This is a genomic window from Mycobacteroides sp. CBMA 271 (genome assembly GCF_009729205.1).
Classification (GTDB): domain Bacteria; phylum Actinomycetota; class Actinomycetes; order Mycobacteriales; family Mycobacteriaceae; genus Mycobacterium.
The window spans coordinates 1-57,119 of record NZ_VTHB01000009.1 but is presented as its reverse complement, the minus strand read 5'-3'; the positions used below and the strand labels follow the sequence as shown (position 1 = coordinate 57,119).

Below are 57,119 nucleotides of genomic sequence, written 5' to 3'. Positions count from 1 at the left end.
GCGATGGCCGCGACAAGTATGAATCCGATGACGAGGACAAGACCGCCTACCAGGGTGACCCGCTGCAGTCCGTGCGTGGAACGCAACAAACTCACACCGGGGAGCCGGCGCAGTCGCTCGGCGAGCGGCGCTCGTTTCGTCATGCCCGTCATCAGAACCTCACCCTCGGATCGATGAATGCGACTACCACGTCGATGACGAAGCTCATCACCGCTACGATGATCGCGATCACGGTGACGATGCCCTGTACGGCCACGAAGTCACGTGCCGAAAGATAGTGCGCTAGTTGAGAACCCAGACCGTTCCATTCGAACGCGGTTTCCGTTAGCACGGCGCCGGCGAGCAGCATGGCGATCTGCATGCCCATCACCGTGACCACCGGCACCAGCGAGTTCCGGAAGGCATGACGTCCCACCACCACTCGCTCGGAAAGCCCGCGGGCCCGAGCGGCATCCACATATCCCGCCCGCAGTGTCTGCAACAGGTTGACCCGCACCAACCGCAGAAACACCCCGGCGGTCAGCAGGCCGAGCGCCAAGACTGGCAGCACCAGATGTTTGAGGGCATCCACGAAATATCCACTGTTGCCGTACAACACGGTGTCCACCAACAACAGGTGGGTGCGGTGCGGCATGGCGTCCAGTGCGATCTCGGTGCCGACGGTGCTGCGCCCTGACGCCGGCAGCCAGCCGAGCTTCACCGAGAAGAACAACTTAAGCAGGATCGCCACGAAGAACACCGGAGCGGCGTAAAACAGCACCGCCGCCAGCCGCAAGGACACATCGGTAATCTTGTCTCGATGGGTTGCGGCCAGACGCCCCAACGGAATTCCCACGAGCAGCGCCACGATGATTGCGCCAGCCGCGAGCTCCAGGGTGGCGGCGCCGTTGACCACGATGATGTCGGTGATCGACCGCTTGTCGGTCAAGGTGCGCCCAAAGTCACCACGCAGGACCCCCGTGAGGTACTCCCAATACTGGGTCCAAATCGGGCGGTCGAATCCCGCCTCGGCCTTGCGTTTGGCGATCTCGGCCGGAGTGAGCCGGCCGCCGGCCTGCGCGGTAATGGGATCGCCGATACCCCGCATGAGCACGAACACCACGGTCATCAGGATCCACGCCGTCGGAATGATCAACGCCAGGCGCACCCCGAGGTAGCGCAGGAGTGTGCTGCTCACGCGACACCCCCCGTCTTCTTCAGCGGAGTGAACTGGAACTTGAACGACGGGCCCAGCATGATCCCTTCGACGTTCTTGACCGATATCGCGATCTGCTTGCCGGTGAGCAGTGGGAGCGTCGAAATGTAGTCGCGCGCCATCAGATCCTGGATTTGCCCGATGATGCTCAGGCGTTTGGCGCGATCCGGTTCGGTGGCCTCGGCCGTGATGAGCCGGGTGATGGTGTCACTCTGGAAGTGGTTCACCACCATGTTGTCCGGCATGAAGAACGGCGTCAGATAATTGTCCGGGTCGGGGAAATCCGGAAACCAGCCGAATTGGTACACCGGGTACGAGTCCGATGATCGCCGCTCCTGGTAGGCCACCCACTCGGTGGACTGCAGGTCCACCCGGAACAGGCCGGAGGCTTCGAGCTGTCCCTTGACCGCCGCATATTCCTCCGAAGAGTTTCCCCCGTAATGGTCCGGGTTGTATTGCAGATTTATCAGCACGGGGACCGGTATGTCGGCCTCTGACAGAAACTTTCGGGCCAGGTCGACGTTCGGCCTGGCACCGTAGATTGTTTTGAAGGATTCACGGGTACCCGCCATCGAGTCGGGCACTACCGAGTAGGCCGGGGTGTAGATGCCCTTGTATACGTTGCGGGACAATGCCTCACGGTCGATCAGCGACGAGACGGCCTTGCGGATCGCGAGCTTCTGGGCATCTGTACCACCCGGCATGGTCTTGAGGTTGAAGACGATGTACCTGAGTTCTCCGCCGGGACCCTCATGCACGGCGAGGCGCGGATTGACCCGGAGTGTCTCGATATCGTTGGGCGACAGGCTTCGATAGGCCACGTCGATTGCCCGGTTCTCGATATCGATCTTGAGGTTCTCGCCACCGCTGTAGTACTTGATACCTACCAGCTCTGACTGCGGTGCACCCAGCCCGCCGACGTAATGGGGGTTGGCGCGCAGCCCGATCAGCTGGTTCTTGCTGTGTGAGGTGATGGTGTACGGGCCCGCGAAGGGCTCGGCCTTCGCGATGGCATCGTCATCGAGCAACCGATCGGGCGGGAAGACCTCCTCGTCGATGATCGGTCCGGCATTGGTGGCCAGCACCTGGGGGAAGGTCTGATCGTTGGCGAGCTTGAGCCGGAAGTCGATCGTCAGGTCGTCGGGCGCCTCCACGCGATCGAGGTTGGCCAGCAGTGACTGCGGTCCGTTGGGGTCGTTGATCACGCGCTCGCGGTCATAGGAGAACTTCACATCCGACGAGGTGAGTTTGTGGCCGTTGGCGAAGACGGAACCGGGTTTCAGCGCACAGCTGTAGAGCGTCGGGTTCTTGAATCCGCACGAGGAGGCCAAGTCGGGTTTGAGGTCGCCGGTCCCCGGCGTGAAGTTCATCAGGAAGGGATAGACCTGGTTCTCTACCTGGAAGGACCCGTTGTCGTACGCCCCGGCGGGATCGAGGGTGGACACCCGATCCGTGGTGCCGACTGTGAGGTACTGCCCGTCGACGGCTCCGGGTGGCCGTCCGATCCCACATCCCGCGGCGAGCAGCACAGATACGGCCACTGCCAGTTTGCGCATCCGCCGTATCTGGTCTTCACGCAAGCGGGTCATCCGATCAGACGGTCTTCGCGCAAGCGGCTCATCCGGCGAGTATCGCAACTATTGCCCCAACCTGCCTGGGTGCGATCCAATAGATGTCACAAGGGCACCCAAGCGAGCGTTAGGTAGGTTGGGTGCCAACGGTCGAGCGCGCGAGCGCCTGACCGAAAAAACACCCACGTCACTTGAGGACAACGATGAAGACTGCCGTCACCGGTGCCGCCGGATTCATTGGCACCAACCTGGTCAATCTCCTAGTGGAGAACGGACATGAGGTGGTCGCCATCGACCGCGCAGTGCCCAGCTCACCGGAGACTCGCGAGGCCGTCACCTGGGTATCGGGTGATGTCCTAGATCTTGGCTCCATGACGAAGGCTCTCGAAGGTGTCGAGGTGGTCTACCACCTGGTCGCCGTCATCACCCTCAAGCACGAGGACGAGCTGTGCTGGCGCATCAACACCGAAGGCGCCCGTACCGTCGCGCAGGCGGCCCTCTCCGTCGGCGCGCGCCGCATGGTGCATTGCAGCTCGATTGACTCCTACTCCAACAGTGTGTCGACCGTCGACGAGAACACTCCACGCTCGACCGGTGCCGACCTACCCGTCTACCAGCGCTCCAAGTGGGGTGGCGAAGTGGCCGTGCGCGAGGTCATCGAATCCGGATTGGACGCCGTCATCTGCAATCCGACGGGGGTGTATGGCCCGGTGGATCTGCCCGCGCCTGCGCCGCTCTCGCGCATCAACAAGCTGCTGTTCGATAGCGCCCGCGGGCGGCTGCCCGCAATGGTCGCCAGCACCTATGACTTGGTGGACGCCCGCGATGTCGCGGCAGGGCTGTACCTGGCCGGCGAGAAGGGCCGCACCGGAGAGAACTATCTACTGGGCGGACACACCGGCGGCCTGCTCCAGATATGTCGTCTGGCCGCACAACACATCGGCAAGCGCGGTCCGTTGTTCGCGCTGCCGATGGGTCTGCTCAACGCCGCGATCCCGGTCATCGAACCCATCGGCAAGCTCCTGAAGAGCGACGCACTGAGCCGCGCCGCGTTCAACAAGCTGACGGTGTCGCCTGCCGTGGACATCACCAAGGCGCGCACCGAATTGGGCTATGACCCGCGCTCGCTCGAGACGACGGTCAACGAGCTCGTCGACTTCTTCGTCAGCTCAGGACGGCTCTAACCCAACCATTGCGGCGCTGTCGCGCCATAGTTCGTCGGCCTTCCGGTCATCCTGTGCCAGCGGCGCGGGATCCGGGAAGGTCAACGTCCCCTTGACAAGTGACGCGTAGAGACGGCCAGGCGGCGGTTTCACCGTACCCAGCGCCAGCTCGGCCAGCGCTTCACCCGACCGATACACCGATCCGGGATGGAACTGGGGTCGGATCAACGCGACGAGGCGCAGCAGCGGACGCAGCACGCGAACCCCTGGCGAGTCCAGCCCGCCCAGCCCCGTCCCCAAGGTGAGCCCGGGGTTGTAGGAGACAACTTCAATTCCGCGCCGCGTCACCTCGCCTAGCCCTGCGAACGATCGGGCCGTCAGCAGATTGCACAGCTTTGAGGCGGCGTATGCGCGGAAGCCGGCAGCCATGCCTCCTGGGTCCGGATGTGCGAGCCGCAGTGGATCCAGTGATCGCGGCGCGAAGGGAATAATCGACGGGTCATGTGTGTCGCTCGATGTGATCACCAACCGCCCACCGTCGGTGAGGGCGGGCAGTAGCAGCCGCGCCAACAGGTAGTGGGCCAAGTGATTCACCGCGAACGTGGTCTCGAATCCATCGACCGTCCGGTGGTCCGTGTCTCGAAACTGCAGCCCCGCATTGAGCACCAGGACATCGATCGAGGCATCACCGAGCTCGCGTCGCACGTCTTCGGAGAAGCGCCTGACACTGTCCAGCGACGCCAAGTCAAGTGGCAGCACGCACCCTCCCGGCACCGCTCTGCCCGTTCCGCGCGCGCCCACGATGAGGCGCGTGTTGGGTTGTTCGGCAAGGATTTTGGCGGTACCCGCGCCGAGACCCGCAGTGGCACCAGTCATCACAATGATCTGCTCGTGTGTGGATTCGGTCATCTGTGGCCCTCCCCAGATCGTCGATCGGTCCATCCGAACAGGTATCAGCATTGCTGCTCGACGGTCTCACCGCCAGGGCGGCGAACGCCCTGCGCGCGGGGAAAACGGCATACCGCAGTACCGCGGTAGTTGAAACTGGCAACAATCTATACCAATATCACCTCTTGAATCTTGACAGGGGAGGCGACGTGGAGCAGATATCGATCCCGCCGCGTTGGGGCACCCTGGTGGCGGAATTGGCGCAGAAGCAGGGCTGGGACGCGGCCGAGATGCTGATGGGAGTGCAGGTTTCACCGCGCTTCCTCGCCGGCGAGCCGACGACGGCCACCCCAGCGCAGCTGCGAACGGTCATCCGCGAGGTCCTTGCCCGCACGGATGATCTGTCATTCGGTATTAGCTCCGCGCCGATCCCGCCGGTGACGCTCCAGATCCTGATGTTCAGCCTCGCGACATCGGAGACTCCCGGCGCGGCCTTCGCGCGCTGGGACGCGTTCAGGGACGCCGTTCCCCTGGTACCGAACACGACGATGGTCAGGTCGGGCGAGCTCGCCACCGTCGCCCTGGACGTTTCGGCCCTCAACTTGCCCGATGCCACGGTCACCGAATGGATTATGGCCATCGTGGTCCAGATGTGGACCTGGTTGACCATGCGTTCCATCCAGGTCGAACGCGTTCTCCTGCCTCACGCACATCCGGCCGGGCGGTCCCAGCAGAGCAAGATCCTCGGGGCGCCAGTTGAGTTCGACAGCGGTTCGGCCGCACTGATTCTCGACGCCAAACTCCTCGACATGCCGATACTGCGCACCGAGGAGGAAATCATTTCCCTCCTCGACCATCCGGAACAGCTCTGGTTCAACGTCAGCAGTTATCGCCAACAGCTACCCGATCGAGTCGAGCGCATCGTCAAAACAGGTATCGGACGGGGAATCCCGACCGTTGGCGATATCGCGGCGGCACTGAACATGACGCAGTCAGCGCTCCAGCGTTCTCTGCGAGGCGAGTTCGGAACATCGGTCCGCGAGATCCGAGACGAGGTACTTCGTGATGAGGCGTTCAAAAGCCTTGAGAGCGACACGGAATCGCTGACCGATCTGTCCGGCCGCCTGGGCTTCTCCGAACTCAGCGCCTTTACTCGCGCCTTTAGACGGTGGACCGATGCATCGCCGGCCCAGTACCGAAACCGGGCGCGTTCGGTCAAGTAATTCGCCCAATTCGGTCATCGCACACGCCCCTTCTGTCACATAACCTCGGGCTCACTAAGACCTTGAGGGGGAAGTTTGCTTTCGGCGGAACGGCGTTTCGAGATCGTCCGCAGCCTCAACGACGTTTCGGCCCTCGCCCATATCCGCCTCCCAGGAGCCGGCGACATCGAGCCGGGCAGAGGCACACCACAAGTGTTTGGCGCACGTGATCAAAGTGTCCACGACCTCGTGCCGGGAGACACCTTCACCACGTCGACCGGAATCGTTGGGGTGGTGACTCCCATCGAGTGGACGATCGTCGAGAAGACAACTCGGAGCGACCTTATCGCGACCCGCCGAGGCCGATATCACGTCGTCTCAAGGGGGCTGTTGGGCGCGACCGCGACCGTCGTCCTGAACATCTATGAACGCGAATCCTCGGTCATCGCCGAGCTATTCGTTCTCGTCGACGAACTCATCCTTGCTGGGGACCTTCAGCATTCCTTTGAGACGGCAATCGATCACCAGATCGACTCCCTCATCGCATCCGCCAGAAAGCGATTCAGGGTTCTCCGGGATATGACGGAGCTTCCGACCACCTAGCGCGTCTGGACGGAATCAGCGCTGTCGCTTGTTTTCTCGCGCGCAGTCACCTTGAGCATGTTTTCGACCACGTTCTTGCCCAACGCGGTTTCCTTCGGCAGCTCGATCGGGTAATTGCCGTCGAAGCAGGCACAGCACAGCCGTGAGCGAGGCTCTTGGGTGGCCGCGACCATCCCCTCGGCCGAGATGTAACCCAGGGTGTCGGCACCAATCGCCGTCCGGACACCATCGAGCATCTCATCGTCCGATTCCACCGCATTGGCGATAAGTTCTGCGGGAGAAGCGAAGTCGATGCCGTAAAAGCATGGCCAGCGCACCGGCGGCGAGGCGATGCGCACATGCACCTCGGCTGCGCCCGCCTCGCGCAGCATCCTGATCAGCGCCCGCTGGGTGTTACCGCGGACGATCGAATCGTCCACCACCACGAGCCGCTTGCCGCGGATGACCTCACGGAGGGGGTTGAGCTTCAAACGAATACCGAGCTGACGAATGGTCTGCGAAGGCTGGATGAAGGTGCGGCCCACGTAGGCGTTCTTCATTAGGCCCTGTCCGTACGGAATACCCGACCCCTGCGCGTAGCCGACGGCCGCAGGAATGCCGGATTCCGGAACGCCGATCACCAAGTCGGCATCGACGGTGTGTTCGGCCGCCAGCCGGCGCCCGATCTCGACGCGGGTGGAGTGCACCGATCTTCCGTCGAGCATGCTGTCGGGCCGGGCCAGATACACGTATTCAAAGACGCAGGTTTTGGGTGTCGCATTGGCGAAACGGCTGGAACGCACGCCGTCGGCGTCGATGGCGAGCAGCTCGCCGGGCTCGATATCCCGAACGAACGAGGCACCCACGATGTCCAGGGCAGCGGTCTCCGAGGCGACGACCCAACCCGTGTCGAGACGGCCCAGGCACAACGGGCGCACCCCGTGCGGATCGCGCGCGGCATAGAGGGTGTTCTCGTCCATGAAGACCAGACAGAACGCGCCACGCACGGTGGGCAGCAGCGACATGGCTGCTTGTTCGATGGTGGTATCGGCGGCATCGTGGGCCAGCAACGCGCCCATGATGTCCGAATCAGTGGTGGCCATGCCGGGGGTCTTCGAGTTGATCAGGCCGGCATCACGCGCCCGCTTCGTGAGCTCCGCCGTGTTGACCAGGTTCCCATTGTGTCCGAGCGCGACTCCGGTACCGGCAGCCGTGGTCCGGAACACCGGCTGGGCGTTCTCCCAGGTGACCGAACCTGTGGTCGAGTAGCGGCAGTGCCCGATCGCCACATGCCCCTGCATGGCGGCGAGGGTCTGCTCGTCGAATACCTGGCTGACCAGGCCGAGATCCTTGAACACCACTACCTGTGAGCCATCGGCCACAGCGATACCGGCGGCCTCCTGGCCACGGTGCTGTAGCGCGTACAGGCCGTAGTAGGTAAGTTTTGATACCTCTTCGCCGGGTGCCCAGACCCCGAATACGCCGCATTCTTCGCGAGGGTCATTTTCCAGCTCGATCGGCTGTGCGGTCACGATGCGGCTCCCTGGCTGCGTCCTGCGTGGGCGTGGGTGACCACCACAGTTTACGGGGCAAATTGCTGAATGCGGAATCGGCTGGCCAGGCCGCCACTCTCGAGCGTGAAGTTAGTGCGGATTTCTCGACGTTTCCCCGCAACAGCTTCACTCTCGGCGTTAGATCGGCACCAACGGCAGCCAGTCGGCAACTTCACCGGCCCGGGATCCGGACACGGTGACCGCCCGGTCGACGATTGCCTGCTCCAGGGTCAGCAGTCCGGTGGCCAGTAGTAACCAGGCCCTAGGGGCGGTCTCGACCACGTTGGGCGGGGTGCCGCGGGTGTGCCGCGGACCCGAGATGCATTGCACGGCAACGAATGGCGGCACCCGCACCTCCACGGATGCACCGGGTGCGTCGGCGGCGAGGGTCCGGGCGGTGCACCGTACGGCGTCGGCAAGCAGCGCGCGCGACGGCTCGGGCGCCTGCGGATCGTGCAACCATTCCGCGACCGCGAGCACCGCAGCCCGAGTGGAGGCGGCATCCGGTGCGCGAGCTGGCATGTGGGCCAGCCTATCTGGGCACTGACAGGCCGCTACGCTCCGTCACAAATTCCCGAATTGCGGATGGTGCTCCCGTAGACGTTGCCGGCGGCGATATTGGCATTGATCACTCCGGACGGCAGCTGTTGTTTCATCTTGTCGCTGATCTGGGTGAACTGGAACCACAGGTGATAGAAGGAGTCACCGTTGTACAGCGGCGAGTACTGGCTCTGGTCCGGATAGTTGGTGATGTAGAGCGTGTGCACGCGGGGGTCGAGGAAGCCCGCCGACTGATCCAGATTGGCGGTGACCACATTGCCGACGGTGTCCGAACCCGAGGCCGCCCAGACGTCGTGGTGGTCACGCAGGTAATTCTGGAATCCGAACACCGAACCCATCAGGGTGTCGTACTGCGCGTTGAACCACTGGCAGGAATCACGCAGCGCCGTGAACTGCTCATCGGACGCCCGGCTCTGCCACATGTTGTACGGGAACACCGAGGTGTCCGGCGACCACTCCGAGGGGTACGGGACGAACACCGGCAGCGATGCGGGATCGGCGCTGGCGGGTGCGGCCAAGGCCACTCCGGCAGCGACCGTTACTCCTGCCAGCGTGGCACCGGCACGCCGAATCCTGGTTCTCCATTGCGAGGCCATCCGCCGATTATCTACAGCGAATACCCAGCCAGTCCGGGATTCGGGGAAATACCGCACTACATCTGCGGTCGGAGCGGTCGATGCCCTGACCGCTGCACCGCCAGGGCCGCCACCGCTCCGGTCTCGTTGAGTGCCAAATGCGCCAGCATGGGCGCGACCACACTGCCCGACCGTTCCCGCAGCAGACCCAACAGCCAGCCAGACAGCCCGGTGACCAGCACTGTCGCCGGGACGGAATCTCCCGCCACCCGGGCAGACCGGATATGGGCCAGCCCGAACACCACTGCCTGCAGGACACCACCCGGGAGTTTCCCGAATGCCTGCGTCGCCAGCGGCTGCAGCACTCCACGGAAGGCGAGCTCCTCCGACCAGACCGTGCCCACCGGAATATGCAACCCCAGCCAGGCCGCGGGATGAAGGTGGACGTCCCGCTCACGCATGGAGGTGCGCACCGGTTTGAGCGCCGGTGAGGCGCCAACCACGACGGCAACTGCCGAGGCGACGATCCCGCCAAGCCGCAGACCTGCCCCGAGATGGGGTGAGCGCAGCCCCAGCGGGATGCCGACGGCGACCGCGAGCGAGGTACTAACACCGGCTCCGATCAAGGGCCGCCAGCGCTGCGAGAACCTATCCAGCACCGGGGGCCAGGCCGCGAGGGCGGCGGCCAACACAAGCACTCTGATGCGGGAGGTCACGTATCGGGGCCGTCGAGCGACGCGGTGTCGTCAAGTGCCTTCCGGATCCGCTCGGTGTCCTGCGGGGTCCAGCCGGCCGGCGGGGCGACCGCCGCCCAGCCGTTGACCGAGGAAATGCCGTAGTTGTGGCCGTGCCCGTCGGGCACTCCGACGGCGTTGGCCAGGTCGGCCGCCACCTGCCAGAAGGTGACGATGGGGTACCAGCGCATGGCGCTGGACCGGTCGCCAACCGGCGCCTCCTTGAGCCAATCCGGCTCACTGAACAACAGATCGGTCGACCACCACGTCACCGGATCGGACGGATGTTGCACGAACAGCACCCGCGGGGTCTGCCACGGTGCCCTGGCGAGGGCATCGATATCGGGTCCTATCGCGAAACGCGCCGTGAATCCACTGTCGTACACCGGAAGTGCTTCCAAGGTGCCCCGGTCGCGCTTCGACACCAGTTCATTCCAAATCTGGCTGAAATTCGGCGGACCGGTCCATAACACCCCGTCGACGCCGGCGGCCCGAATATCGCCGAGTCCATCGAATGCGCCTTGTCCCGCAAACGATCCCAGGCTTTCGCCATAGATGACCAGTTTGGGACGATGGCCTTCGGGTTGCTGTGCCCAGCGCTTCTGAACGGTGTCGATCAACAGCTGACCCGAGGCCAGCGCCTTCTTCTTATCGGCAAGGAAGGAGATCCAGCTGGGCAGGAACGAGTACTGGGTAGCGACGATCGCGGAATCGCCGTTGTACATGAGTTCGATGCCCCGCGCGGCGCTCGGAGTCACCCAACCGGTGCCCGTGGTCGGGACGATGATCAAGACCTTGCGCTCGAATGCCTTGGTGCGCTCCAGTTCCCGCACCAGCAGGTCGACGCGCTCCTCCGCGGTGTCGGCGGTCTCCAATCCCGCGTACACCCGGATGGGCTCCTTGGCCTGGCGGCCGTTCACCTTGGCAAGCTCGTCGGCATGCAATCCGCCGGAGACGAAGTTGCGTCCCTCGTAGCCCAGGCTCTCCCAGGAAGCCAGCGACGCGGCGCTGCCGGAACGCTCCGGCTGGGCGGGCTGCTGCACCCCGGCCCGCGTGGTGTCGTTGTGCGGACCGAACGAGGCATTGGCGGCGGCAAAGAAACCGCGCACCAGCACACCGTTGAACAGCATGATGGCCAGCACCACCACAATGGCGGTGCCGATGAGCAAGGACACTTCACGGCTCAGGTGCATACGGCGAATGAGAAACCGGGCCAGCAGTCTGACCAGGTCACGCAACACCCGAGACACCGAAATAAACAGGGCGGCAACGGCAATCGCGACCAGAAAGGACTTCGAGTACTCGATGGTCCTTGGCCCCTCTGTGTTCATGAGGGCGGCGAGCTCGCGCTGCCAGCGCGCGGAGGGCACGATCATCGCAAGCGAGCAGACGGCCGAGAGCACCACCACCCCGAGCTTGGCAGTCACCATCACCCGGTCACGCAGCGGCCACCACTTCTGGTTGTCCAGCCAGAAACGCCGTACCACCATCGACAGCAACACACCGATGCCGTACCCGATGGCCGCAGTGGCGCCGCCGATCAACCCCTGAAACAGCCAGGTGCGCGGTATCAGCGACGGAGTGAGCGAGAGGCAGAAAAACAAGGCACCGAACGCGATTCCGCAGAAATCCAGTCGCAGCAGGTTCCATGCCCAGGCCATCAACGGGTGCCGGTTCTCGACGTGCTCTTCAAGCTCCTGGAACGCCAGCCAGCTGCGACCAATCCAATCGTCGGGATCGACGGTGCTGGTCGTGACGGGGACTCCAGGAGCCTCGCTCATCCGAACAGCCCGGGCAGCACGCCTTCGTGAGTCTCGCGCAGCTCGGTCAGCGTGACCGAGAATTGACCTTGTACCTCAACGGAATCCGAACCCTGATCGACGACACCGATCCGCGCGGCGGGAAGCTGACGCGCCGCACACATCGACATGAATCGACTCTCTTCGGTGCGCGGAACGGCGACCAACACACGACCTGCGGATTCGGCGAACAGCACCACAAACGGGTCGGCTCCCTCGGGAAGTAAAATGCGGCAACCGGTTTCGCCGGCCAGCGACGACTCGATGACGGCCTGAATGAGCCCACCCTCGGAGAGGTCGTGTGCCGCCGACAGCAGCCCATCCCGCGAGGCGGCGGTGAGAACCTGCGCGATCAGCTGCTCGCGCGCCAGATCGACCTTGGGCGGGGTGCCGCCCAGATGATCGTGGGCCACCTGCGCCCAGATGGAGCCGTCGAACTCGTCGGCGGTATCACCCAACAGGATCAGCGTCTCACCGGGTTCGGTGCCGAAAGCTGTAGGAAGACGGCGCTTCACATCGTCTAACACACCGAGGACCCCGACGACGGGCGTGGGCAGGATGGGAGTGGTACCGGTCTGGTTGTAGAAGCTGACATTGCCTCCCGTGACGGGGATACCCAGCGTCACGCAGCCGTCGGCGAGGCCGCGAACCGCTTCGGAGAACTGCCACATGACACCCGGATCCTCGGGGGAGCCGAAGTTCAGGCAGTTGGTCACCGCGACCGGGGTGGCCCCCGACGCGGCCACGTTGCGGTAGGCCTCGGCGAGCGCCAGCTGGGCGCCGGTGTACGGGTCGAGCACGGTGTAACGCCCGGATGCATCGGTGGCCAAGGCAATTCCGCGCCCGGTCACCTCGTCGATCCGGATCACACCGGAGTCGGCGTGTTCGGCGAGCACGGTGTTACCGCGGACATACCTGTCGTACTGCTCAGTGATGAAGGCCCGGCTGCACAGATGCGGGCTGCCGATCATGTTCAGCAGGGTCTGCCGCAGCTCGTCGCCGGTGGATGGCCGCGCCAAACCTGCTGTGCTGTCAGCGATCAACGCATCCTGGGTGGCGGGGCGAGCCACCGGCCGCTGGTACACGGGACCCTCGTGTGCGACGGTCCGCGGCGGCACGTCGACAACGGTCTCGCCGTGCCAGGTAATCCGCAGCCGGTCGCCGTCCGTGACCTCGCCGATGACGGTCGCCAGCACATCCCATTTGCGGCACACCGCCATGAATGCGTCGACGTTCTCGGGCGTCACCACGGCACACATGCGCTCCTGCGACTCGCTGGAAAGCACCTCGGCGGGGGTCATCCCGGTGGCGCGCAACGGCACCTGATCCAGATCGATATGCATGCCGCCGTCGCCGGCCGAGGCCAGTTCGGATGTTGCGCAGGACAATCCAGCACCACCGAGGTCCTGGATGCCGACCACCAGATGCGCCGCGTACAGCTCCAGACAGCACTCGATGAGCACCTTCTCGGTGAAGGGGTCACCGACCTGCACGCTGGGGAGCTTCTTTCGCGAGGCGCCATCTGCTTCGTCGCCGCCGAAGGTCTCCGAGGCCAGCACCGACACGCCGCCGATGCCGTCGAGCCCGGTGCGCGCGCCGAACAGAATGATCTTGTTGCCGGTACCGGAGGCGAAGGCCAGGTGCAGGTCTTCCTTGCGCAGCACCCCGGCGCAGAGCGCATTGACCAACGGGTTACCGGCATACGAGGCGTCGAACACCGTCTCGCCGCCAATGTTCGGCAGTCCCAGTGAGTTTCCGTAGCCGCCGACACCGCGGACCACACCGTCGAAGACGCGGCGAGTGTCGGGGGCATCTGCCGCACCGAAACGCAGCTGATCCATGACGGCGATCGGCCGGGCACCCATGGCCATGATGTCGCGAACGATGCCGCCCACGCCGGTGGCCGCGCCCTGGTACGGCTCCACATACGACGGGTGGTTATGCGACTCAACCTTGAAGGTGACCGCCCAGCCGTCGCCGATATCCACCACCCCGGCGTTCTCGCCGATACCGGCGAGCATGCCCGAACGCATCTCCTCGGTGGTGGTCTCCCCGAAGTAGCGCAGGTGCACCTTGGAGGATTTGTACGAGCAGTGCTCGCTCCACATCACCGAGTACATGGCGAGCTCGGCGTCGGTGGGGCGGCGGCCGAGGATCTCGCGGATCCGCGCGTACTCGTCATCCTTGAGCCCTAGCTCAGCGAATGGCTGCGGGTGATCGGGGGTGGCTGCTGCGTTATCGACCGTATCGACCCGTGAAGTCACGACCAGATTCTAACGTTGAGCCCAGCTTGCCCGCGCCTCGCGCCATACTGGCGTCATGGGGCGGTCAGGTCGAGCGGTGGGGATCCTGCTGGTCGTGTTCGCGATGATGCTCGGCGCCGTGGGCTGCGTCCCACCCGAACGTGCCGTCGACACCAAGAAATTGGAGGACGGACTGAAGGCCCTCCCCGGTACGGACGCGGCGCTGGTGACCAACCACGCCCGGTTCTCCACCACACGGAGGCTGGAGGCAAAGGTCACCGTCCGCAAGGACGTCACGGCCGATCAACTCGCCGCCATGCAGAACCTTTACACCAAAAATGTCACCGAGGGTCGCTACCAACAGGACATCGCCCCGCTGGCCCTTGCCTGGTGCGATTCATCGGATCGCCCCGACAGCCGGTTCGTGTGCACCTTGTGCCCGTCAGATTCCGAATCGCAGCCATCCCCCACCAACTGCAGTTGGGTGAAATCGAGAGCCGGGGACACGCCACCCAACGCCGACTGGCTGCGGTTGTGGAGAGCCGACTACGCCCAGAACGCGCGCCTGTCGACGTCGGGTGAGAAGCGCGCAGTCGAGCTCACGGTGACGGGCTACAGCGAACTCGTTGTTCCCACGTTCCGTCGGCTGATGGCCGACTTTGCGTCATTGTCCGGCGCGGGCTGGAAGGTCAACAGCGGAGGCCAATCACTGAGCAGTCCCGACGGATTTCCCGATGACGCGGTCCTGCTTCTATGGGGACAGTTCCAGAAGCAGGACCGCGTCATCATCGAGTCGACGTTTCGCCGGAATCCCACCGCCGCCGAGCCCAACTCGATGACAGTGGGTACGCGCGGGTACGACGACAAGCTGATCCGCAGTAGTGCCGTCGAAAACCTGACGCTGCTCAGAGAGTTCGGCCAGCCCGTCGTCTACACCGCCTCCGGTGAAAAGGGTCCGGTTCTGGTGGTGCGGGTGGGCGGATGCTCCCTGAACGACCGATCGCTGCCGCGGCCCCCAGATTCACCACTTCAGACCGAGCTGCGGCAGGAGTTCGAACAGTGCTGAACCGGTTGGCTCGTGTTGGATTCGCCGGATCGGCTGCGCTGGCGCTCCTACTCAGCGGATGCTCGCCCAACCGCGCCGAGGAATCACAACAGATCGCCGAGCAGATCAAGGGCATGCCCGGCGTCGAGGGCACCTCGTACAACCAGCACAGCAATCCGATTGTGGCGTTCAAGGAGCCGTCGTTCTATCTGAAGGTCCGCCCACGCCCCGACGTCACCGGCGCGCAGCTGACAGAGGTGTGGAAAACCTTCACCCGCAAGGTGTTCGACACCGGGTATCGGCACTATCACGTGGTGCTGGATGTGGGCGCCTGCCCCGAAATGCCGTTTGTGCACGGGCCTTACGCGCAGCCCTGCAACGGGTTTTCCGCGGAGGTGGATCCCGGAAACCCGACGCCGCCGACCCCGTCATATCAGGACTGGCTGGCCATGATCACGGGCAAATACGCGACGGCGGTGAACGGCACATCCACCAGTGCGGGAAGTGACCTGCGGCAGCGTTTCCTGCTGTCGGTGCGGAAGCGCACCGACACCGACAGCGCCGACGGGCTGCCCAAAGACTTTCGTCCACAGGACATCACCGCCGTCTACCGGCGTGTGCTGAAGGACTTCCCAAACCAGCAGGATTCAAGCTGGACCGTCACTGCCACCGACTCGTACGAATCCCCGGGATTGAGCACCTCCAACGGGCCACCCGACGACGAGGTCCTCGTGTTGTGGGAACGGCTGGCCACGATCACCGTCCCGACCAAGGCCGAGTTCGTGATGAAGCCCAAGTCCTCCGACTTCAGCGCGGTGCGTGTCACGTTTTCGGCGACCCCCGACCCGCGTGCGAGGGCCGTCGCGCAGCTCGCCCTCCTCAGGGAGTACGGACAACCGGTGCAATTCGACGGCACCGTCCCGGGTGAGGGAACGGTGCACATCCGCATCAACGGATGTTCGGATGGCAGCGCATCCGGCTGGGAAGGCGAGCTGCGCCAGCAATTCGAGAACTGCTCGCGCTAGCCGATCAGCACCTTCAACAGTTCTTGCCGACGCAGGATCATCGCCGCCCAGATCAGCAGCCCGAACCCGACGGCGAAGACAACGGGAGCCCACAGCTCCGCGTGCATGTCGATGCAGACCGCGCCGCCCAGGTAGGCGGTCAGGCCCACGGCGCCGAGCACCGAGGTGCGCGGGATCGCCCACACGATGGTGCACGCCAGCAGCACCCAGCCGATGAGGGCCGTCTGATAGGGCGGGAAACCCAATCCCTCGACGGCGCTCGTCGAGAACTCCGCGCCGAAGATCTTGGGTAACGCATCCCCCAACAGGAACAGCAGGATGATGCCGCTCAGCGCGATACCGATCTTCTCCGGCGTGCTCTTCTCGCTGAATCTGGTGATGAGTGTGGATACGACGGACATGAGATTCCTTTCTCGAAATCCCCGATGGATCAACTGTAGAGAGACAGACCGACACAATCAGCGAAATTCATCGCTCGGGCCTTCCGGGCCTCTCGTAGGCTCGGGGCATGACCGTCACGATTGTCACCAAGGAGCCCGTCGTCGCCGCGCTAGCCGCGCAGTGGTCCGCGCTGGACGAGTTGGGCGCCAGCCTGACCGACGACCAGTGGGCAGCACCGTCCGTGCTGCCGGGGTGGAGCGTCAAGGATGTCATCGCGCATGTGGTGAGCACCGAACGCCTGCTCTCGGGTGACCCGATCCCCAGCACCGACGAGGCGGTCGCCGATCTGCCGCATGTGCACAATCCCGTCGGCGTCCTGAACGAACGGTGGCTCACCTACTATCGCAAGCTGCCGCCAGCCATGGTCCTCAGCGACCTGCGCACGGTGACCAGCGCGCGCCTGGCCGTGCTCGAGGGCCTGTCTCAGGAGCAGTTCAATGCCGAGACCGCCACGCCGGTGGGGCCGGAGAGCTACGGCCGGTTTATGCAGATCCGCGACTTCGACTGCTGGATGCACGAATTGGATGTCCGCGACAGTCTCGGGTTTCCCGCTCCGGCGGACCCGGTTTCGGCCGCCCCCGCACTCACCGAGCTGATCAATGCGCTGCCGTTCCTCATCGGAAAGCGCGCCGGCGCACCCCAAGGCAGCCGGATCCGATTCGTGCTCACCGGAATTGGCGCACAGAATGTCAACATCGAGATTCCCGACCGTGCGCGCATCGTGGCTCAGTTCTCGGAGCCCTTGGCCTCCCCGCAGGTGACGCTCACCGCGGATACCTGTGAATTCGCCCGGCACCTCGGGGGACGAGCCAGCGCAAACCGCGCCGGGTTCACTCTCGACGGCGATCCCGACCTCGGTTGGAAGATCGTCGCCAATCTGCGCTTCACGATGTAGTTCATGACGTAGCTGAAAGCTCCAGAAACGCTTGCAGCGCATCGGCGTACATCGGCACGTCGTGCGCGCCCATGAGCTCACGTACGGAGTGCATGGCCAGTGTCGCGGCACCCACGTCGACGGTCATCATGCCCGTATGTGACGCCGCGAACGGCCCGATGGTGGAACCGCACTGCATGTCGGCGCGATGTTCGTACCGCTGCAACGGTACGTCCGCCCGTTCGCATGCCATGGCGAAGGCAGCGGCGCCGCGCCCGTCGGTGGCGTACCGCACATTCGGGTGACTCTTGATCACCGGGCCGGCGTTGACGGCGATGTGGTGGCCCGGCTCGTGACGATCCGGATAGTTGGGGTGGGTCGCGTGCGCCATATCCGCGGAGACCATCACGGAGGTGGCCGCGCGCCGCAAGAAGTCCTCGCGGGTACCATTGCTGGACAACACGATCCGCTCCAGCACCGTCGACAAGAGGTCCGAGTGCGCGCCGTGATCGGATACCGAGCCGATCTCCTCATGGTCGAAGAGCGCCAGCACCGTCGTCGAGGTTGACTCGGCCGCCAGGAAGGCCTCCAACCCGGCGTAGCAGCTGGCCTGGTTGTCCAACCGCGGTGCGCTGATCAGACTCTGGTCCGGCCCGATCAACGCGGCGGGGGTCAGGTCATGGGCCATCAGGTCTCGCCCCAGCACATCGGCTGGTTCGACGCCCAACTGCTCGGCGATGTACTCCTCGAAGCTACGACTGCCGCTCCACACCGAGTTCAGATGCCATTGCGGGTCGATCACCCACTTCTTGCGTTCCTCGGCGCTGACCATGTGGATCGCCAGGTTCGGCACCCGCAGGATCGGCTGTTGGATGCGAATCAGCGTGGATCGCACCGCATCTCCGTCACGGAGCAGCACCCGCCCGGACAGACCCAGATCGCGGTCCAGCCAGGTCTGCACCCAGGCACCACCGTAGGGCGCCAACGCGACCATGGGCCAACCTGCTTGCACGCGGCCGGCGTTGGCCTTAACCCGCAGATTCGGGCTGTCGGTGTGGGCGCCGATCACCCGGAACGCGGCGTTCTCGTTCCCCATGTCCACGCCACGCCAGGCGACGATCGAGCCCGACCGCACCGTGAAGTAGTCGCCCGAATGCCCGGGCCAGCGCTGCGCCTCGAACAACTCGGTGAAGCCTTCTTGGCGAAGCCGCTGCGCGACCGTGTCCACGGCATGAAAGGGAGACGGCGAGGCGTCGATGAATTGGCACAGTCCTGCTGCGGTCGCGGTCACCCTTCCCATGATGGCTGACCGGAATCAGTCTAGGGTCGAAGCGTGCCCGATCACGTGTCGCAGCCTGTTCTGGATCCGCTGTCCTCTTCGGCGATTTTCCTTGCCGCAACCATCAATGCGGGTGCCGAACAGGCAGTTCATGACGCCCTACCCGAGCTGTCCGGACTGGCGCACGCCATCGGGTTCCGCGACCCGTCTCGTCGATTGTCACTGGTCACCGGCATCGCATCCGAGGCCTGGGACCGACTCTTTTCCGGCCCGCGGCCGGCGAGCCTGCGGCCGTTTCCGGAGGTGCGGGGTGAGCGGCATGTCGCTCCGTCAACTCCCGGCGACCTGCTGTTCCACATCCGCGCCGCCACCATGGACCGCTGCTTCGAATTGGCCGGGCGCATCACCACCGCACTGGCGGGTGCGATCAGCGTGGTGGACGAGACACACGGCTTTCAGTACTTCGACAATCGCGATCTGCTCGGATTCGTGGACGGTACCGAAAATCCCGACGGCGATGAGGCCGCCTCGACCGCCCTCGTGGGTGCCGAGGACCAAGATTTCGCCGCCGGCAGTTACGTCCACGTGCAGAAGTACCTGCACGATATGGCCGCGTGGAGCGCCCTGACCGTGGACGAGCAGGAGAAGGTGATCGGGCGCACAAAACTCGACGACATCGAACTCGACGACGCCGCAAAACCGCCGAATTCGCATGTGGCACTGAATGTCATCGAGGACGAAGACGGCAACGAGCTGCAGATCCTGCGACGCAACATGCCCTTCGGGGAGCTCGGCAAGGCCGAGTTCGGTACCTACTACATTGCCTACTCGCGTACGCCGGATGTCACTGAACGCATGCTGCACAACATGTTTGTCGGGGATCCGCCCGGGAACACCGATCGCATCCTGGATTTCTCGACGGCGGTCACCGGTGGGCTGTTCTTCGCGCCGTCGGCCGATTTCCTGGATAGTCTCCCCGCCCTTCCCGAGCAGGAAACTGCGAAATCTCCTGAAGACCAAGGGACCCTCTCGATCGGCAGCCTGAAGGGAACGTCGTCATGAACAACCTGTACCGCGAGCTCGCACCCATCACGGACGAGGCATGGGTGGAGATCGGGACCGAAGCGTCCCGCACCTTCAAGCGCCATATCGCGGGACGCCGTGTGGTCGACGTCAGCGAGCCGGGCGGGTCCGCCTGCGCGGCCGTCAGTACGGGCCACGTGCTGAGTATTTCAGCACCCGCTGAAGGTGTGCAGGCCCACCTGCGGGAGAGTAAACCGCTTGTGCGGCTGCGGGTCCCGTTCACCATCAGCCGGTCGGCGATCGACGACGTGGAACGCGGCGCCCAGGATTCAGATTGGGATCCGGTCAAGGATGCGGCCAAGAAGCTGGCGTTCGCCGAGGATCGCGCGATCTTCGAGGGTTACCCCGCGGCGTCGATCGTCGGGATTCGCGAGTCCAGCTCCAACCCCGGACTGGCGCTGCCCGAAGATGTTCGGCACATTCCCGACGTCATCTCCCAGGCGCTGTCCGAGCTGCGGCTGGCAGGCGTGGACGGGCCGTATTCGGTGCTGCTATCGGCCGACGTGTACACGAAGGTCAGCGAGACCTCCGACCACGGCTACCCGATCCGCGAGCATCTGAACCGGCTCGTGGACACTGAGATCATTTGGGCGCCCGCGATCGACGGCGCGTTCGTGCTCAGCACCCGTGGCGGAGACTTCGACCTGCAGCTGGGCACCGATGTCACCATCGGCTACCTGGCACACGACGCCGACAGTGTGCAGCTGTACCTGCAGGAGACGCTGACATTCCTGAGCTACACCGCCGAGGCGTCGGTCGCGCTGCTGCCTTAAACGGCCAGCACGGCGTCGAGCGCCGAGTAGAAAATGCCGAGACCGTCATCGCTGGGGCCGGTGAGCGCCTCGGTGGCGTGCTCCGGGTGCGGCATCAGCCCAACGACGCGGCCGTTGGCCGACGAGATTCCGGCGATATCGCGCATCGAGCCGTTGGGGTTCTCGCGGTAGCGGAAGACCACCCGGCCCTCGCCCTCCAGCTCGTCGAGGACATTGTCGGAGGCGACGTAACGACCCTCGCCGGACTTCAGTGGCACCAGGATGTCGGCACCCTTCTCGTACCGGGACGACCAAGCGGAGTGGTTGGCGTCAACACCCAGCCACACATCGCGGCACACGAAATGCAGGCCGGCATTGCGGGTCAGCGCGCCCGGCAGTAGCCCGGCCTCGCACAGCACCTGAAAACCGTTGCAGATGCCCAGGATTGGCAGGCCGTTTGCGGCGGCCTCAACCACCGACCCCATGACCGGGGCGAAGCGTGCGATGGCGCCGGCGCGCAGGTAGTCGCCATAGGAGAAGCCGCCGGGCACGATCACCGCGTCGACGGACTTCAGGTCGGCGTCGCCATGCCACAACGCGACGGCCTCGGCGCCGGAAAGCCGCACCGCCCGAGCGGCGTCGACATCATCGAGCGTGCCCGGGAAGGTGATAACCCCGATCTTGACGGATGCGCCGCTCATTCCGCCCGGACCACTTCCCAGTCCTCGATGACGGTGTTGGCGAGCAGCGCCTCGGCAATCGACTCCAAATCGGAATCCCCGATCTCACCATCGAACTCGAGCTCAAAGCGCTTACCCTGCCGGACGTCTGAGACGCCGGCATAGCCAAGGCGAGAGAGCGCTCCGACAATCGCCTGTCCCTGCGGGTCCAGGATCTCGGGTTTCGGCATGACGTTTACGACGACTCGGGCCACGGGCTGACTTTACCGTGCGGGAGGGATGCTCCGCGTCGCAGCGCTCCCTGTCAGGTCACCTGGACCTCGCGGTGCTCATCCCGGTGGTGCGCTGCGGGCCTCCTCGCTGTGGCTCGGAGACATGGGTGCACCTGGCATAGCTGGCGAAGTAGGCCAAACTACGGGCGTGACCAGGGGGTTTCAAGGGTGTGTCCGGCGACCGGATGGCAATGGCGTCAACCTCCTGCCAGTGCCCATACCCGTTCGGTAGACCGATCGTCCTACCGAAGGCGTTTCGCTCTCGCTCTGCATTCATTCCCGGGCGGCGCGCCTAGACTCGTGCCATGCGGCTGACCCACTTCGGGCATTCCTGCCTGCTGGCTGATTTTGGCGATACGACCCTGCTGTTCGATCCGGGCAACTTCTCGCACGGATTCGAGGGGATCACTGGCCTGTCCGCCATCCTGATCACCCATCAGCATCCCGACCATGTGGACCTGGCGCGGCTACCCGCGCTGATCGACGCCAACCCGGGCGCAGCTCTCTACGCCGATCCGATGACGGCGACACAGCTGGGCGAGCCGTGGCAAGCGGTGCACGCCGGTGACAGCTTCGGTGTCGATGGGCTCACAGTGCGCGGGGTCGGCGGGCAGCACGCCGTGATCCATCCGGAGATCCCGCTCATCGACAACACCTCCTATCTGATCGGCGACGGGGATCACCCGGCACGGCTCATGCATCCCGGCGATGCACTCTTCGCCCCCGGCGAGGACGTCGACGTGCTGGCGCTGCCGGCCGCGGCACCATGGATGAAAGTGTCCGAGGCGATCGAGTACCTGCGCGCGGTGAACCCCGCCCGGGCGGTCCCGATTCACCAGGGCATCCTGCAGGAGGCCGCATACCCGTTCTTCTACACGCGATTTCGCGAGATGTCCGACGCCGATTTCCAGGTGCTGCCGCACGAGGATGCCGTCACCTTCTAGATTCCATTCTGTGCAGCGGGTCGGGACGGGTTAGCCGATGTCCTCGGCGGCTCCACGGCCCGCGGCCCGCCCACTGAAGATGCAGCCACCCAGGAACGTGCCCTCCAAGGCGCGGTACCCGTGCACACCGCCGCCACCGAACCCGGCTACCTCGCCGGCCGCGTACAGGCCCTCGAAGCAGCTACCGTCGGCGCGTAGAACGCGCGAGTCGAGGTCGGTTTCCAAGCCTCCCAACGTTTTTCGTGTCAGTATGTGCAACTTCACGGCAATGAGCGGACCGGCCTTGGGGTCGGTGAGCCGGTGCGGGGCCACCACCCGAGTGAACCGGTCGGCGAGATAGGCGCGAGCCGCACGAATGGCGGCGATCTGCGGATCCTTGCCATAGGCATTGATCACCTCGCGGTCGCGCGCCGCCACCTGCTGGGCAACGGTCGCGTACTCCAGCGGGGTGACATCCGGAATTGCGTTCATCTTGGCGACGAGATCCGGCAGATTCGTGGCGGTGACGAAGTCGACGCCCTTGTCGATGAATGCCCGCACCGGCGCGGCCGGTCCCGCCTTTCCGCGGCGCAGCACCCCGCGCACATCCTTGCCGGTGAGGTCGGGATTCTGTTCCTGCCCGGACAGCGCGAATTCCTTGGCGATGATCCGCTCGTTGAGAATGAACCACGAGTAATCGTGCCCGCTGCGACAGATGTGCTCGAGCGTACCGAGGGTATCGAATCCGGGGAACAGCGGTGCGGGTATGCGAGATCCGTTGGCGTCCAACCAGAGCGACGACGGACCGGGCAGAATACGGATCCCATGCCCAGCCCAGATCGGATCGTAGTTGGTGATGCCCTCGGTGTAGTGCCACATCCGGTCGCGGTTGATCAGATGGGCGCCGGAAGCCACCGAGATCCCCAGCATCCGGCCGTCGACATGAGCCGGCACCCCCGTCAACAACTGGGACGGAACACGACCTAGCCGCTCCGGCCAATTGGCTCGCACCAAGTCATGGTTGCCGCCGATGCCACCACTGGTCACGACAACAGCTTGCGCCCGAAACACGAATTCGCCCACTGCAGTTCGTGATGATGCGACACCACGAGGGACGATGGAGGGCTCGAGCACGGTGCCGCGAACACCGACGACGGCACCGATCTCGACGATCAGTTCATCAACCTGATGGCGGTAGGCGATGCGCACCTGGCCGCGATCGACGGCCGCGAGCACGCGCCGGGCGAAGATCTCTACCAGGCCGGGACCGGTGCCCCAGGTGATGTGGAAACGCGGCACCGAATTGCCCGGCCCCAGCGCGCCCTTGCCACCACGCTCGGCCCAGGCCACCACCGGAAAGGTCTGTAAACCTCTGGCGCGCAACCAGCTTCGCTTCTCCCCGGCGGCAAAATCGACGTAGGCGTGCGCCCACTGACGCGGCCAGTGGTCCTCCGGACGGTCAAAGCCGGCGGTCCCAAGCCAGTCCTGCAACGCCAGCTCGTGGGAATCCTTAATGCCCAGGCGACGCTGTTCGGGACTGTTGACGAAGAACAGCCCGCCGAATGACCAATAGGCCTGCCCGCCGAGATTGGCGGCGCCCTCCTGCTCGACGATGATGACGTTCTTGCCGCGGTCCACCAACTCACAGGTCGCCACCAACCCTGCCAGACCCGCGCCCACGACAATGACATCCGTACTCGTGTCACCCACCGGTTCACCGTAGCGGGGTCACCGCACGATTAGTAGATCCAACTTCCTTGCGGTGAAAGCACAAACCTATGACTGGAACACCCCGCAGCGGTGCTGGCACGACGGCGACACGCAGCCGGAACCCGCATCATTCGGGGCGCACAGAGATCCCCACGCAAACAGTGGAGCAAAAGATGCCTACTACGCCACGCTGTGCAATACCTGATTGGGCAACCATTCGTAGACGCCCGGTATCGAACCGTGCAGCAGCGATAGATCGATCGCGTCGATCATGGCCTGCCGCGGGCCGGGCTTGCGCAGATGCTTCGCCGAGATCGCGACCCGCACCACGCCGTCACGACGGGCAGTCCGTGCCGCCGACAGCACCAACATCCGGCACCACCACGGCTCGGACAGGAACCCCTCGCCAATGCCCAGCACTCGAGCCCGCACCGAGGTGCCACGAACCAGATCGGTGATCTCCGAAAGTCCGATGTTCGACCGGAAACCGTTGCGCGGCAACATTTCAATGGCACCAGACGAAGCCATCCAGCCGGGCGCCGCGAACAACCGTGTACGTAAACCGGTCTGCTCCATCACCCGGTCGGCCGCCATCAAACGCAGGTTAGCCTCATGCGCGGGCAACGCGGCGAACTCGTCACGACGCTTCTTGGTCGCCGCCTGGTCGTATCCGTGCAGCACGATCGCGTCGCCTCGAGACCGGCGCGCCGCCAGCCAGTCGACCGTCGGCTGGTCTTCCACCAGTCGGTACTTGCCCTTCAAGCGGGGAGCCACCAGGAAGGACAGCGGAATCGACCGCTTATCCATTTCCTCAGTGAATACCCCGATCTCGTCGAGAGTGCGATCGCAGATTCCCGACACCGATACGAGCAGCTGTCCAGCCACGCCACCAGTGTGGCAATTCCAGATGTACACAGGGTGTCAGACACCCCGCATCGAAACGAACGCTCGGGCGCTACCCCAATTCCTTCTCGATCGCCGCAATCACCTCGGGCGCATCCGGCACCGTTGTCGGCCGGAACCGGTTGACCACCGAGCCATCTCGTGCGATCAAGAACTTCTCGAAATTCCACTGCACATCACCCGCTGCACCCTCGGCATCCGGGGCCTTCGTGAGCTCGGCGTACAGCGGGTGCCGGTTGTCTCCGTTGACGTCGATCTTTTCCAATAGCGGGAACGTCACCCCGTAGGTGGTGGAGCAGAACGTCTGAATCTCCTCGGCCGTACCGGGTTCCTGGCCCATGAACTGGTTGCAAGGCACCCCAAGCACCGTCAGACCCCGTTCCGAGTAATCGGCGGCCAGCTTCTCCAGCGCCGCGTACTGCGGGGTCAGGCCACACTTGGACGCGACGTTGACGACCAGCACGGCGTTATCGCCGTAATCGGCAAGTGAGAGCTCGGAGCCGTCAAGAGCGGTCAACGGAATGGCGGCAAGATTAGTCATGCCCGCCACGCTACCGGTGCGGCGATGGTTGACTGTTCGAACATTGCGCAACGTTTGCGGGAGGACAGATGGCCAACGACGGCCCCACCGACGAATTCTCGTCCGGCCGCAGCGCCCTGCGCATCGCGTCGGTAGCCGCCCTCGGCGGGCTGCTCTTCGGGTACGACAGCGCGGTCATCAACGGCGCCGTGCAAGCGATTCAGGACGAGTTCACCATCCGTGACGCCGAGCTCGGATTCGCGGTGGCATCGGCGCTGCTGGGCGCCGCCGTCGGCGCCATGACCGCCGGACGCATCGCCGACCGAATCGGCCGGGTGGCCGTCATGAAGATCGCCGCGGCACTGTTCTTGCTGAGCGCGGTAGGAGCGGGGCTGTCGCCGAACATCGAGCTGCTCATCGCCTTTCGCGTGATCGGCGGCGTGGGAGTGGGGGTGGCCTCGCTTATCGCACCGGCGTACATCGCCGAGACCTCCCCGTCGGGCATCCGTGGCAGGTTGGGCTCACTTCAACAATTGGCGATTGTCACCGGAATCTTCTTATCCCTCACCATCGATTGGCTACTGGCGCATATCGCGGGCGGTTCGCGCAGCGAACTGTGGCTCGGCCTGCCCGCATGGCGCTGGATGTTCCTGATGATGGCGCTGCCCGCGCTGGTGTACGGCGTGCTTGCCTACACGATCCCGGAGTCGCCACGTTATCTCGTTGCCACACACCGAATTCCCGAGGCTCGCACCGTGCTGACGCGTCTTCTTGGGGAGCAGAACCTGGACATCACCATCACCCGGATCCAGGAGACGCTCGATCAGAACACCGCACCCTCGTGGCGTGATCTTCGCAAGCCCGCCGGCGGTCTGTACGGCATTGTGTGGGTCGGCGTGGCGTTGGCGGTGTTTCAGCAGTTCGTCGGCATCAACGTGATCTTCTACTACTCGAATGTGCTGTGGCAGGCAGTCGGATTCGGCGAGAGCTCGTCGTTCACCATCACGGTCATCACCTCGATCACCAACATCGCCACGACACTGGTGGCGATCGCATTGATCGACCGGGTGGGCCGCAAACCCTTGTTGCTCATCGGTTCTGCGGGCATGGCTGCGACCCTCGGCACCATGGCGATCGTCTTCGGCTCGGCCGCCGTTGTCGACGGCAAGCCGCACCTGGGACCCGTGGCCGGGCCCGTCGCCCTCATCGCCGCCAACCTCTTTGTGGTGGCGTTCGGGATGTCCTGGGGTCCGGTGGTCTGGGTGCTGCTCGGCGAGATCTTCCCCAACCGGATCCGTGCGGCGGCGATGGGAGTGGCCACCGCGGGGAACTGGGCTGCCAACTGGCTGGTGACGGTGACGTTCCCCGCGCTGCGTGACGCGCTGGGCATCGCCTACGGCTGCTACGCCGTGTGTGCGCTGCTGTCCTTGGTGTTCGTGGCGCGCTGGGTCAAAGAGACCAAGGGGATGAGTCTGGAAGATATGGACTCCACCGTGCGGCCCACGGTCAGCTGAACAGCTGGCCGGAACGCGCCGCGGCGATGACTCCCCCGTCAACCAGCAGATCGGTCCCGGTGACGTAGGACGACTCGGGGCCTAGCAGAAAGGCCGCTGCCGCCGCGACATCGTCGGATGTGCCGATCCGGCCGGAGGCCGAACCGTCGATCATGGCCTTGGTTATGGCCCCGGTCTCCGAAGCGAGCTCCTGATGTCCCATCTTCGTGGACACCACACCGGGACTGATCGAGTTGATCCGGGCTCCGCGCGCACCCCACTGCCGGGCCGCCACGCGAACGCGAATGTGATTGGCACGCTTAGAGAACTGGTATGCCACTGCGGGGTGCTCGATGGCGGCGACATACGGCAGCGCCAACAGCTCCTCGGCGGGCGTGCTGGCTAGTGCCACTTCTTGTTCCGCGGTGAGTTCCAGTGGCATATGTCCGGCCATGCTGGCGATCACCACGCCCGCGCCGCCGGCAGCGACGACCTTGCCGAACTCGTCCAACACCAAGGCGACACCGACCAGATCGACGGCCAGGATGGCGTTCGTCGGTGATTGTGCCGGTGACAGGCCTGCCGTGTGTGCCACCTGGGTCACCCGGCCGAGCGCCGCGGACGCCTCGGCGAGCGCGGACACCGACTCGCGCGACGACACGTCGACCCGCTGACCGATGACGTTGTGCCCATCCGCCCTCAGCTCATCGACGACCGCCTGCAGCGTCTCCTCGTTGTAGTCGGCGAGCAGCAGGGTCTTGCCGACACCCTGGCGGCGGGCGATGACCCTGCCCATGCCGCCGACACCGGTGACGACGACAACCTCATCAGACATCAATCTTCTCCGCTTCTGCCGCAAGGACATCGAGTATCCAGGCGAGCTGGAAGGCGCTTTCCTTCCAACGCTCATATCGCCCGCTGATACCGCCATGTCCGGCCGTCATCTCGGTGCGCATCAGGATCGGGCGGTCGCCGGTGGTGGTGTGCCGCAGCTCGGCTACCCATTTAGCGGGCTCGACGTACAGCACCCGCGAGTCGTGCAGCGACGTCATCGCGAGAATCGTCGGGTACTCGACGGCTCGGATGTTCTCGTACGGCGAGTAGGACTTGATGTAGTTGTAGACGTCCTTGTCTTCCAACGGATTCCCCCACTCGTCCCACTCGGTGACGGTCAGTGGCAGCGAGGGATCGCAGATAGTGGTAACGGGATCGACGAAAGGCACCTGCGCCAGCACCCCGGCGAAAAGTTCCGGCGCCAGATTCACCGCGGCTCCCACCAACAGACCGCCGGCGCTGCCGCCCCAGGCAGCGAGCCGATCAGGCAGCGCAACCCCGGCATCGATGAGATGGCGTGCGGCCGAAACAAAATCGGTGAAGCTGTGCCGCTTGTGCAACATCTTGCCGTCTTCGTACCAGAGCCGGCCCATCTCGCCGCCGCCACGCACGTGGGCGATGACGAACACCACTCCCCGGTCCAGCAGGGAGAGCCGGGAGATGCTGAACTGCGGGTCTTCGCACATCTCGTATGCGCCATAGCCGTACAAGAGAGTCGGTGCCGGTTCGGCCGTATCCGTGCGATGGACGATAGACAACGGAATCCGAGTTCCGTCCTCGGCGACGGCCCATTCGCGTCGCTCCACATAGTCCTCGCGGCGGTAACCGCCGAGCACCGGCTGCTCCTTGAGTAGCGTGCGCTCCCCGGTGTGGACGTCGAGGTCGTAGACCCGGGTCGGCGTGATGAAGGACGTACAACCCACCCGCAGGAGCGGCGACTTCCATTCCGGGTTGTCGCCGAGACCGGACAGCATCAGTTCCGAGTCGAACTCGACCTCCTGTGGCACGCGGTAGCCGTCGTCGCCGATGGGCCATACCTGGATGCGCGGCAAGGCTTCTCGCCGATATCCGATGACGAACCTTTCGGCGAATGCCTCCACACCGTCCAGGCGCACATCGTCGCGATGGGCGATAAGCGTGCGCGCCATCGCGGGGTCGGCAGGCCCATCGGCGACAGCGGCGACCGGCAACTCGGCGAGCGCGAAGTTGACGGCGCCGTCGTTGTGCAGGATCAGCAGTCGGTCCTCGCCGCCGACCACGACGTGATCGACCGTGTACTCGATACCACTGCGGCGCAACCAGACTGGAGAAAACGAGGTAGCCGGGTCGGCGGCATCGCCGATCAGGATCTCGGAGGTAACCGAGGAGTGCACGCTAATGGCAACAAAGCGGTCGCTGCGAGTGCGGCCGACCCCGATCCAGAAACGCTCATCCGGTTCGGAGAACACCTCGACCGGGTCGGTGCCACTGCCCAACGTGTAGCGGCGAATTGCGTACGGACGGAAAGCTTCATCGATCACCGGGTAGTACAGGGTGCGGCTGTCCATCGCCCAGGTGGCACCGGCGCCGATATCGGCGATTTCGTCCGAGTACATCTCGCCGGTGCGCAGGTCCTTGAACCGCAGTGTGTACATCTCGTGACCGACGACGTCCACCGAGAATGCCAACGTGTTCCCGTCGGGGCTGACCGTGGCGGCACCGAGCGAGAAGAAGTCGTGCCCCTGGGCCTCGACGTTCCCGTCAAGCAGGATCTGTTCGCCGGGGACCTCGTGATCGAGCTGTGGCGGCACCCAATCAGCGGGATCGCCTATCGGACAACGGCAATGGACGCCGTACTGCTTCCCCTCAAAGCTGCGGGCGTAGTACCACCACCGTCCCATCCGGGTGGGTATCGAAAGGTCGGTCTCTTTGGTACGTGACTTGATCTCGCCGAAAATGGCGGTCCGAAGCCCGTCCAGATGCGCGAGTTGATCCTCGACATAGGCGTTCTCAGCCTCCAGATGCGCAGTGACCGCCGGGCTTTCCTTATCGCGCATCCATTCGTACGGGTCGACGAAGGCATCGCCGTGGTACTCGCGGAGGGTGTCGATGCGGTTCGCGGTGGGCGGGCGTATGGGCCCGCTCACGCCGACGGCCCGATCCAATCAGCGAAGCTCAGCCCCGAAATACGTTCGTACGCTTCGATATAACGCTCTCGAGTGGCAACCGCTACCGGCGCCGGCAGGGGCGGCGGCGGGGTGTCCGAGGCGCGATCCCAGCCCGACTCGGGCCCGGTGAGCCAGTTGCGTACGAACTGCTTGTCGAAGCTGTCCTGCACCATCCCGGCCTGGTAGTTGGCGGCATCCCAGTACCGGGACGAGTCTGGAGTGAACACCTCGTCGGCCAACACCAGCGTGCCTTCGGTATCGACTCCGAACTCGAACTTGGTGTCGGCCAATATGATTCCCTTGTGTAGCGCGTGCGCCGCGGCCCGCAGATAAATCTTGATGGTCTCATCGCGCAGCTGATTGGCCCGCACCGCGCCAACCAGGTCCACCACCGCCGCGAAATCGACATTCATATCGTGCTCACCGATATCGGCCTTTGTGGCCGGTGTGAACAACGGCGGATCCAGCCGACTGGCCTCGCCAAGCCCCTGTGGCAACACGTGCCCGCATACCTCGCCGGTGCGCTGGTAGTCCAACAGCCCGGATCCGGTGAGGTATCCGCGGGCCACGCACTCCACGGGAAGCATGTCCAGCTGGCGCACCAACAGCGCCCGGCCCAGCACCTCCTCGGGGATACGCGGATCGTCGGGCGGCCCGGCGAGATGGTTCGGAACGGTCAGCAGCCCGAAGAAGAACACGCTCATCGCCGTGAGGATGCGCCCCTTGTCAGGTATCGGCGTGTCCAGGATGAAGTCGTAGGCGGAAATCCGGTCGGTGGCGACGAACAGCAGGTGTTCATCGTCGACTCGGTACAGCTCACGGACCTTCCCGCTGGCCACATGCTGGTAATCGGACAGCGACGGAGACATCGTGCCATCCTACGATTCATGCGATTTGTGCCCTACTCCACCCGACCGGGTCGGTTGCTCGGCCAACTGTTCAGCGACGTGGCGGTGGCAATCTGGACCACAATCTGGGTGTTCGTCGGACTGGCTGTGCACGGCGCGGTCTCGGCGATAGCGGAGGTGGGCCGTCAGGTAAAGGACGGCGCCGACGGTATCTCGGACAACCTGAACTCCGCGGGCGACAGTGCACACAAGATCCCGTTGGTGGGCGACAAGGTGGGCGAGCCGCTGCGTGCAGCCAGCGAGGCCGCGGCCGATCTGGCCGGCGCGGGCCACAACCTGGATACCACCGCCACTTGGCTGGCGGTGGTGCTGGCCATCGCCGTCGCTGCTCCGCCCATTCTGGCGTTCGCCGGGCCATGGATCTTCTTGCGAATCAGGTTCTTTCGCCGCAAGCTGGTCGCGGTGCAACTCGCGGCCACCCCTGCCGGTGAGCAGCTACTGGCGCTGCGGGCACTGGCCAACCGTCCGCTGAAGAAGCTGGCGGTCGTCACCGCCGACCCGGTGGCCGCCTGGCGCGCCCAGGACACCGCGTCGATACGCGGCCTGGCCGCCGTCGAATTGAGGGCCGCGGGCATCAGCGCGCCGAAGGCGTGGAAGACCACCTAGCGTCGACACGCCCGCTTATGGCGAGAACGTGCCATACGAATCCGCCACGAGACGGCGTGTCACCGGGAAAGGGCTAGGAGGCCGCGACGACCATGTGCCGGATGCCGGTGTGCCGATTACTGCGCGTCCACTCCACTGGCTCGGCCAGCCGCACCGCCTCGAAGCGGGGCAGCAATTCCTCAAACACCACCCTCAGCTCCAGGCGCGCAAGGTGCGCACCCAGACAGAAATGCACACCTTGTCCAAAACCCAAGTGGGGATTGGGCTTGCGCGTAATGTCGAAGACATCGGGCCGCTCGAACACCCTCGCATCGCGATTGGCTGATCCTTCCCACACCACCACCTTCTGTCCTGCGGCGATGTCCTGCCCACCCAATGTGACATCGGCGGTCGCGGTTCGGCGTTTGGACGGTGACGGCGAGGTCCAGCGCAGCATCTCCTCGATCGCCGTCGGCAGCAGGTCTAGATCCTCACGAAGAGAACGGAATTCATCGGGATGGTCGATTAGCGCGAGCAATCCTCCCGCGATCGCGTTGCGCGTCGTTTCGGCCCCGGCGCTGAACAAGAGATAGAAGAACAGGTACAGCTCGGCATCCGACAGCGAGGGCGCCTCCGCATCATCGACCGTGGCATTGGCCACCACTGACAGCATGTCATCTCCGGGCTGAGCGCGCTTCAACGCGATCATCTCCGAACCGTATTGGTACATACCGGAACTCGGGTCGCCGAGGGAACTGGTGACCTGCGACCGGCGAGACTCACCGAAGTCAAAGCTCGGCTCGACGGCCTCGAACAGCCAGTGCCGGTCCGCTTCCGGCACTCCCAGCAGAATGCAGATCATCTGCATGGGCAGCTCGGCGGCGACATCGATCAGAAAGTCGAAAGGCACAGACGGCACCGTCGCATCCAGCAGCGCCCGGCACCGCACCCGCAGGTCGTCCTCCACCCGCTGGATCATGCGCGGGGTCAGACCGGAACTCACCAGCTTGCGGATCTGACGGTGCCGCGGATCGTCCATCATGTTCAGTACCTGCCCGGCGATCGGCAGATCCTGTAGCAGGGTGCCGCCGTACGGGCGATCGCCTCCGGTCACCGACGAATATGTCACCTGATCACGCAGCACCTCAAAGGTTTCCGCGTAACTGGCCACCGACCAGAAGCCCTCGTTGTCCGGGGTGTTCTCGGTGGGATCATGCCAATACACCGGCGCCTCGCGCCGATGCCGAGCGAACAGCTCGTGCGGGAACCCGCCGGCGAAGTTGTCCAGGTCGGTCAGGTCCACCCCGTCAAGAGCCATGACTTACAGAATCGCTCCCGGGTTGTACGCGGCGCCCTCCGGGTAGGCCTCGACGAGCGCCGAGACCTCGGCCGCCACCCGATCGACCTGATCGGCGGCGGCACCGGTGAACGACGCCCGATCAGCTAGCGCGGCCTCCAGCGCCAAGGCATCCAGGGGCAGCCGAGGATCGTCTGCCAAGAGGCCCAAAAGATTTGGCTCCGCACCCTTTTCACGCATGGCCAGTGCCGTCGCGACGGCGTGCTCCTTGATGACCTCGTGCGCCTCCTCGCGGCCGACCCCGGCACGCACCGCCGCCATCAGCACCTTGGTGGTCGCCAGGAACGGCAGATAGCGTCGCAGCTCGCGGTCGATCACCGCCGGGTACGCACCGAACTCGTCGAGCACCGTCAGGAACGTCTCGATCATCCCGTCGATGGCAAAGAAGGCATCCGGCAGCGCCACACGGCGCACCACCGAACAGAACACATCGCCTTCATTCCATTGCGCCCCAGCCAGTTCCGCGACCATGGAGCCGTAACCGCGCAGAATCACCTGTAGGCCGTTGACGCGCTCGCAGCTGCGGGTGTTCATCTTGTGTGGCATCGCCGAGCTGCCTACCTGCCCGGGCGCGAAGCCCTCGGTGACCAGCTCGTGGCCAGCCATCAGCCGGATGGTGTGCGCCAGCGAGGACGGTCCGGCACCCAGTTGCACCAGGGCGGACACCACATCGTGATCCAGTGAGCGTGGGTACACCTGTCCGACGCTGGTCAGCACCTCCGAGAAACCAAGGAAACCCGCCACCTTCGCCTCGAGCTCGGCCAGCTTGCCGGTGTCCCCGTCGAACAGGTCGAGCATGTCCTGGCCAGTGCCCATTGGGCCCTTGATGCCGCGCAGTGGATAGCGGTCGACAAGCTCGCGCAGCCGGGTCAGCGCCACCAAGGTTTCTTGGGCGGCTGACGCGAACCGCTTACCCAATGTGGTTGCCTGCGCGGCCACATTGTGACTGCGTCCGGCCATCACCACGTCCCGATACTCGACGGCGTGCCTCGCGAGCCGCGCCGCCACCGCGACACCGTGGGCGTGCACGTACTCCAATGACTTCCGGATCTGCAGCTGCTCCACGTTCTCGGTGAGGTCACGGCTGGTCATGCCCTTGTGGATGTGCTCATGCCCGGCCAGCGCACTGAACTCTTCGATGCGGGCCTTCACATCGTGACGAGTGACACGCTCGCGCGCGGCGATGGAATCCAGGTCGACGTCCTCGACAACCCGCTCGTAGTCCTCGATGACACCGTCGGGAACGTCGATACCGAGGTCGCGCTGCGCGCGCAGTACCGCGATCCACAATTGGCGCTCCAGCACGACCTTCGACCGGGGCGACCACAGCTGCACCATGGCGTCGCTCGCGTACCGGGATGCCAGAACGTTAGGGATTTGCACAAGAAGAGTCTATGGGGGGAAGGAAATCGACTCGGCCAGCTGTTCAACTTCTAAGGGTGCCAGCACGTCGATGACGTCCACCAGCATCGCCGTCGCCGTCGCCTGCGGACTTGTCGCGGCTTCGGTGAACGCCCCGACCATTGCACCGTCAACTGTCGAAATCAGCACCCCGACATGGTCGTTGTCGATCGACCGGCCGGATCGGCGGACCACCTGAGCCACCGCATCGTCACGTTGTTCACGCAACCTCTGCTGCACCTCGCGCAGTTCAGGATGACGGCTGCAGGCCAGCTCACGCTCGTACCGGGACACTAGCTGTTCTCCGCCGCCGAAGCCCGGCGTGCCGAAGAGCAGATCCACTACCGCCTCCGCAGTGGCGGCGGCTCCACGGCGCCGGTACGGAACCAAAGACAGCCGTTCCTGGATCTGTTCCAGCTCATGGGTCCCTGCGTGCTCGACGGCCCGCGCGATGAGGTCTTCCAGCGAGGAGAAATAGTACGTGGTGGATGCCAACGGCAGCCCTGCGCGTTGCGCCACCGCACGGTGCCGTACCGCATCAATACCGTTGTCCCGCAATAGGTCAGCCGCCGCGCTGACCAGCGCGCGCCGCCTCCGCTCCCCTTTCGGGGTCGCCTGCGGGCGGTGCGCGATGCTCCCATCCGGGAACACCTCCACCTGCTGCCTGACCGTCACGCCATGTCATGCTGCCAGCAGCGACGCTTCCCCACGGGCGTTTTGCGCTATCTCGTGCAAGCAGTCAGCTTCGGCCCCGGCCGAGCCTCCGCAATGCCTCCTCGATCGCGTCTCCGCTCCCCGCGAAACTCAGCCGAACGGTGTGATGGCCGTGCACGGTGTCGAAGTCGATCCCGGGTGCGACGGCTACCCCCGTGCGCGCCAACAGGTCCGCACACCAATGCTCGGCGTTATCGGTCAGGTGATCAATATCTGCGTATGCATAGAAGGCGCCGTCGGGCGGGGCGATCTTGGTGATGCCCACGGCGGCGAGACCGTCAATAAGCAGCGCTCGATTCGCGGCATACCTACGCACGTGCCCGTCGAGCTCGACGCGCGCCTCGGAACTGAATGCCGCCAGCGCACCGTACTGGGACACCGCGGGCGGGCAAATCGTGAAGTTTGAGGAGAGCCGGTCGACGGCCCGCAAGTACCGGCGCGGCACCAGCATCCAGCCCAGCCGCCAACCCGTCATCGAGAAGTACTTAGACACCGACCCCATCACCACCGCTTCACGGCTGAATTCCCATGCGCTGGAGGTCTTCTGATCGCCGTAGGACAGTCCGTGATAGATCTCGTCCGATACCAGCAGGGTGCCGTTGGCCTCGCACCACCGCGCGAGCGCCTCCAGCTCGGTGGCGTCAATGATGGTGCCGGTGGGGTTGGCGGGACTGGCGACGATGAGACCGGCGGGGGCCTGGCCGTCCGCCTTCACCACAGTCTCCAGCATTGCGACCGTCGGCTGATACCGGGTTTCGGGACCGCAGTCGATCTCGACGACCCGGCAGCCCAGTGCGGCAAGACAATTGCGGTACGCCGGGTACCCAGGCCGCGTCATCACGACGGTATCCCCGACATCAAACGCCGCAAGAAACAGCAGCGTGAACCCGCCCGAGGACCCGGTGGTGACGACGACGTCGTCCGCACCGACCTCAACACCCGAACGCTCCCGGTGATACGCGGCAATGGCGTCGCGCAGTTCCGGTAGTCCCAATGTTTCGGTGTAACCAAGCACGTGCGTGCCGAGCGCCTCCCGCACCGCGTCGAGAACCACGGCCGGGGCACCGGTTGACGGCTGCCCGGCGGCCAGCGAGATCAGGTCCCCATGGGTGCGCTGGCGCGCGGCAGCCGCTGTCAATACGTCCATGACGTAGAACGGCGCGATTCCGGAGCGCAGCGACGGAGAACGAGTGAGATCTGCCACGGTTGCGACCGTATCGAACCGTGCAGGCATGATGGTCGGCATGCGTGATCTGTCCCGACGCTCTCTACTCAAACTCGGCGCGGCAACCGGAGCCGGTGCCGCCCTGCTCGGCGCCGGGGCTTTCCCGGCCCGCGCCGACGGCGCCATCACCGCGGGCTCCTTCGTCTCGGCGGCGCGCGGCGGTGTCGGCACCGAATGGCGCATCGCGCGCCCGCCCGGCGTCACCGGCCCGATCCGGCCGATCATCGCGCTGCACGGCAAGGGCCAGACCGCGGCCGGCGTCATGGATGGTGGCGTAGAGAACATGCTGGCGCAGGCCGTGGCCTCGGGCGCCAAGCCATTCGCCCTGGCCAGCGTGGACGGCGGCGGCGGATACTGGCACAAGCGGTCATCCGGCGAGGATTCCGGTGCCATGGTGCTCAATGAGTTCATCCCGCTGCTGGCCCAACAGGGATTGGACACCTCGCGAGTCGCGTTCCTGGGTTGGTCGATGGGCGGATACGGCGCCATGCTGCTCGGCGCACGCCTGGGCGCTGGGCGCACCGCAGCCATCACCGCCGTCAGCCCGGCGCTGTGGACATCCTCGGGTGCGACAGCGCCCGGCGCCTTCGACGGTGCCGACGACTACGCCGCGAACTCGGTGTGGGGGCTGGCCGCCCTGAACTCGATTCCGCTGCGCATCGACTGCGGTGACAGCGATCCGTTCTATAGCGCAACCAAGCAGTTCATCGCGCAGCTGCCGACGCCGCCCGCCGGCGGGTTCAGCCCCGGTGGCCACGACGGCTCCTTCTGGAGCTCGCAGATCGGCGCGGAAATGGCATGGATGGCGCCGCTGCTCACGGCGTGACGTTCTCGTGGCGGGATAGCCAACTCCCTCGACGGGTTTGCCATCCGCTGGCATTATGGCGCGGGTGACCGAAATGAGCCGCCGCCGCCTGTTGCAGGTCGGTGCCGCACTCGGGGCGGGTGCTGCCCTTCTTCCGACGCTGGCTGCGCCCGCACGGGCCGCCGCCGACGTCACCAGCGGGTCCTTTATCTCCGAGGCCCGCGGCGGCATCTCCACCGGCTGGAAGATTGCCAGGCCGCCGGGAGTGGACTGGCCGGTGCGACCGGTGATCATGCTGCACGGCCGCGACGAGAACGCCGACCGAACCATCTACTGGGGTTATGAGCGGATGCTCGGGGATTTGGTCGCGGCGGGGGCGCCGCCCTTCGCGGTTGCGGCCATCGACGGCGGCAACAGCTATTGGCATCCGCATAGGAACGGTGACGATCCCGGCGCCATGATCCTCGACGAGTTCCTCCCGATGCTCGCCGAGCAGGAGGGGCTCGACGTGTCTCGGGTGGCCTTTATGGGTTGGTCCGCGGGCGGCTACGGCGCGCTACTGAACGGTGCCCGTCTCGGCGGGCCGCGGACGGCGGCCGTCGCCGCAGTCAGCCCCTCACTGTGGTTGTCCTATCCCGAGGCCACCGCCGACGCCTTCGACAACGAGGAAAACTGGGAAGAGAACACGGTTTTCGGTCGACCCCAGCTCAATGGGATGCCGGTGTGGGTGTCATCCGGATACGACGACAGGTTCTTCACGGCGAGCAAGGTTTTCGCCGAGCAGCTCGCGGCGCCACCCGCCGGAGAGTTCGGTCCGGGCGCGCACGAGGGTAGGTATTGGCTGTCGCAGGTCCCGCAGGCGCTGGGCTGGATCGCGCCGATCCTGGCCGCCTAGTTGCGCACAGCCTAAATGCTGATGCGTCCCTCTGCCGCAGCCAATCCAATATCGGTGCGGAAGTGACTGCCCGGCAGCCGAATCGCCGCGACTTTCGCGTAGGCATCGACACGCGCGGCCTGCAGGTCCGCGCCGGTGCCGACAACCGACAACACCCGACCGCCCGCGGATACGACGGCGCCATCCTCACGGCGTGATGTCCCGGCGTGCAGCACCCCATCGGCCTCCGAGCCGGTGATCACATCGCCGGTGCGCGGACGCAACGGATAGTTCTCGGCGGCCAACACCACGGTGACGGCACTGCCTTCCTGCCAGCGCAACGGCCCAAAGTCCTGGAGCGTCCCCGTCGCCGCGGCATTCAACAGCTGACCCAGTGGGGATTCCAGCAGCGCCAACACCGCCTGGGTCTCGGGATCACCGAAGCGGCAATTGAACTCGACAACGGAGGGGCCCGTGGAGGTGATGGCTAGTCCCGCGTACAAGACGCCCGAAAACCTGCTGCCGCGCTTAACGAGTTCAGCGGCAACGGGTTTGACGATGGTGTCAACGATCTCGGTGACCGCGGCCTCGGACAGCCAAGGCAACGGACAGTAGGCACCCATGCCACCGGTGTTCGGGCCGGTGTCGCCGTCACCCACCCGCTTGTGGTCCTGGGCCGGCAGCAGCGGCACCACCGTCTCGCCGTCGACGATGCACAGCAGCGAGACCTCGGGCCCGTCGAGGAATGACTCCAGCAGCACCGGATGTCCGTCGTCGAGCAGGCTCGCGGCGTGCGCGCGGGCCGCGGCACGATCGTCGGTGACCACCACGCCCTTGCCCGCGGCCAGGCCGTCGTCCTTGACCACCCAGGCCGGTTCGTCGGCAAAGCGGTCCAACGCCGCATCCAGATGCGCTGGGTTGTCCACGATTTCACTGCGCGCCGTGCGCACGCCGGCGGCGGTCATGACGTCCTTGGCGAACGCCTTGGACCCCTCGATCCGCGCGGCCGCCGCCGACGGGCCGAAGCAGGCGATGCCTGCCGCACGCACCGCGTCTCCGACGCCGAGCACGAGCGGCACCTCGGGACCGATGATCACCAGGTCCACTTTCAGCTTGACCGCCAAGGCCGCGACCTCGGCGCCGGAGCCGATATCCACCGGATGCTGGTCGGCCACCGCAGCGGTCCCTGCGTTACCGGGCGCTATGGCGACATAGTCGATCTGCGGGTCGCGCCGCAGAGCAATCGCCACAGCGTGTTCACGGCCACCAGATCCAAGAATGAGGACGCGCATGCCCAAACCCTATCGGTCCGGGCATACCCGGCTATGCATCCGGGCGGTATCCCCGCAACAGCTTGGCCAGCAGCTCGTCCCTGCCGGCGACGAGCTCCGGATAGGGACGCAGGGTCTTCACTAGCGCTTCACCGTCGAACATGTCGGTGATCATGAACACCAGGGTGATGAGCTCGGGTTCGGACAGGCGGTCGGTCCCCGGCACCGATCGCGCCAGCCCCACCATCTGGGCGCCATACTCGGCGACCGCCACCTGCAAGGTCGCCCGCAATTGTTCGTCCGTGCGCGCGGCGACCATGAGTTCGTAGAGAACCGCATTGATGGGCTCCTCCTTGAGCGCCCGCATTACGACCATCACGTCCTCGAATTCGGCGAGACGGTCCCCCGCCTCGTCGAACTGGGCCCGCACCGTCGCCAACTGGCGCCGCAATGTCTCGCGCGCCACCTCGGCCATGAAGTCGCCGACGGTAGGAAAGTGGCGGAACAGCGCCCCATACGAGAGCCCGGCACGCTTGGCGATCCGCTGCACGGAGGCACGTGAATATCCCAGCTCAGCAATGGTGTCGATACCGGAATCGAGCAGTCGTGCGATCGTCGATTCACGACGCTCTGCCTGAGTGGGACTCACGGGTGCACACTAGAGGAACACGGGACGAATGTGGCACAGGTCACTGGCAGCCAGATAAAGATTGTGATCGGTTGCCATCTTTCTTAGACTCGCTGTAACACCCAACGAAGGGCAGCCCCCCATGTCAGACGGTCTTCGCGCAAGCGGCTCATCATCAAGCGGTCTTCGCGCAAGCGGCTCATCCACGAGCGAGTACGACCTCATCATTCGCGACGGTCTCTGGTTCGACGGCACCAAGTCCGAACCACGCATTGCCAACCTCGGCATCAAGGACGGGCGAGTCACCGCCACCTCCTCCGCACCCCTGGACGAGACTGGTTGCCCCGAGGTGATCGACGCCGGCGGCAAGTGGGTGCTGCCGGGGTTCGTCGATATGCATACCCACTACGACGCCGAGGTGCTGCTCAACCCCGGACTCGACGAGTCGGTGCGCCACGGCGTCACCACCATCGTGCTGGGCTGCTGTTCCATGTCGACCGTCTATGCCAAGCCCGATGACGCCGCCGACCTGTTCAGCCGTGTGGAAGCGGTGCCGCGCAAGCATGTGATCGGCGCCCTCAACGAGTTCCAGGACTGGACCGACCCGGAAAGCTACGTCAAGAAGATCGACGCCCTGCCGCTCGGCCCGAATGTGACGTCCTTCCTTGGCCATTCGGACCTGCGCACCGCCGTGATGGGACTGGGCCGGGCCACCAACAACTGGTCCTTCCCCACCCGCAAGGAACTCGACCGCATGGCCGACATGCTCGACAAGGCACTCGATGCAGGGATGCTCGGCATGTCCGGCATGGATGCCCCCATCGATAAGCTCGACGGCGACCGCTACCGCTCACGCGCGCTGCCATCCACCTACGCCTGGTGGCATGAGCGCTGGCGCCTCATCAACGTGCTGCGCAAGCGCGACCGCATCCTGCAGAGCGCCCCGAACATCAATAACCCGCTCACCGCGGTGCTCTTCTTCCTGTCCACGGGAACCCGTTTCTTCAAGCGCCGCAAGGCCGTTCCCGTCAGCTTGCTGGTCGCGGCCGACTCCAAGAGCATCAAGGGCGCGAACGTGTTCTTCAGCGCCGCCGCCAGGATCGGCAACAAGGTCTTCAAGTCCGACGTCAAGTTCCAGCACCTGCCCGTCCCGTTCACGCTGTACTCCGACGGCATCGACCTGCCGGTGTTCGAGGAGTTCGGTGCCGGCACCGCCGCGCTGCACATCAAGGAACAACTGGAGCGCAACAAACTGATGGCCGACAAGGACTATCGCCGCAAGTTCCGGCGCGAGTTCGCCATGAAGAAGCACAAGCCGGGCCTGTGGCATAAGGACTTCTACGATGCCGTCATCGTCGAATGCCCCGATGCCTCGCTGATCGGCAAGACCTTCGGTCAGATCGGCGACGACCGCGGCATCGAGCCGCTCGACGCGTTCCTAGACGTGCTAGTAGAGAACGGCGAGAAGAACGTCCGCTGGACCACCACCGTCGGCAACCACCGCCCCAAGGTGCTCGACGAGATGGCCAAGGACCCCAACTTTCAATTGGGCTTCTCCGATGCCGGTGCGCACCTGCGCAATATGGCGTTCTACAACTTCGCACTGCGCTTCCTCAAGCGCATGAACGACGCGCAGAAGGCCGGGAAACCAGTCCTGTCCCTGGGCCATACCGTGCATCGACTCACCGGCGAACTGGCCGACTGGTTCGGATTGGACGCCGGGCATCTGCGTGAGGGCGACCGCGCCGATTTCGTCATCATCGATCCGGAGAAACTGGACGGCACCGTGGACGCCTACAACGAGGCGCAGGCTCCGTTCTTCGACAACCTGTCGCGCATGGTGAACCGCAACGACGATACCGTCGTGGCCACCGCGGTCAGCGGAAAGGTGGTGTTCCGTCTCGGCGAGTTCATCGAGGGGTACGGACACGACCTGCAGACCGGTCGGTACCTCAAAGCCGGCTCGAAGCTCGCCACCCGATGAGCAGAATCAGTACCTTTGCCAATGACGGGCTGACTTTCGACGTCATCGACGAGGGACCGCTCGATGGGCCGGTAATCGTTGCGCTGCACGGGTTTCCGGAGCGTTCGACGATGTGGGAAGAGATCATCCCGAAGCTGACCGACGCCGGGTTCCGGGTATTGGCACCCGATCAGCGCGGCTACTCGCCCGGTGCCCGTCCGCTCGGCGTCAAAAACTACGCTCTGGACAAGCTCGCTGGCGATGTTCTCGCCCTCGCCGACCAGGCCGATGTTGCAAAATTCCATGTGCTGGCCCATGACTGGGGTGCCGCGGTGGCCTGGCAGGTTGCAGGAAATCACGGCGACCGGGTGCACACCGCTTCCGTTTTGTCGGTTCCACATCCTCGCGCGTTCCGGGATGCCATGCCGCGCGGTCAGATTCTGCATTCCTGGTACATGCTCCTGTTTCAAATCCCGAAACTGCCCGAATGGCTCTTCAGCTTCAACGACAAGGAAGCTTTCAAGAAATTCGGCAAATCGTGGATGAAGGTCTCCGACCGTCTCGCCGAACGCATCCGCGAGTTGTTCAACGAACCCGGCGCCACCACCGCGACAGTCAATTGGTATCGCGCAATGCGTTATTCACTGCGGTCACCGGCCCCGGCCGTCAAAGTGCCCACCCTCTTCATCTGGAGTGACGGAGACTCGGCAGTGACACGGGCCGCCGCGGATGCCAACCCCAAGTACGTCGATGCGCCCTACCGTTTCGAGGTCTTCGAAGGCGTGTCCCATTGGATCGCAGAGGAACGCCCCGATGAGACCGCGGCCTTGGTTTTGGAGCACATCCAGGAACACTCCGCGTAGTCCGCGGCTACCCCGACAGGCCGCTCTATCGAGTTGTTAATGGAGCTCGATATCCTTGCGGGTGATGCTGGCAGAGCACCGATTACAGCTGAGGACCGGTTCGAGCTTGCTGCCGCAGGTCGTGTGAGTAAGGCTTATGTCTGAGCCATCAGCCTGGAGCCATCGTTGGCCCCACGCGAGCATGGCGAGCGGCACCTGGTACAGGTCGAGCCCCCGCTCGGTCAACCGGTACTCGTGGCGAATCGGCCAGTCGCAATAAGGGATCGTAGACAGGATTCCCTGTTCTACCAGGCGGCGGAGTCTGGCAGACAGGATGTTGGGAGCGATGGCGAGATTTTTTTGGAACTCATCGAATCTCCTTGTCCCAAAGAATGATTCGCGAATGATCAAGCTGGTCCAATAGTCACCGGTGATACCCAGAGTGCGAGCGATGGAACACGTTCGGTTGCGTTCCAGTAGTGACAGATCCGGCGTGCGGCGCCGTAGTTCGCGTCGCGACGGAGCACCAAAGGGGCCCGGCCTGTGCGCCAAAACTTCATGCGCACAGACTATTTCGTTACATTTCCGGCAGCGTAGGACAGCTTCGAGCGGCTGGCAGCAGCCTATGTGTATCGCCGGAACTGGGCGCGCGTGCTCGTCGAAGTACCACTGATCGCCCCAGCGCATGGCCACCATCAGGCAGGCAAGGAAGTCTTGCCCCTGCTCGGTCGGGTGATACTCGGACCCGTGCGCAGCATGCTCTTCTGCGAGCAAGCCTCCGGAAATGAGTTGCCTCAAGCGTGAGACCAGCGTCGAACGGGCGACGCCGAGTCTGGTCTGAAACTGCGAGAAGCGGCGAACGTCGTAAAGGAGCGCTTCGCGCATGACCAGCCATGACCAGGCATCTCCGACCGTATCGGCGGTCCGGTAGATCGCGTCAATCTGAACGCCCGAGACTTGCCCTGAGTTCGCCATGTCCGTCGAATCTTATCTGGTCTTATTTTACAAGTCTCTTGCGTATCGAGACTTTCCGGCTTAGAGTCGGCCAGAACAACATTCGTTCAGAGGAGGCAAGAGATGTCGGACCATCCATCGCCGTCGGGCAAGCTGATCGTCGGCCGAGAGGGGCCCGTTACCACGATCACGTTGAATCGCCCGGAATGTCACAACGCCCTTGATCGAGAGGTGTCGGCCGAGCTCAATGCCGCCGTCAGGCAAGTTGCCGTCGATCGGGAGTGCCGGGTACTGATTCTCCGTGGCGCCGGTGGCACTTTTTGCGCAGGCGACGACGTCAAGGAATTCAACGATTGGCAGCCTGGCGACTTCATCTGGCAAGTCCGGATGTACCAGGAAACCGTCAATTTGATTGACAATTTGATTCCCGTCACGATCTCGGCGGTAGACGGCATTTGCACAGGCGGTGGGCTTGAGCTAACCCTCGCAAGCGATTTTGTGATTGCAACTACGCGTTCACGGTGGGGTATGCCCGAGATCAACTGGGACATCACCCCGGGCTGGGGTGGCACCGCCAAGCTTGCTAAGTTCGCCGGACGCCGAAAGGCCAAGGAATGGAACCTTATTGGTGCGCTCTTCAGTGCCGAGACGGCCGAGCGACACGACCTTGTCAATCGTCTGTGCGAAGCAGAGGTCCTCGACCTCGAGGTAGATGCATTGGTCGAAGTCCTGCTCGCGAAAAATCAGGCCACTTTGCAGGTTACAAAATACTTTCTCGACAAGGGAGCGGATCTTGATGTCGCAAGCAGCATGATCTTTGAAGGTGCGCCTTCGCGCGGCTTCGAGGGAGTAGGCATCGCCGATTTCGTGAACAAGAACACTCGTGACCAACGACGAAAACTCGTCGCCAACTTCTGGCAAGACTGAACGCCAGCGGGGCGTTCGCCGTCGCAAGGTTTGTGCCGTATTGGTACGCGGCATCGATGGGTTTCGCGCAAAGCCCCAACTCTAGAGTGGGACGTTTCCATTCTCCCCATTCAACGGGCTTGCAACACAACGCTTCTTGAACGAGGACGACATCGGCTCGATCCTCACCATCTGCTTCCCCACGTGGAGCCGTGGCATGCATCGGCACATTGTCGATACGAACGTCCAGCCGGAAAGATCAAGGCCAGGTTCATCTCTTGCTCAATGGAATTGAGCTCCAAGTACGTCCAGCAGTTTGGCCCGCCAGCATCTTCGAAGGGCTATCGCACAGGATTTCGGCCCTAAACATGCACCCCGCCATACCAATTAGCCATCGACACAGTACCGACAATCAACAAATGTCCAAGGACGGAGGAATCGTGACGATCCCAACAGCCTTCCAGTGGCCGGCAGCCAGTCGGGACGGCGGCCACGCTCGCGTCCGATCGTTCGTGAAGCGGATGTCCGGCTTCGATCTGTTCCCTTCAGAGAACGTCGCAACGAAGTTTGCCCAACTGCTCAACAGCGGGGACCCGGTAGCTGAAAGATACGTTGACGATACGTTCCTCGGATCACTTGGGCCCCAGAGATCCAGAGATATGTTGAATCTGGCGCTAGCGACCTCCATCGATGGCATTCCCGACGCGCCTGCGTCAATGCGCGAGCTCTTCCACGACTTTGAGCAGGTCCCGGAATGGGTGGATCCCGCGCTTGTCGAGCAAGGTGCCGCAGTATGGCGGCGTTGGGGCTACGCGCTCGGCGCCATCGGTAACGCCCTCGGCATGGACACCTACACCGAGGGCTCCTTGGCGGTGCCGCTGTCACTAACGGGCGGGTACGCTGGGCAATCTGCGCTGAATCGTTATCTGGAGACCAGCAGATGGTGGATCGAGATATGTCGCCCCGGTGCAGCATTGACCGCTGGTTCGCGGGGCAGGACTATCTCCATGCAGATTCGGGTAATGCATGTCAGCGTCCGCCGCCGTGTGTCCGACCACCCTGAGTGGGATTCTAAACGTTGGGGCTTACCGATCAGCCAGGCAGAGATGATGCTGCCGCTGCTCGGAGGAAGCGTCGGGTCCGGACTGGGCCTCTTTCTGCTCGGATACGTCACAACACCGCGTGAGATCAGGGCGGCTATGCATTTCAACCGCTACCTCGGTCATCTCCTTGGAATGCAATCGGAGATCTTCCCTATAACGGTTACTGATGGCATCCGCATGCTCTATCTCTTCGACGCGGCTCGCGCATATGACTCGGGCGCAGCAGGAGTCGAGCTCATCGAATCCTTTGCTCCCGCCTTCGGGCCGCGCCCAGAGCATAGGGGGCTGCAACGTTGGAGAGCGCAGCTGCACCTGTACATACAGGCTGGCTACGCCCAGCTATATGTGCGTCATCGGTACGAGATGCCGTCCCCATGGCCAGGTCTGGCGCTCCTGTTTGTCCGCGCGCCACTAATCACGGTTCTTGAAGTCGCACGGCGTATCAGCCCAGCCGTCGACCGTATGTGGCAACGAGCTGCTGTCCGCTCCTGGGAGCGATGGCAAAAATGGGCCTCCCAACGCAGCCCCGGCCAGTACGACACAGTGACGCAATTGCGGCGCTAACACAGTTGACGGTCACACTGGTCCGTTCGTCTGCAAGGAGGACGACATCATCGCCTTCCTGACCATTGCGCCGATCCCCTAGAACCACACCCTGGTGGTTCCGCGCGCCGAGATCGACCGGGCCGATGTTGCGAAATTCCATGTGTTGGCCCATGACTGGGTGCCGCGTGGCCACGCGCGTTCCAGGATGCCATGCCGCGCGGTCAGATTCTGCATTCCTGGTACATGCTCCTGTTTCAAATCCCGAAACTGCCCGAATGGCTCTTCAGCTTCAACGACAAGGAAGCTTTCAAGAAATTCGGCAAATCGTGGATGAAGGTCTCCGACCGTCTCGCCGAACGCATCCGCGAGTTGTTCAACGAACCCGGCGCCACCACCGCGACAGTCAATTGGTATCGCGCAATGCGTTATTCACTGCGGTCACCGGCCCCGGCCGTCAAAGTGCCCACCCTCTTCATCTGGAGTGACGGAGACTCGGCAGTGACACGGGCCGCCTAGTCCGCTGCTACCCCGACTCCAATACCGCTGCCGCATCCTGCAGCCCACGGATCGTGGCGGCGATGGCCGCGCGGTGCTGCGCGCCGGGTCGGGTCAGCACCTCGTACAACCGCGCGGCGCGCACCTCGCGAATGACCAGCCGCGCCACCCGCGGGCTCCGGCTCACGTACCGCGGCATCAGTGCGACGCCGTGCCCATGCGCCACCATGTCCTCAACGATCTGGAAATCCTTGAACCGGAACCTGACTCGCGGGCGGATTCCGGTAGATACCCCGAGCGACACCAGAACATCGTCAACCGGAAAGCCCTCGGGCACACTGATCCACGTTTCGTCCGCCAGCTCGGCCGGTGTCACCGATTCACACGCCGCCAGCCGATGATCCCTGTGCACCAAAAGATCAATGGGTTCCCGCATCAGCGTCATCGACGAGACCCGCGGCGAGCGCAAGGCAGCGGCCCGCTCGTCGCGGTGGGTGACGACAATGTCGTACTCGGCCAACAGCCCGGGCGCCTCGTTGTAGGTGACATCTTCATCACTCGGACGGACGTCCACCGTCTCCGCAACGGCTGCCACAACTCTCGGCAGCAGCAGCCCCGCACCGGACGGGAAGGACGCCACCCGCACCACGGGTTGCATGCCCTCCCGGTACGTCACCATCTCCTCTGCCGCACGATCGACGGCGGCGATCACCTCGTCGGCACGCAAGACCAACGCACGACCCGCGTCCGTGAGAGCGATACCCCGCCCTTCGTGACGCAGCAGGGGCACACCTGCCTCGCGCGCGAGGACCTTCAGCTGCTGCGACACCGCCGAGGGCGTGAGACTCATCGCATCAGCCACTTCACCGACAGTGCCCCGGTCCGCAAATTCGCGGAGAATCCGCAGGCGGCGCACATCCATGAAGAAAATCTACATGAATAGTGCACATTAATTAGATTGTGCTGAATCGATTCGATGCGCAGGATCGACGGCATGACAGCCCGGCACCGCCTCCTCGGACTGACCGTCGCCGTGCTGTGGGGTGTCAACTTCCTGGCCATCCACGTTGGGCTGGAACATTTCCCGCCGCTGTTCTTCGCGGGGCTACGTTTTGCGGTGCTGGCCGTCCCGGTGATCCTCTTCGTGCCCTGGCCACGAGTGCCGATGCGATGGCTCCTGCTCTACGGGGCCGGGTTCGGAACCGTCCAGTTCGCCTTCCTGTTCCTGGCCATGGCGAACGGAATGCCCACGGGTCTCGCCTCCCTGGTGCTGCAGGCGTCAGCCCCGTTCACGGTGATCCTCGGCATGCTGCTGCTCGGTGAGCGGATGTCACGACGACAGATCGCGGGTATCGCGCTTGCCGTGGCGGGTATGACCCTCATCGCGACAGACCGTGCGGCACACGGCGCATCGGCCGCGGTGATCCCGGTAATCCTTACGCTGCTGGGGGCACTGGGCTGGGCCTTCGGCAACATCGCAAGCCGAAAAGCCATGGCGGACAACATCGATCCACGCACGCCGCTACGGCTCACACTGTGGATGTCGGTGGTGCCACCCCTCCCGCTGTTCGCGCTGTCCGCGCTGACCGAAGGGCCGGCCGCGGGCTGGCGCGCGCTGACCTCGATCGGCGAACGCAGCGGGCTCATCGCTCTCGGCGCCCTGGCCTACATCGTGGTGCTGGCCACCATCGTCGGCCTGGGCCTATGGACATATCTGATGGGCCAGTACCCGGCGAGCCGCGTCGCGCCGTTCTCGCTGCTGGTCCCGGTGGTCGGTATCACCACGTCGTGGCTGGCGCTCGGCGAGCGACCGACGCCGCTCGAACTCGCGGGGGCGGCAGTGGTGATCACCGGCTGCCTGATCGGAATGACAGCAAGGTCCGTTGTCCGGGTGGCGAGCTGCGACAGCGCCCAGGACCTCCCGTGCGAAATGTCCGCGGCGGGCACCGCACGTGCGGGCCACTAACCTGGTGGACATGTCCAGTGTGTTCACGAAGATCATCAATGGAGAACTTCCCGGCCGATTCGTCTACGAGGACGACGAGGTCGTCGCGTTCCTGACCATCGCGCCGATCACCCAGGGACACACCCTGGTGGTACCGCGAGCCGAAATCGACCAGTGGCAGGACATCGACGCGGCCGTCTTCGCGAAGGTCAACCTCGTGGCGCAGCGCGTCGGCCGCGCTATCCGCACGGCCTTCAACGCGCCGCGGGCCGGCTACATCATTGCGGGCATGGAGGTGCCACATCTACACGTACACGTCTTCCCTGGCTACCAGCTGACCGATTTCAGTTTCGAGAACGCCGACCCCAACGCCTCGGCCGAATCCCTCGACGAGGCACAGGCCAAGATCAAGGCTGCACTGGCTCAGATCGGCTAGCGCGCACGATCTTTGGCGCCGACACATCGAGATCGGGCTCTGGTTCGTCGTCCGTCATATCGGCGCGCGGCAGTCGCACCTCGAATCGGCAGCCCTCGCCGGGGGCGGTGTGCACGGTGACGGTTCCGTCGTGTGCGGCGGTGAGGGCATCGACGATCGACAGCCCCAGACCCGTGCCGCCGCTGCTGCGGGTGCGCGAGGTGTCGGCACGATAGAACCGCTCGAAGACGCGTTCGGCATCGGTCTTCGTCATTCCCGGCCCGGCATCGATGACTTCCAGAATGGCGTCGTCGCCCTCGGTGCCCACCCTGACCCGCACGGCCGCGGAGGTGTGTCCGAGCGCGTTGCTCACCAGGTTGCCGAGCACCTGCCGCAACCGCAACTCGTCGCCGATGACCTCCGGGGTGCCGGGGCCGTCGAAGACTTCCAGCTCCACCTCACGGTCGGGCGCAGTGGCCTTCGCGTCGTGCACGGCATCGGTGGCCAGCACCAACAGGTCGACGAGCCGCTGCTCCATGGGCCGGTGTGCATCCAGCCGGGCCAGCAGCAGCAGGTCCTCGACGAGCTGACCCATGCGGGTCGACTCCCCTTCGATTCGGCCCAACACCAGCTCGGTGTCGGTGGCCGCGCCCTGCCGGTACAGCTCGGCATAGCCACGGATGGTGGTCAACGGGGTACGCAGCTCGTGGCTGGCATCCGTGATGAACCGGCGCATGCGCTCTTCGGAGGTGCGCGCGGTCTTCGCGGACTTCTCCGAATCGGCCACCGCACGCTGGATCTGCGCCAGCATTCCGTTGAGCGCCAAGGACAATCGACCCACTTCGGTGCGTGGGTCGCGTTCAGGAACCCGGCGATCGAGGTGCCCCGCGGCGATATCGGCGGCCGTCGCCTCTACTTCACCCAGAGGCCGCAAGCTGCGGTGCACCAACCAATATCCGGCGATACCGAGCACCGTCAACACCGCGGCGCCGATGGCGACCTGCAACCACAACAGATCTCGGACGGTGGTGCGGACATCGGTGATATCGCGTGCGACGGTGGTGTAGCCGCCCATCGCGTCGTGCCGTGACACCGCACGCCACTCGGTGCCGGAGCCGTCCTCGGACCGCACCGTCACCGGCCGGCCACCCACGTCGTTGTCGAGAGGCAGAGCCGGGTCGGCCCGGGCGCGATCGTTGAGCATGACCCGAACCTGGTTGTGGCTGTCGGTGGTCCGGATGAAGAACAACGACGGCGGCCGATGACGATTGTTGTCGAAGGCCGGGGGCGGAGGAGGCGGCCGGTTCGCCCACCCGTTGGCCGCATCAATCAGCTCACGATCCGCACGGTTCATCATGGTGCGCTGCATCGTGGTGGTCACCGCGATGCCCGATGCCACCAATCCCAAGGCGACCAGGACCAAGGTTCCGACCACGAGGCTCACCCGCAGCGGTACACCCCGACGAACGCCGGGAACCGTCACTAGCGCGGCTCGCGCAATACGTATCCCACGCCGCGAAGCGTATGCAATAAGCGCTTCTCGCCGTTGTCGATTTTGCGGCGCAGATACGAGACATACGACTCGACGACGTTCACGTCACCACCAAAGTCGTAACGCCAGACGTGGTCGAGGATCTTGGGCTTACTAAGCACGGTGCCCGCATTGATCATGAAGTACCGCAGCAGCGTGAATTCGGTGGGTGAAAGCGCAACCGGCTCACCGGACTTCCACACCTCGTGGGTGTCTTCGTCGAGCTCGATGTCGGCGAAGCTGAGCCGCGACTTGCGCGCCGGCTCCGAGCCCATCCCGGAGCGTCGCAGGATCACCCGCAGCCGCGCGACGACCTCTTCCAGGCTGAACGGCTTGGTCACGTAATCGTCGGCGCCCAATGTCAATCCGGCAATCTTGTCCTGCAGCCCGTCACGTGCGGTGAGGAACAGCGTCGGGGCATCGATCCCGTCCGCCCGCAGGCGACGCAGGACGCCGAAGCCGTCCATCCCGGGCATCATGACGTCGAGGATCACCGCATCGGGACGAACGGTGCGAGCAAGATCCAGGGCCGCGGCACCGCTGTCGGCGGTGTAGACGTCAAAACCCTGGAATTTGAGACTCACCGACAGCAGTTCGACGATGTTCGACTCATCATCGACCACCAGCACCTTGGCCGGAGTGGTGCCGTTGGCCGAGAAGGTTTCCGAACGCGTCTCTGCTGTGCCCGTTGTGATGCTCACCGCTGCCAATCTTCCCCCCAAAATTTACGGTGCGCTGTATCTTCACTGTGAGGTTCCTGTGAATTCCTCACAGCAGATTGTCAGCCAACCGCGTGACTCCGCTCGATCCTTTTGGGCCTTACAGTTGTTGCCATGAAGCTGGTGTCGCTGCTCACCGCGCCGCTGAGGGTGTCGCTGGCGGTTGCCGACACCGGGCTGGCGGTGGCGTCCAAGGCCATCGAAACCGGCCGTGAGCTCCTCGCCGAACTTCCCGACGGACAACCGGCCGACTCCCCCGGAGCGGGGCTGGTGGGCGCCGCCGAATCCCTGCTGGGGATGGTCGGCCGCAAGAGTCCCCTGCAGTCGGCGATGAAGGTCGCCGAACTGATGGAGGAGGACAAACCGATCGGCAGGGCGCTGCGACCGGGCGGGCCGGTGGAGCGCATCATGGCGCCCGGCGGACTTGCCGACAGGCTCACCGAACCCGGGGGTGTGCTCGACAGGCTCTTCGCCAAGGACGGACCCGTCGACCGACTGACCTCCCAGGACGGCGCCCTTGACCGAGCGTTGTCACCGGGTGGCCTGGTCGACCAGCTACTCGCCGAGGACGGGATTCTCGAACGGCTGATGCGTGAAGAGGGCGTCCTCGACAAGTTCACCGCGAAGGATGGACCGCTGCAGCAGCTGGCCAACCTGTCCGAGGTGCTGACGAAGGCGGCGCCGAGTATCGACGCGCTGACTCCCACCATCGAGTTGCTCACCGACACCGTCTCGGCGCTCAGCTCGGTGATCAGCCCGCTCGGCGGGTTCCTGCCCCGAAGACGACCCGCGCGGCCGACGAGTTCCCCGCGACCGGTGCAGTCCGAGCGGGTAATCGATGAGCCGCTTGCGCGAAGAGAACCGGCCGGCGACGAGCCGCTTGCGTGAAGAGAATCAAACACCGCAGGTGAGTCCGACTAAGCGGGCTCGCTAGTACGACTTGCCCTCGGCGTAGCGCTGCCGGCGGAAGCTGCGGCCATTGCCGCGATTGCGGCTCTTGTAGGTCGGCAGTTGTGAGTCGCAATTCGGGCAGATGAGTCGCAGATTCTCTCGACAATTGTTGGTCGGATTTCCGTCGATGTGGTCCAAGACCAGAGCGAGTGGGAGGTCTTGCCAGGTGCTCGCTCCGCCGCAGATTGCACAGCGGCCCGATTGAGCCTCGGCGAGAAACGCGCGGATGTAGTGTCCCCGCCGACTGTCGACCCACGCCTCGCCCGATTCGAGCCAGAGTTTAATGCTTGCGGCTCGTCGGACCACCGACTGGCAGCCATTGCCGCAATAGATCTTCTGGCTGCGCTTGGAAAGTGGTGCACCGCAGCCAAGACAGAGTCTCATGGGCGTGAAACTACGGGCAGGCACCGACAAACTCGGATGCCGTGTGGAGCCCCCTATCGGGATTGAACCGATGACCTACATATTACAAGTATGTTGCTCTACCACTGAGCTAAGGAGGCGCTGGAACGTCGTACAGCTTAGCGGTCAGCATCGACGACATGTTCGCAGACCACCACACCCACTAGCCCTTAACGAGCAGCGCCACCAATAGCACGACCATCCCCAGCAGCAGCCCACTGAGCAGCGTCGGCATGTGGCTCGGCGGAAGTGCGTCATCGCGGCGCATCGCATCCTGCACCCGGCGACGCCGTCGTTCGGCCGCCATAGCCAGCAGACCACCCGTCGTCACCAACACGATGCTCACCGCATGTCGGGCACCGGGAATCCAAAACTCCGGAACAAACTGCATTAGCGCGACGCCGCTGGCGATCAGCGCCAGCGAGGTACGCACCCAGGCCAGATAGGTCCGTTCATTGGCGAGGGTGAATCGGTAGTCGGGTTCAGCCTCTACCGATGCGCCGGTCGTCATGATCCGTACTTCAGCCACAGCGGCACTACCTTGTTCAGGCGGTCCATGAACTTCTGTAGCCCCACGCGGTGCTCACCGAAGCCCATTGGATCAATCCGATACTCCGGAAAGGCAATTCCGACCCCGAAGAGACCGGGCGCGATGATTCCGTTGGACGCATTGCACTCCAGGTGGCCCCACTGCGGGGTGGCGGGGAGCTCCCTGGGGTTAAACCCGACGGTGTACACGGCATAGTCACAGCCCTGGAGCGTCTCGGGGAACTCGGGGCTGTCGACCGAACACCTTTCGAGCCGATCCGGCAGCACTCCGTCGATGTTCTCTCGCGCCCACCGCGCGGCCTCACCCTTTAGACCGGTGTCGCCGAAGAGCGTCCAATCCCCCATATCCACCGCGTAGCGCAGCGGGCCGCGATAGAAGTTGATCACCTTGGCTGCGGAGCCGGCGAGCAGGTTCGGCAACGCGATCATGCTTGAATGCGACGCGCCGAACACGGCCACCGTGGCGCCCTCCAACGGCTGTTGCGCGAGCTTTTCAGGATTGAGCGCGGCCTCGATCGGGACCTCGTTCAACCAGGGATAGTCGAGTGTCTTGGGTACCGATCCGACCGCCAGGATCACATTCTTCGACGTGATGTCACCCAGTTCCGACTGCACAGTCCACCTACCGCCCTGCAGCGAAAGTCCGGTCGCGGTAGTCCGCAATGCATTCACCTGCGTACAGAGCTGCCCGGTGATCCAGACCAGCGGGTCGGCCACGTCCCCAAGAAGACAGGTGTCCGTGGGCGCGAGATCGTTCAGCGCGAAATGCGGTGCACGGCCGAAACGGAAGGATGCCGCACCCGTCAGGTAACTGATAAACAGCTTCACCGATGTATTGCTCGGCACCGCACGCCATTTCGCGCCAAGATCACCAGCGGTGAAATCCGGGTCGATCCACGCGATAGAAGCGGGCGGCACGCCGTGGTCCAGGAGCTTTCCCACCGCCGCGATTCCTGCGGGACCCGCACCGACCACTGTCCACCCGTACTCACTCACTCTTCCGCCCTCCTTACGAGGAAAAACCAAGAACATCACCGGCATTGGTACCGGCGCCTGCCATCGATTGTTCGACGTCGTAGCGGTTCTGAGTAGTGACGAATCGAGAAGTAGGTCCAAAGCGTGGCTTATAAACCCAGGTAGGAGAGCTAAGTCCGTTCGGTACCGTTGGCGTCCCAGGTGCTCGGAAGCATCGGAACCACCTGCTGCGTGTCGCCCGAGGAGAGACGGAGTGTCCGCGCGGTATCCGCGCCTACCGCGACCGGGGCGGTGCCGGCGAAACCGAGAGGACCGGCGCCCCGACCCGTCCCGGCCCGATCAGCGATATCAGCACCGGTGGACGCTTCGCCTGTCGTGCCCATATCCATTGTCTCTTTGAGGAATTCATAGCGCCGACCATCGGCTCGAGCCTTGCTCTTGCTGCGCTGTCGTCGTCGGGCTCTGGCGACGGCGACAGCACTTGAGGCGACACTCGCGTCGACCGTATCGACTGCGACGCCCGATGATTTCTTGGTGCTCTTCGGGCCAAAACTCACCCCGGGCGGCACCAACCCGGGTATGGCGTAACTGATTCCGGCGGCCGGCGCCGGAGTGCCGGCCGTGTTCGAGGCCGGTGCTCCCGATACCGGCGTGGCCGACGACGAGCCGCCAGTGGGAGTGGAAGCCAGGGCGGGGCCCAGCCCGACGGCCAGGTTCGGCTCCACGTGGTGGGCCTGACGTGGCAACGGTCGGTCTCCCGACGGCGCGGGCACCGGAGCGGAGACCGCCGCGACCGGGGGCCGCAGGTTGAGCAGGGCCGCCAGGCCTGCCAACCCACTCAGGGCAGGGATGAGGAAAGGCAAAAGGTATGAGGCGTAGTACGGGTACCAGAGAAGGTCGTAGAGGAACAGCATGATGACCGCCAGGACAGCCGAGGTCGCCGGATTGAAGCCCAGCTTCTCGAACCACTGTTGGAAACCCTGCAGCATTTGCGTGATCTGGTCCGGCGAACCCGGGATATCTGATTGGCCGCTACGGGCTTCACCTCCGGGTCCAAGGATCTGTGGTGCCGGTTGAGTAGGCGGTATCGCCGAGGTCGCCGTGTCGCTCGCGGCTTGGTAGAAGCCCATGGTGGCGGCAGCCTGCACCCACATCCGCACATAGTCCGCTTCGTTCAGCGCGATGGGAATGGTGTTGATACCAAAGAAATTCGTGCCGATAAGCGCCCCATGAGCGGCGTGGTTGGCGGCCAACTCCGCCAACGTCGGCATAGCCGCCAAAGCACTCGAATACGCAGCGGCGGTCGTTTCATGTTGCGTGGCAAGGGCCGTGTTCTCGACAGCGGATTGCTCCAGCCAAGCGAGGTACGGTCCGTGAGCTGCCACGTACTCAGATGAGCTGGGCCCCTGCCAACTGCTTGCCTGAACCCCCGCCAACACCTGGATCAACTCCACCGCCGCCAGCGCATGTTGGTGTGCGAGTTCTTGCCATTGCGCAGCAGCGGCAAGCAGCGGTCCAGGACCCGGGCCCGAACTCAACAGCGCCGAATGCACTTCGGGAGGCGCAGCCATCCAAATCGGTGCAGACATGCGCCGCCTCCCTGAAGAATGGACGCAAGCCGTTTCGCGTCACCGTAGGAGTAGTCGGACTGCTGGGCGGATAGTTCCCGCGCGATCAGAATCAGCGTCCGAAATCACATTTACCGTTGCGCGCCAGGAATTCCCACGTCATGCAGCCGTACCGTACAGTCGGTTCATGCCAGTCATCGATGCTCGCCACCTCGGCGGGGTATCCGAAACCGCGCTTCTCACATTGCATCAGCGCGCGACCGAGGCGGCGCGACGTGACGGCATTATCGATGATCCGATGGCAATCACCTTGCACGGCAGCCTCGACTACGACTATCTACGCTTCGGTCGAACACATCAAGCTACTGCCTTGCGGGCCTTGATATTCGACGATGCATCACGCGAATACCTGAGCACCTACCCGCGCTCCACGGTGGTGGCCCTGGCAGAGGGACTACAGACCAGCTTCTGGCGCATCGACAACGGCGAGCTGACGTGGCTGTCGGTGGACCTCGATCCCATTGTGCGCCTGCGCCAGCAGTTGCTTCCGCCCTCGGACCGGCTGCACTACTGCGCCCAGTCCGCCCTCGACCATTCCTGGATGGACAGGGTTGATGACACCAACGGGGTGTTGATCACCGCCGAGGGTCTGTTCCAGTACCTGGAACGCGATCTGGTTCTCGACCTGATTGCGTCCTGCGCCAGAAGATTTCCCAGTGGGCGGCTGGTCTTTGACTCCATACCGCGGTTCTTGAGCAACCATTCACAGCGCGGCATGAAGCTCAGCGAGCACTACATCGTGCCGCCAATGCCGTTCTCGTTCACCGCCAACCAGTACGACGAGCTCCGCGCCATCCCCGGCATCCGCAGCGTTCGCGAGCTACGGATGCCGCCCGGGCGTGGCCCGCTACTGCGCTGGGCCGGCCCACTGCTGTATGCGCTACCCGGCCTCGATCGGCTGCGCGCGCCGCATACCGTCGTCGAGTTCGGCTGAGATACTGGCACTTCCGCCCGGAAGTGCTACCCGGCAGCGACGGCGAAGTCTCCGCCCGCCCGGACCAGTATCTCCTGAACCTCCTGCACCGACAGCGCGCTATCGGATACGACGCGCACCATCGACGCCCCCTGAGGATCCAGATCGATGGACACCTCATGCACCGGATCGAGCGCGGTCAGGGCTTCGGTCACCCCCATGACGCAGGACTTGCAGTGCATTCCACTGATGGCGAAGGTCTGCTCAGACATAGTGTGTTTCCTTCTGAAGTAGTTACTCACAACGGATTATCAGGAACCAAGGTTCCGTGGGTGCTTACGCGCCCCACTTGGCTCCTTCGGCCATGTCGCGGGCATTCATCGAGAGTGTGTTGGTCTCGTGAGTGGCACCCATGGCGCGGTAGGCGCGGACGAGCTCTTCCATCGCGGTGTTCCACTGCGCCTGCC

General features: G+C 64.3%; 56 protein-coding genes, 1 tRNA gene and 2 pseudogenes (1 of these 59 running past the window's edge). 22 read left to right on the top strand and 37 right to left on the bottom strand.

Going from position 1 to position 57,119, the window contains the following annotated elements; all coding sequences use genetic code 11:
• The 3 genes in view from FZI91_RS22155 to FZI91_RS22145 are tightly spaced (at most 8 nt apart) and all read right to left on the bottom strand, a layout consistent with a single transcriptional unit that may run on beyond the window.
• Window positions 1-143: the start of an ABC transporter permease gene (locus tag FZI91_RS22155; protein WP_155941268.1), read on the bottom strand. 793 nt of this gene lie to the left of the window's left edge; 143 of the gene's 936 nt are visible here — the first part of the coding sequence; its start codon is at window positions 141-143; its stop codon lies beyond the left edge, outside the window.
• A gap of 8 nt (window positions 144-151) precedes the next feature.
• Complete coding sequence (locus tag FZI91_RS22150) at window positions 152-1,177, bottom strand: ABC transporter permease (protein WP_162525517.1); 1,026 nt, start codon at window positions 1,175-1,177, stop codon at window positions 152-154.
• Window positions 1,174-2,700, bottom strand: coding sequence for an ABC transporter substrate-binding protein (locus FZI91_RS22145; protein ID WP_162525558.1), 1,527 nt, complete (start codon window positions 2,698-2,700; stop codon window positions 1,174-1,176). Before FZI91_RS22145 ends, FZI91_RS22150 begins: the two co-directional genes overlap by 4 nt.
• A gap of 269 nt (window positions 2,701-2,969) precedes the next feature.
• Between FZI91_RS22145 and FZI91_RS22140 the strand changes: the two genes are divergently transcribed.
• Entirely contained in the window at window positions 2,970-3,950 is a 981-nt protein-coding gene (locus tag FZI91_RS22140) for an NAD-dependent epimerase/dehydratase family protein (protein WP_155941266.1), read from the top strand.
• Here FZI91_RS22140 and FZI91_RS22135 read toward each other — a convergent pair.
• Entirely contained in the window at window positions 3,936-4,838 is a 903-nt protein-coding gene (locus FZI91_RS22135) for an SDR family NAD(P)-dependent oxidoreductase (protein ID WP_155941265.1), read from the bottom strand. The genes FZI91_RS22140 and FZI91_RS22135 overlap by 15 nt on opposite strands.
• A gap of 188 nt (window positions 4,839-5,026) precedes the next feature.
• Between FZI91_RS22135 and FZI91_RS22130 the strand changes: the two genes are divergently transcribed.
• Window positions 5,027-6,040: an AraC family transcriptional regulator gene (locus FZI91_RS22130; RefSeq protein ID WP_162525516.1), complete on the top strand. Its 1,014-nt coding sequence runs from the start codon at window positions 5,027-5,029 to the stop codon at window positions 6,038-6,040.
• A gap of 75 nt (window positions 6,041-6,115) precedes the next feature.
• Entirely contained in the window at window positions 6,116-6,622 is a 507-nt protein-coding gene (locus FZI91_RS22125) for a hypothetical protein (protein ID WP_155941264.1), read from the top strand.
• Here FZI91_RS22125 and purF read toward each other — a convergent pair.
• The 6 genes from purF to purL form a co-directional block, all read right to left on the bottom strand.
• Window positions 6,619-8,133: an amidophosphoribosyltransferase gene (gene purF / locus FZI91_RS22120; protein ID WP_309224047.1), complete on the bottom strand. Its 1,515-nt coding sequence runs from the start codon at window positions 8,131-8,133 to the stop codon at window positions 6,619-6,621. The genes FZI91_RS22125 and purF overlap by 4 nt on opposite strands.
• Window positions 8,134-8,292: 159 nt before the next feature.
• Entirely contained in the window at window positions 8,293-8,676 is a 384-nt protein-coding gene (locus FZI91_RS22115; protein WP_155941263.1) for a sterol carrier family protein, read from the bottom strand.
• A 32-nt stretch (window positions 8,677-8,708) separates the two neighbouring features.
• Window positions 8,709-9,311 carry a hypothetical protein gene (locus FZI91_RS22110; RefSeq protein WP_155941262.1) on the bottom strand — a complete coding sequence of 201 codons (603 nt, stop codon included), beginning with the start codon at window positions 9,309-9,311 and terminating at the stop codon, window positions 8,709-8,711.
• Window positions 9,312-9,367: 56 nt separating this feature from the next.
• Entirely contained in the window at window positions 9,368-10,006 is a 639-nt protein-coding gene (locus FZI91_RS22105) for a CPBP family intramembrane glutamic endopeptidase (RefSeq protein WP_162525515.1), read from the bottom strand.
• Complete coding sequence (locus FZI91_RS22100) at window positions 10,003-11,805, bottom strand: alpha/beta-hydrolase family protein (protein WP_155941261.1); 1,803 nt, start codon at window positions 11,803-11,805, stop codon at window positions 10,003-10,005. The genes FZI91_RS22105 and FZI91_RS22100 overlap by 4 nt, the downstream gene beginning before the upstream one ends.
• Window positions 11,802-14,087, bottom strand: coding sequence for a phosphoribosylformylglycinamidine synthase subunit PurL (gene purL, locus FZI91_RS22095; RefSeq protein ID WP_162525514.1), 2,286 nt, complete (start codon window positions 14,085-14,087; stop codon window positions 11,802-11,804). Before purL ends, FZI91_RS22100 begins: the two co-directional genes overlap by 4 nt.
• Before the next feature lie 55 nt (window positions 14,088-14,142).
• Here purL and FZI91_RS22090 point away from each other — a divergent pair, with 55 nt between their 5' ends.
• Together FZI91_RS22090 and FZI91_RS22085 are read left to right on the top strand one after the other, a co-directional pair.
• On the top strand, window positions 14,143-15,132 hold the full coding sequence (locus FZI91_RS22090; protein ID WP_155941259.1) for a hypothetical protein: 990 nt from the start codon (window positions 14,143-14,145) through the stop codon (window positions 15,130-15,132).
• Window positions 15,126-16,136: a hypothetical protein gene (locus FZI91_RS22085; RefSeq protein ID WP_155941258.1), complete on the top strand. Its 1,011-nt coding sequence runs from the start codon at window positions 15,126-15,128 to the stop codon at window positions 16,134-16,136. Before FZI91_RS22090 ends, FZI91_RS22085 begins: the two co-directional genes overlap by 7 nt.
• On the opposite strand, the gene FZI91_RS22080 is transcribed toward FZI91_RS22085, so the two are convergent.
• Window positions 16,133-16,537 (bottom strand): DoxX family protein, encoded by a 405-nt coding sequence (locus tag FZI91_RS22080; protein ID WP_155941257.1) that lies wholly within the window; start codon window positions 16,535-16,537, stop codon window positions 16,133-16,135. The two genes, FZI91_RS22085 and FZI91_RS22080, sit on opposite strands and share 4 nt — an antisense overlap.
• 107 nt (window positions 16,538-16,644) lie before the next feature.
• Between FZI91_RS22080 and FZI91_RS22075 the strand changes: the two genes are divergently transcribed.
• Window positions 16,645-17,472 carry a maleylpyruvate isomerase family mycothiol-dependent enzyme gene (locus FZI91_RS22075; RefSeq protein ID WP_155941256.1) on the top strand — a complete coding sequence of 276 codons (828 nt, stop codon included), beginning with the start codon at window positions 16,645-16,647 and terminating at the stop codon, window positions 17,470-17,472.
• A 1-nt stretch (window position 17,473) separates the two neighbouring features.
• Here FZI91_RS22075 and FZI91_RS22070 read toward each other — a convergent pair whose 3' ends face one another.
• Window positions 17,474-18,742 (bottom strand): M18 family aminopeptidase, encoded by a 1,269-nt coding sequence (locus FZI91_RS22070; RefSeq protein ID WP_162525513.1) that lies wholly within the window; start codon window positions 18,740-18,742, stop codon window positions 17,474-17,476.
• A gap of 42 nt (window positions 18,743-18,784) precedes the next feature.
• Here FZI91_RS22070 and FZI91_RS22065 point away from each other — a divergent pair, with 42 nt between their 5' ends.
• Together FZI91_RS22065 and FZI91_RS22060 are read left to right on the top strand one after the other, a co-directional pair.
• Window positions 18,785-19,792 (top strand): Dyp-type peroxidase, encoded by a 1,008-nt coding sequence (locus FZI91_RS22065; protein WP_162525512.1) that lies wholly within the window; start codon window positions 18,785-18,787, stop codon window positions 19,790-19,792.
• Window positions 19,789-20,586 carry a family 1 encapsulin nanocompartment shell protein gene (locus FZI91_RS22060; RefSeq protein ID WP_155941254.1) on the top strand — a complete coding sequence of 266 codons (798 nt, stop codon included), beginning with the start codon at window positions 19,789-19,791 and terminating at the stop codon, window positions 20,584-20,586. Before FZI91_RS22065 ends, FZI91_RS22060 begins: the two co-directional genes overlap by 4 nt.
• Here the strand turns inward: FZI91_RS22060 and purQ are convergent.
• Both purQ and purS read right to left on the bottom strand, forming a co-directional pair.
• Complete coding sequence (gene purQ, locus FZI91_RS22055) at window positions 20,583-21,266, bottom strand: phosphoribosylformylglycinamidine synthase subunit PurQ (RefSeq protein WP_155941253.1); 684 nt, start codon at window positions 21,264-21,266, stop codon at window positions 20,583-20,585. The genes FZI91_RS22060 and purQ overlap by 4 nt on opposite strands.
• Complete coding sequence (gene purS / locus FZI91_RS22050) at window positions 21,263-21,499, bottom strand: phosphoribosylformylglycinamidine synthase subunit PurS (RefSeq protein ID WP_162525511.1); 237 nt, start codon at window positions 21,497-21,499, stop codon at window positions 21,263-21,265. Before purS ends, purQ begins: the two co-directional genes overlap by 4 nt.
• 323 nt (window positions 21,500-21,822) lie before the next feature.
• Between purS and FZI91_RS22045 the strand changes: the two genes are divergently transcribed.
• On the top strand, window positions 21,823-22,461 hold the full coding sequence (locus FZI91_RS22045) for an MBL fold metallo-hydrolase (protein ID WP_155941252.1): 639 nt from the start codon (window positions 21,823-21,825) through the stop codon (window positions 22,459-22,461).
• 30 nt (window positions 22,462-22,491) lie between these two features.
• Here FZI91_RS22045 and FZI91_RS22040 read toward each other — a convergent pair whose 3' ends face one another.
• The 3 genes from FZI91_RS22040 to FZI91_RS22030 form a co-directional block, all read right to left on the bottom strand.
• Window positions 22,492-24,150, bottom strand: a complete 1,659-nt coding sequence (locus tag FZI91_RS22040) for an FAD-binding dehydrogenase (RefSeq protein ID WP_162525510.1) — start codon at window positions 24,148-24,150, stop codon at window positions 22,492-22,494.
• 180 nt (window positions 24,151-24,330) lie between these two features.
• A complete protein-coding gene (locus tag FZI91_RS22035) occupies window positions 24,331-25,035 on the bottom strand; it encodes a DUF2334 domain-containing protein (RefSeq protein ID WP_162525509.1) in 705 nt (234 codons plus the stop codon).
• Between the two features lie 70 nt (window positions 25,036-25,105).
• A complete protein-coding gene (locus FZI91_RS22030) occupies window positions 25,106-25,594 on the bottom strand; it encodes a glutathione peroxidase (RefSeq protein WP_155941251.1) in 489 nt (162 codons plus the stop codon).
• Between the two features lie 68 nt (window positions 25,595-25,662).
• Between FZI91_RS22030 and FZI91_RS22025 the strand changes: the two genes are divergently transcribed.
• Window positions 25,663-27,087, top strand: a complete 1,425-nt coding sequence (locus FZI91_RS22025) for a sugar porter family MFS transporter (RefSeq protein WP_155941250.1) — start codon at window positions 25,663-25,665, stop codon at window positions 27,085-27,087.
• Here the strand turns inward: FZI91_RS22025 and FZI91_RS22020 are convergent.
• From FZI91_RS22020 to FZI91_RS22010, 3 genes are read right to left on the bottom strand one after another with little or no spacing between them, the layout of a single operon-like run.
• Window positions 27,080-27,901 (bottom strand): SDR family oxidoreductase, encoded by an 822-nt coding sequence (locus FZI91_RS22020; protein ID WP_155941249.1) that lies wholly within the window; start codon window positions 27,899-27,901, stop codon window positions 27,080-27,082. The genes FZI91_RS22025 and FZI91_RS22020 overlap by 8 nt on opposite strands.
• Window positions 27,894-30,026, bottom strand: a complete 2,133-nt coding sequence (locus FZI91_RS22015) for a S9 family peptidase (protein WP_162525508.1) — start codon at window positions 30,024-30,026, stop codon at window positions 27,894-27,896. Before FZI91_RS22015 ends, FZI91_RS22020 begins: the two co-directional genes overlap by 8 nt.
• On the bottom strand, window positions 30,023-30,916 hold the full coding sequence (locus FZI91_RS22010; protein ID WP_155941247.1) for a phosphoribosylaminoimidazolesuccinocarboxamide synthase: 894 nt from the start codon (window positions 30,914-30,916) through the stop codon (window positions 30,023-30,025). Before FZI91_RS22010 ends, FZI91_RS22015 begins: the two co-directional genes overlap by 4 nt.
• An 18-nt stretch (window positions 30,917-30,934) precedes the next feature.
• Here FZI91_RS22010 and FZI91_RS22005 point away from each other — a divergent pair, with 18 nt between their 5' ends.
• Window positions 30,935-31,561: a hypothetical protein gene (locus FZI91_RS22005; RefSeq protein ID WP_155941246.1), complete on the top strand. Its 627-nt coding sequence runs from the start codon at window positions 30,935-30,937 to the stop codon at window positions 31,559-31,561.
• A 73-nt stretch (window positions 31,562-31,634) separates the two neighbouring features.
• Here the strand turns inward: FZI91_RS22005 and FZI91_RS22000 are convergent, their stop codons facing one another.
• From FZI91_RS22000 to FZI91_RS21985, 4 genes are all read right to left on the bottom strand, one after another.
• Window positions 31,635-32,858, bottom strand: coding sequence for a cytochrome P450 (locus FZI91_RS22000; protein WP_155941245.1), 1,224 nt, complete (start codon window positions 32,856-32,858; stop codon window positions 31,635-31,637).
• A gap of 3 nt (window positions 32,859-32,861) precedes the next feature.
• Window positions 32,862-34,280, bottom strand: a complete 1,419-nt coding sequence (purB, locus tag FZI91_RS21995) for an adenylosuccinate lyase (RefSeq protein ID WP_162525507.1) — start codon at window positions 34,278-34,280, stop codon at window positions 32,862-32,864.
• 9 nt (window positions 34,281-34,289) lie between these two features.
• Entirely contained in the window at window positions 34,290-34,973 is a 684-nt protein-coding gene (locus tag FZI91_RS21990; protein ID WP_309224046.1) for a TetR family transcriptional regulator, read from the bottom strand.
• Between the two features lie 64 nt (window positions 34,974-35,037).
• Entirely contained in the window at window positions 35,038-36,258 is a 1,221-nt protein-coding gene (locus FZI91_RS21985; protein ID WP_155941244.1) for a pyridoxal phosphate-dependent aminotransferase, read from the bottom strand.
• Here FZI91_RS21985 and FZI91_RS21980 point away from each other — a divergent pair.
• Both FZI91_RS21980 and FZI91_RS21975 read left to right on the top strand, forming a co-directional pair.
• Entirely contained in the window at window positions 36,257-37,063 is an 807-nt protein-coding gene (locus FZI91_RS21980; RefSeq protein WP_155941243.1) for an alpha/beta hydrolase family protein, read from the top strand. The two genes, FZI91_RS21985 and FZI91_RS21980, sit on opposite strands and share 2 nt — an antisense overlap.
• Before the next feature lie 64 nt (window positions 37,064-37,127).
• Window positions 37,128-37,937, top strand: a complete 810-nt coding sequence (locus FZI91_RS21975; RefSeq protein WP_162525505.1) for an alpha/beta hydrolase family protein — start codon at window positions 37,128-37,130, stop codon at window positions 37,935-37,937.
• 11 nt (window positions 37,938-37,948) lie between these two features.
• On the opposite strand, the gene purD is transcribed toward FZI91_RS21975, so the two are convergent.
• Complete coding sequence (gene purD / locus FZI91_RS21970) at window positions 37,949-39,208, bottom strand: phosphoribosylamine--glycine ligase (protein ID WP_155941242.1); 1,260 nt, start codon at window positions 39,206-39,208, stop codon at window positions 37,949-37,951.
• A gap of 31 nt (window positions 39,209-39,239) precedes the next feature.
• Window positions 39,240-39,836, bottom strand: coding sequence for a TetR/AcrR family transcriptional regulator (locus FZI91_RS21965; protein WP_162525504.1), 597 nt, complete (start codon window positions 39,834-39,836; stop codon window positions 39,240-39,242).
• 121 nt (window positions 39,837-39,957) lie between these two features.
• On the opposite strand from FZI91_RS21965, the gene FZI91_RS21960 reads away from it, so the two are divergent.
• Both FZI91_RS21960 and FZI91_RS21955 read left to right on the top strand, forming a co-directional pair.
• Entirely contained in the window at window positions 39,958-41,799 is a 1,842-nt protein-coding gene (locus tag FZI91_RS21960; protein WP_155941241.1) for an amidohydrolase family protein, read from the top strand.
• The gene (locus FZI91_RS21955; RefSeq protein ID WP_155941240.1) at window positions 41,796-42,641 is read left to right on the top strand and encodes an alpha/beta fold hydrolase; all 846 of its coding nucleotides are present in this window, start codon (window positions 41,796-41,798) and stop codon (window positions 42,639-42,641) included. The genes FZI91_RS21960 and FZI91_RS21955 overlap by 4 nt, the downstream gene beginning before the upstream one ends.
• A gap of 36 nt (window positions 42,642-42,677) precedes the next feature.
• Here FZI91_RS21955 and FZI91_RS21950 read toward each other — a convergent pair whose 3' ends face one another.
• Window positions 42,678-43,595: a helix-turn-helix domain-containing protein gene (locus FZI91_RS21950; RefSeq protein WP_155941239.1), complete on the bottom strand. Its 918-nt coding sequence runs from the start codon at window positions 43,593-43,595 to the stop codon at window positions 42,678-42,680.
• Window positions 43,596-43,697: 102 nt separating this feature from the next.
• On the opposite strand from FZI91_RS21950, the gene FZI91_RS21945 reads away from it, so the two are divergent.
• From FZI91_RS21945 to FZI91_RS21935, 3 genes and pseudogenes are all read left to right on the top strand, one after another.
• Window positions 43,698-44,501, top strand: a complete 804-nt coding sequence (locus FZI91_RS21945; RefSeq protein ID WP_155941238.1) for an enoyl-CoA hydratase/isomerase family protein — start codon at window positions 43,698-43,700, stop codon at window positions 44,499-44,501.
• A gap of 398 nt (window positions 44,502-44,899) precedes the next feature.
• Window positions 44,900-46,147 (top strand): oxygenase MpaB family protein, encoded by a 1,248-nt coding sequence (locus FZI91_RS21940; protein WP_155941237.1) that lies wholly within the window; start codon window positions 44,900-44,902, stop codon window positions 46,145-46,147.
• Between the two features lie 106 nt (window positions 46,148-46,253).
• Window positions 46,254-46,642, top strand: a pseudogene (locus FZI91_RS21935) (alpha/beta hydrolase); the annotation flags it as partial.
• A 10-nt stretch (window positions 46,643-46,652) separates the two neighbouring features.
• Here the strand turns inward: FZI91_RS21935 and FZI91_RS21930 are convergent.
• The gene (locus FZI91_RS21930; RefSeq protein WP_155941236.1) at window positions 46,653-47,546 is read right to left on the bottom strand and encodes a LysR family transcriptional regulator; all 894 of its coding nucleotides are present in this window, start codon (window positions 47,544-47,546) and stop codon (window positions 46,653-46,655) included.
• A gap of 72 nt (window positions 47,547-47,618) precedes the next feature.
• Here FZI91_RS21930 and FZI91_RS21925 point away from each other — a divergent pair, with 72 nt between their 5' ends.
• Complete coding sequence (locus FZI91_RS21925; protein ID WP_155941235.1) at window positions 47,619-48,590, top strand: EamA family transporter; 972 nt, start codon at window positions 47,619-47,621, stop codon at window positions 48,588-48,590.
• A gap of 10 nt (window positions 48,591-48,600) precedes the next feature.
• Window positions 48,601-49,005, top strand: a complete 405-nt coding sequence (locus FZI91_RS21920) for an HIT family protein (RefSeq protein WP_155941234.1) — start codon at window positions 48,601-48,603, stop codon at window positions 49,003-49,005.
• Here FZI91_RS21920 and FZI91_RS21915 read toward each other — a convergent pair.
• Window positions 48,977-50,467: a sensor histidine kinase gene (locus tag FZI91_RS21915; protein WP_375234331.1), complete on the bottom strand. Its 1,491-nt coding sequence runs from the start codon at window positions 50,465-50,467 to the stop codon at window positions 48,977-48,979. The genes FZI91_RS21920 and FZI91_RS21915 overlap by 29 nt on opposite strands.
• Window positions 50,467-51,210 carry a response regulator transcription factor gene (locus FZI91_RS21910; RefSeq protein ID WP_162525552.1) on the bottom strand — a complete coding sequence of 248 codons (744 nt, stop codon included), beginning with the start codon at window positions 51,208-51,210 and terminating at the stop codon, window positions 50,467-50,469. Before FZI91_RS21910 ends, FZI91_RS21915 begins: the two co-directional genes overlap by 1 nt.
• 138 nt (window positions 51,211-51,348) lie before the next feature.
• On the opposite strand from FZI91_RS21910, the gene FZI91_RS21905 reads away from it, so the two are divergent.
• Entirely contained in the window at window positions 51,349-52,122 is a 774-nt protein-coding gene (locus tag FZI91_RS21905; RefSeq protein WP_155941233.1) for a hypothetical protein, read from the top strand.
• 42 nt (window positions 52,123-52,164) lie between these two features.
• On the opposite strand, the gene FZI91_RS21900 is transcribed toward FZI91_RS21905, so the two are convergent.
• From FZI91_RS21900 to FZI91_RS21880, 5 genes are all read right to left on the bottom strand, one after another.
• Window positions 52,165-52,569 (bottom strand): HNH endonuclease, encoded by a 405-nt coding sequence (locus tag FZI91_RS21900; RefSeq protein ID WP_155941232.1) that lies wholly within the window; start codon window positions 52,567-52,569, stop codon window positions 52,165-52,167.
• A 44-nt stretch (window positions 52,570-52,613) separates the two neighbouring features.
• Window positions 52,614-52,688: transfer RNA gene (locus FZI91_RS21895), tRNA-Thr, on the bottom strand.
• 62 nt (window positions 52,689-52,750) lie between these two features.
• On the bottom strand, window positions 52,751-53,098 hold the full coding sequence (locus FZI91_RS21890; RefSeq protein WP_155941231.1) for a YidH family protein: 348 nt from the start codon (window positions 53,096-53,098) through the stop codon (window positions 52,751-52,753).
• Entirely contained in the window at window positions 53,095-54,132 is a 1,038-nt protein-coding gene (locus tag FZI91_RS21885; RefSeq protein WP_162525503.1) for a pyridine nucleotide-disulfide oxidoreductase, read from the bottom strand. The genes FZI91_RS21890 and FZI91_RS21885 overlap by 4 nt, the downstream gene beginning before the upstream one ends.
• Before the next feature lie 149 nt (window positions 54,133-54,281).
• Complete coding sequence (locus FZI91_RS21880) at window positions 54,282-55,700, bottom strand: PPE domain-containing protein (RefSeq protein ID WP_155941229.1); 1,419 nt, start codon at window positions 55,698-55,700, stop codon at window positions 54,282-54,284.
• 166 nt (window positions 55,701-55,866) lie between these two features.
• Between FZI91_RS21880 and FZI91_RS21875 the strand changes: the two genes are divergently transcribed.
• Complete coding sequence (locus FZI91_RS21875; protein WP_155941228.1) at window positions 55,867-56,673, top strand: class I SAM-dependent methyltransferase; 807 nt, start codon at window positions 55,867-55,869, stop codon at window positions 56,671-56,673.
• A gap of 26 nt (window positions 56,674-56,699) precedes the next feature.
• On the opposite strand, the gene FZI91_RS21870 is transcribed toward FZI91_RS21875, so the two are convergent.
• Together FZI91_RS21870 and FZI91_RS21865 are read right to left on the bottom strand one after the other, a co-directional pair.
• Window positions 56,700-56,924 (bottom strand): heavy-metal-associated domain-containing protein, encoded by a 225-nt coding sequence (locus tag FZI91_RS21870; RefSeq protein ID WP_155941227.1) that lies wholly within the window; start codon window positions 56,922-56,924, stop codon window positions 56,700-56,702.
• A gap of 64 nt (window positions 56,925-56,988) precedes the next feature.
• Window positions 56,989-57,119 (bottom strand): annotated as a pseudogene (locus tag FZI91_RS21865) (WXG100 family type VII secretion target); the annotation flags it as partial.

Bases quoted from the DNA above. Each gene is read 5' to 3' on its own strand.
- FZI91_RS22140 (WP_155941266.1), top strand. From the start codon at position 2,970: ATGAAGACTGCCGTCACCGGTGCCGCCGGATTCATTGGCACCAACCTG.
- FZI91_RS22135 (WP_155941265.1), bottom strand. From the start codon at position 4,838: ATGACCGAATCCACACACGAGCAGATCATTGTGATGACTGGTGCCACT.
- FZI91_RS22115 (WP_155941263.1), bottom strand. From the start codon at position 8,676: ATGCCAGCTCGCGCACCGGATGCCGCCTCCACTCGGGCTGCGGTGCTC.
- FZI91_RS22110 (WP_155941262.1), bottom strand. From the start codon at position 9,311: ATGGCCTCGCAATGGAGAACCAGGATTCGGCGTGCCGGTGCCACGCTG.
- FZI91_RS22100 (WP_155941261.1), bottom strand. From the start codon at position 11,805: ATGAGCGAGGCTCCTGGAGTCCCCGTCACGACCAGCACCGTCGATCCC.
- FZI91_RS22090 (WP_155941259.1), top strand. From the start codon at position 14,143: ATGGGGCGGTCAGGTCGAGCGGTGGGGATCCTGCTGGTCGTGTTCGCG.
- FZI91_RS22080 (WP_155941257.1), bottom strand. From the start codon at position 16,537: ATGTCCGTCGTATCCACACTCATCACCAGATTCAGCGAGAAGAGCACG.
- FZI91_RS22075 (WP_155941256.1), top strand. From the start codon at position 16,645: ATGACCGTCACGATTGTCACCAAGGAGCCCGTCGTCGCCGCGCTAGCC.
- FZI91_RS22060 (WP_155941254.1), top strand. From the start codon at position 19,789: ATGAACAACCTGTACCGCGAGCTCGCACCCATCACGGACGAGGCATGG.
- purQ (WP_155941253.1), bottom strand. From the start codon at position 21,266: ATGAGCGGCGCATCCGTCAAGATCGGGGTTATCACCTTCCCGGGCACG.
- FZI91_RS22045 (WP_155941252.1), top strand. From the start codon at position 21,823: ATGCGGCTGACCCACTTCGGGCATTCCTGCCTGCTGGCTGATTTTGGC.
- FZI91_RS22030 (WP_155941251.1), bottom strand. From the start codon at position 25,594: ATGACTAATCTTGCCGCCATTCCGTTGACCGCTCTTGACGGCTCCGAG.
- FZI91_RS22025 (WP_155941250.1), top strand. From the start codon at position 25,663: ATGGCCAACGACGGCCCCACCGACGAATTCTCGTCCGGCCGCAGCGCC.
- FZI91_RS22020 (WP_155941249.1), bottom strand. From the start codon at position 27,901: ATGTCTGATGAGGTTGTCGTCGTCACCGGTGTCGGCGGCATGGGCAGG.
- FZI91_RS22010 (WP_155941247.1), bottom strand. From the start codon at position 30,916: ATGTCTCCGTCGCTGTCCGATTACCAGCATGTGGCCAGCGGGAAGGTC.
- FZI91_RS22005 (WP_155941246.1), top strand. From the start codon at position 30,935: ATGCGATTTGTGCCCTACTCCACCCGACCGGGTCGGTTGCTCGGCCAA.
- FZI91_RS22000 (WP_155941245.1), bottom strand. From the start codon at position 32,858: ATGGCTCTTGACGGGGTGGACCTGACCGACCTGGACAACTTCGCCGGC.
- FZI91_RS21980 (WP_155941243.1), top strand. From the start codon at position 36,257: ATGCGTGATCTGTCCCGACGCTCTCTACTCAAACTCGGCGCGGCAACC.
- FZI91_RS21985 (WP_155941244.1), bottom strand. From the start codon at position 36,258: ATGCCGACCATCATGCCTGCACGGTTCGATACGGTCGCAACCGTGGCA.
- purD (WP_155941242.1), bottom strand. From the start codon at position 39,208: ATGCGCGTCCTCATTCTTGGATCTGGTGGCCGTGAACACGCTGTGGCG.
- FZI91_RS21960 (WP_155941241.1), top strand. From the start codon at position 39,958: ATGTCAGACGGTCTTCGCGCAAGCGGCTCATCATCAAGCGGTCTTCGC.
- FZI91_RS21955 (WP_155941240.1), top strand. From the start codon at position 41,796: ATGAGCAGAATCAGTACCTTTGCCAATGACGGGCTGACTTTCGACGTC.
- FZI91_RS21950 (WP_155941239.1), bottom strand. From the start codon at position 43,595: ATGGCGAACTCAGGGCAAGTCTCGGGCGTTCAGATTGACGCGATCTAC.
- FZI91_RS21945 (WP_155941238.1), top strand. From the start codon at position 43,698: ATGTCGGACCATCCATCGCCGTCGGGCAAGCTGATCGTCGGCCGAGAG.
- FZI91_RS21940 (WP_155941237.1), top strand. From the start codon at position 44,900: ATGTCCAAGGACGGAGGAATCGTGACGATCCCAACAGCCTTCCAGTGG.
- FZI91_RS21930 (WP_155941236.1), bottom strand. From the start codon at position 47,546: ATGGATGTGCGCCGCCTGCGGATTCTCCGCGAATTTGCGGACCGGGGC.
- FZI91_RS21925 (WP_155941235.1), top strand. From the start codon at position 47,619: ATGACAGCCCGGCACCGCCTCCTCGGACTGACCGTCGCCGTGCTGTGG.
- FZI91_RS21920 (WP_155941234.1), top strand. From the start codon at position 48,601: ATGTCCAGTGTGTTCACGAAGATCATCAATGGAGAACTTCCCGGCCGA.
- FZI91_RS21905 (WP_155941233.1), top strand. From the start codon at position 51,349: ATGAAGCTGGTGTCGCTGCTCACCGCGCCGCTGAGGGTGTCGCTGGCG.
- FZI91_RS21900 (WP_155941232.1), bottom strand. From the start codon at position 52,569: ATGAGACTCTGTCTTGGCTGCGGTGCACCACTTTCCAAGCGCAGCCAG.
- FZI91_RS21890 (WP_155941231.1), bottom strand. From the start codon at position 53,098: ATGACGACCGGCGCATCGGTAGAGGCTGAACCCGACTACCGATTCACC.
- FZI91_RS21880 (WP_155941229.1), bottom strand. From the start codon at position 55,700: ATGTCTGCACCGATTTGGATGGCTGCGCCTCCCGAAGTGCATTCGGCG.
- FZI91_RS21875 (WP_155941228.1), top strand. From the start codon at position 55,867: ATGCCAGTCATCGATGCTCGCCACCTCGGCGGGGTATCCGAAACCGCG.
- FZI91_RS21870 (WP_155941227.1), bottom strand. From the start codon at position 56,924: ATGTCTGAGCAGACCTTCGCCATCAGTGGAATGCACTGCAAGTCCTGC.